Source organism: Actinomadura latina NBRC 106108 (assembly GCF_001552195.1).
Classification (GTDB): Bacteria; Actinomycetota; Actinomycetes; order Streptosporangiales; family Streptosporangiaceae; genus Spirillospora; species Spirillospora latina.
Window position 1 is genome coordinate 1 of the sequence record NZ_BCQS01000044.1, and the last position, 56,680, is coordinate 56,680.

The 56,680-nt window shown below is 70.9% G+C and carries 52 protein-coding genes, 2 tRNA genes and 2 pseudogenes (1 of these 56 cut by a window edge); 23 read left to right on the top strand and 33 right to left on the bottom strand.

Annotated features, from left to right (window positions below; all coding sequences use genetic code 11):
* The first annotated feature begins 741 nt into the window (after positions 1–741).
* Positions 742–2,070 carry a transcriptional regulator gene (locus tag AL2_RS34200; RefSeq protein ID WP_083947198.1) on the top strand — a complete coding sequence of 443 codons (1,329 nt, stop codon included), beginning with the start codon at positions 742–744 and terminating at the stop codon, positions 2,068–2,070.
* Between the two features lie 41 nt (positions 2,071–2,111).
* Here AL2_RS34200 and hisC read toward each other — a convergent pair whose 3' ends face one another.
* From hisC to AL2_RS34235, 7 genes are all read right to left on the bottom strand, one after another.
* Positions 2,112–3,191: a histidinol-phosphate transaminase gene (gene hisC / locus AL2_RS34205; RefSeq protein WP_067641148.1), complete on the bottom strand. Its 1,080-nt coding sequence runs from the start codon at positions 3,189–3,191 to the stop codon at positions 2,112–2,114.
* Between the two features lie 42 nt (positions 3,192–3,233).
* Complete coding sequence (locus AL2_RS34210) at positions 3,234–3,509, bottom strand: DUF6401 family natural product biosynthesis protein (protein ID WP_067641150.1); 276 nt, start codon at positions 3,507–3,509, stop codon at positions 3,234–3,236.
* 50 nt (positions 3,510–3,559) lie between these two features.
* The gene (locus tag AL2_RS34215) at positions 3,560–4,234 is read right to left on the bottom strand and encodes an NUDIX hydrolase (protein WP_067641151.1); all 675 of its coding nucleotides are present in this window, start codon (positions 4,232–4,234) and stop codon (positions 3,560–3,562) included.
* A gap of 77 nt (positions 4,235–4,311) precedes the next feature.
* Complete coding sequence (locus AL2_RS34220) at positions 4,312–5,649, bottom strand: SPFH domain-containing protein (RefSeq protein WP_067641153.1); 1,338 nt, start codon at positions 5,647–5,649, stop codon at positions 4,312–4,314.
* Positions 5,650–5,774: 125 nt separating this feature from the next.
* A complete protein-coding gene (locus tag AL2_RS34225; RefSeq protein WP_067641155.1) occupies positions 5,775–5,978 on the bottom strand; it encodes an NfeD C-terminal domain-containing protein in 204 nt (67 codons plus the stop codon).
* A gap of 94 nt (positions 5,979–6,072) precedes the next feature.
* On the bottom strand, positions 6,073–6,768 hold the full coding sequence (locus tag AL2_RS34230) for a hypothetical protein (protein ID WP_067641157.1): 696 nt from the start codon (positions 6,766–6,768) through the stop codon (positions 6,073–6,075).
* Positions 6,769–6,885: 117 nt separating this feature from the next.
* The gene (locus AL2_RS34235; protein WP_067641159.1) at positions 6,886–7,557 is read right to left on the bottom strand and encodes a lysophospholipid acyltransferase family protein; all 672 of its coding nucleotides are present in this window, start codon (positions 7,555–7,557) and stop codon (positions 6,886–6,888) included.
* A 410-nt stretch (positions 7,558–7,967) separates the two neighbouring features.
* On the opposite strand from AL2_RS34235, the gene AL2_RS34240 reads away from it, so the two are divergent.
* Positions 7,968–8,321, top strand: a complete 354-nt coding sequence (locus tag AL2_RS34240) for an STAS domain-containing protein (protein WP_067641161.1) — start codon at positions 7,968–7,970, stop codon at positions 8,319–8,321.
* Position 8,322: 1 nt separating this feature from the next.
* Here AL2_RS34240 and AL2_RS34245 read toward each other — a convergent pair whose 3' ends face one another.
* Genes AL2_RS34245 through AL2_RS34280 form a run of 7 tightly spaced genes read right to left on the bottom strand, consistent with a single transcriptional unit; the run spans position 8,323 to position 17,493 of the window.
* Positions 8,323–9,153, bottom strand: a complete 831-nt coding sequence (locus tag AL2_RS34245; protein ID WP_067641163.1) for a glutamate ABC transporter substrate-binding protein — start codon at positions 9,151–9,153, stop codon at positions 8,323–8,325.
* 17 nt (positions 9,154–9,170) lie between these two features.
* Entirely contained in the window at positions 9,171–10,712 is a 1,542-nt protein-coding gene (locus tag AL2_RS34250; protein WP_245667113.1) for a GlnX family signal transduction membrane protein, read from the bottom strand.
* Positions 10,709–11,401, bottom strand: a complete 693-nt coding sequence (locus AL2_RS34255) for an FHA domain-containing protein (RefSeq protein WP_067641165.1) — start codon at positions 11,399–11,401, stop codon at positions 10,709–10,711. Before AL2_RS34255 ends, AL2_RS34250 begins: the two co-directional genes overlap by 4 nt.
* Before the next feature lie 5 nt (positions 11,402–11,406).
* Positions 11,407–12,714: a VWA domain-containing protein gene (locus AL2_RS34260; protein WP_067641167.1), complete on the bottom strand. Its 1,308-nt coding sequence runs from the start codon at positions 12,712–12,714 to the stop codon at positions 11,407–11,409.
* On the bottom strand, positions 12,711–13,787 hold the full coding sequence (locus AL2_RS34265; RefSeq protein WP_067641170.1) for a PP2C family protein-serine/threonine phosphatase: 1,077 nt from the start codon (positions 13,785–13,787) through the stop codon (positions 12,711–12,713). Before AL2_RS34265 ends, AL2_RS34260 begins: the two co-directional genes overlap by 4 nt.
* A gap of 2 nt (positions 13,788–13,789) precedes the next feature.
* Entirely contained in the window at positions 13,790–16,282 is a 2,493-nt protein-coding gene (locus tag AL2_RS34270; RefSeq protein ID WP_157438542.1) for a serine/threonine-protein kinase, read from the bottom strand.
* Positions 16,279–17,493, bottom strand: a complete 1,215-nt coding sequence (locus AL2_RS34280; RefSeq protein WP_083947199.1) for a hypothetical protein — start codon at positions 17,491–17,493, stop codon at positions 16,279–16,281. The genes AL2_RS34270 and AL2_RS34280 overlap by 4 nt, the downstream gene beginning before the upstream one ends.
* Before the next feature lie 375 nt (positions 17,494–17,868).
* On the opposite strand from AL2_RS34280, the gene AL2_RS34285 reads away from it, so the two are divergent.
* The 4 genes from AL2_RS34285 (at position 17,869) to AL2_RS34300 (ending at position 24,118) form a co-directional block, all read left to right on the top strand.
* Complete coding sequence (locus AL2_RS34285) at positions 17,869–19,215, top strand: hemolysin family protein (protein ID WP_157438543.1); 1,347 nt, start codon at positions 17,869–17,871, stop codon at positions 19,213–19,215.
* Positions 19,212–20,228, top strand: coding sequence for a hemolysin family protein (locus AL2_RS34290; protein ID WP_067641178.1), 1,017 nt, complete (start codon positions 19,212–19,214; stop codon positions 20,226–20,228). Before AL2_RS34285 ends, AL2_RS34290 begins: the two co-directional genes overlap by 4 nt.
* A gap of 74 nt (positions 20,229–20,302) precedes the next feature.
* Complete coding sequence (locus AL2_RS34295) at positions 20,303–21,355, top strand: cation diffusion facilitator family transporter (RefSeq protein WP_067641180.1); 1,053 nt, start codon at positions 20,303–20,305, stop codon at positions 21,353–21,355.
* Between the two features lie 78 nt (positions 21,356–21,433).
* On the top strand, positions 21,434–24,118 hold the full coding sequence (locus AL2_RS34300; RefSeq protein ID WP_067641182.1) for a coiled-coil domain-containing protein: 2,685 nt from the start codon (positions 21,434–21,436) through the stop codon (positions 24,116–24,118).
* A gap of 3 nt (positions 24,119–24,121) precedes the next feature.
* Here AL2_RS34300 and AL2_RS34305 read toward each other — a convergent pair whose 3' ends face one another.
* Both AL2_RS34305 and AL2_RS34310 read right to left on the bottom strand, forming a co-directional pair.
* Positions 24,122–24,499, bottom strand: a complete 378-nt coding sequence (locus AL2_RS34305; RefSeq protein ID WP_245667114.1) for a phage holin family protein — start codon at positions 24,497–24,499, stop codon at positions 24,122–24,124.
* Between the two features lie 91 nt (positions 24,500–24,590).
* Positions 24,591–25,064 (bottom strand): hypothetical protein, encoded by a 474-nt coding sequence (locus AL2_RS34310; protein WP_067641184.1) that lies wholly within the window; start codon positions 25,062–25,064, stop codon positions 24,591–24,593.
* A 186-nt stretch (positions 25,065–25,250) separates the two neighbouring features.
* Here AL2_RS34310 and AL2_RS34315 point away from each other — a divergent pair, with 186 nt between their 5' ends.
* Together AL2_RS34315 and recQ are read left to right on the top strand one after the other, a co-directional pair.
* On the top strand, positions 25,251–25,910 hold the full coding sequence (locus AL2_RS34315; protein ID WP_067641186.1) for an HAD family hydrolase: 660 nt from the start codon (positions 25,251–25,253) through the stop codon (positions 25,908–25,910).
* 44 nt (positions 25,911–25,954) lie between these two features.
* Positions 25,955–27,775 carry a DNA helicase RecQ gene (gene recQ, locus AL2_RS34320; RefSeq protein WP_067641188.1) on the top strand — a complete coding sequence of 607 codons (1,821 nt, stop codon included), beginning with the start codon at positions 25,955–25,957 and terminating at the stop codon, positions 27,773–27,775.
* A gap of 6 nt (positions 27,776–27,781) precedes the next feature.
* Here recQ and AL2_RS34325 read toward each other — a convergent pair whose 3' ends face one another.
* Positions 27,782–29,122, bottom strand: a complete 1,341-nt coding sequence (locus AL2_RS34325) for a flavin monoamine oxidase family protein (RefSeq protein WP_157438544.1) — start codon at positions 29,120–29,122, stop codon at positions 27,782–27,784.
* A 57-nt stretch (positions 29,123–29,179) separates the two neighbouring features.
* Between AL2_RS34325 and AL2_RS34330 the strand changes: the two genes are divergently transcribed.
* The 7 genes from AL2_RS34330 (at position 29,180) to AL2_RS34360 (ending at position 35,489) form a co-directional block, all read left to right on the top strand.
* Positions 29,180–29,794, top strand: a complete 615-nt coding sequence (locus AL2_RS34330) for a TetR/AcrR family transcriptional regulator (protein WP_067641191.1) — start codon at positions 29,180–29,182, stop codon at positions 29,792–29,794.
* A gap of 65 nt (positions 29,795–29,859) precedes the next feature.
* Positions 29,860–30,324, top strand: coding sequence for a DUF5666 domain-containing protein (locus tag AL2_RS34335; RefSeq protein ID WP_157438545.1), 465 nt, complete (start codon positions 29,860–29,862; stop codon positions 30,322–30,324).
* A 50-nt stretch (positions 30,325–30,374) separates the two neighbouring features.
* A complete protein-coding gene (locus AL2_RS34340; RefSeq protein WP_067641195.1) occupies positions 30,375–31,058 on the top strand; it encodes a response regulator transcription factor in 684 nt (227 codons plus the stop codon).
* Entirely contained in the window at positions 31,055–32,407 is a 1,353-nt protein-coding gene (locus AL2_RS34345; protein WP_067641197.1) for a sensor histidine kinase, read from the top strand. The genes AL2_RS34340 and AL2_RS34345 overlap by 4 nt, the downstream gene beginning before the upstream one ends.
* 81 nt (positions 32,408–32,488) lie before the next feature.
* Positions 32,489–33,463 carry an alpha/beta fold hydrolase gene (locus AL2_RS34350; RefSeq protein WP_067641199.1) on the top strand — a complete coding sequence of 325 codons (975 nt, stop codon included), beginning with the start codon at positions 32,489–32,491 and terminating at the stop codon, positions 33,461–33,463.
* Positions 33,454–34,311 (top strand): SDR family NAD(P)-dependent oxidoreductase, encoded by an 858-nt coding sequence (locus tag AL2_RS34355; RefSeq protein ID WP_067641201.1) that lies wholly within the window; start codon positions 33,454–33,456, stop codon positions 34,309–34,311. The genes AL2_RS34350 and AL2_RS34355 overlap by 10 nt, the downstream gene beginning before the upstream one ends.
* Before the next feature lie 548 nt (positions 34,312–34,859).
* The gene (locus AL2_RS34360) at positions 34,860–35,489 is read left to right on the top strand and encodes an acetate uptake transporter (protein ID WP_067641203.1); all 630 of its coding nucleotides are present in this window, start codon (positions 34,860–34,862) and stop codon (positions 35,487–35,489) included.
* 269 nt (positions 35,490–35,758) lie between these two features.
* On the opposite strand, the gene AL2_RS34365 is transcribed toward AL2_RS34360, so the two are convergent.
* A tRNA-Arg gene (locus AL2_RS34365) sits at positions 35,759–35,831 on the bottom strand.
* A 192-nt stretch (positions 35,832–36,023) separates the two neighbouring features.
* Between AL2_RS34365 and AL2_RS34370 the strand changes: the two genes are divergently transcribed.
* Entirely contained in the window at positions 36,024–36,455 is a 432-nt protein-coding gene (locus tag AL2_RS34370) for a hypothetical protein (protein ID WP_067641205.1), read from the top strand.
* Positions 36,456–36,592: 137 nt separating this feature from the next.
* A tRNA-Ser gene (locus AL2_RS34375) sits at positions 36,593–36,684 on the top strand.
* A gap of 161 nt (positions 36,685–36,845) precedes the next feature.
* On the opposite strand, the gene AL2_RS34380 is transcribed toward AL2_RS34375, so the two are convergent.
* The 7 genes from AL2_RS34380 to AL2_RS34410 form a co-directional block, all read right to left on the bottom strand.
* Positions 36,846–38,654, bottom strand: a complete 1,809-nt coding sequence (locus AL2_RS34380) for a site-specific integrase (protein WP_157438546.1) — start codon at positions 38,652–38,654, stop codon at positions 36,846–36,848.
* A 222-nt stretch (positions 38,655–38,876) separates the two neighbouring features.
* The gene (locus tag AL2_RS34385) at positions 38,877–39,077 is read right to left on the bottom strand and encodes a helix-turn-helix domain-containing protein (RefSeq protein WP_353831584.1); all 201 of its coding nucleotides are present in this window, start codon (positions 39,075–39,077) and stop codon (positions 38,877–38,879) included.
* Between the two features lie 60 nt (positions 39,078–39,137).
* Entirely contained in the window at positions 39,138–40,955 is a 1,818-nt protein-coding gene (locus AL2_RS34390; RefSeq protein ID WP_067641209.1) for a relaxase/mobilization nuclease domain-containing protein, read from the bottom strand.
* A gap of 21 nt (positions 40,956–40,976) precedes the next feature.
* The gene (locus tag AL2_RS34395; RefSeq protein WP_067641211.1) at positions 40,977–41,171 is read right to left on the bottom strand and encodes a hypothetical protein; all 195 of its coding nucleotides are present in this window, start codon (positions 41,169–41,171) and stop codon (positions 40,977–40,979) included.
* Positions 41,172–41,880: 709 nt separating this feature from the next.
* Positions 41,881–42,165 (bottom strand): hypothetical protein, encoded by a 285-nt coding sequence (locus AL2_RS34400; protein WP_067641214.1) that lies wholly within the window; start codon positions 42,163–42,165, stop codon positions 41,881–41,883.
* Complete coding sequence (locus AL2_RS34405) at positions 42,162–42,560, bottom strand: hypothetical protein (RefSeq protein WP_157438547.1); 399 nt, start codon at positions 42,558–42,560, stop codon at positions 42,162–42,164. Before AL2_RS34405 ends, AL2_RS34400 begins: the two co-directional genes overlap by 4 nt.
* Positions 42,561–42,753: 193 nt before the next feature.
* The gene (locus AL2_RS34410; protein ID WP_067641218.1) at positions 42,754–42,972 is read right to left on the bottom strand and encodes a hypothetical protein; all 219 of its coding nucleotides are present in this window, start codon (positions 42,970–42,972) and stop codon (positions 42,754–42,756) included.
* 180 nt (positions 42,973–43,152) lie between these two features.
* Between AL2_RS34410 and AL2_RS34415 the strand changes: the two genes are divergently transcribed.
* On the top strand, positions 43,153–43,512 hold the full coding sequence (locus tag AL2_RS34415) for a hypothetical protein (protein WP_157438548.1): 360 nt from the start codon (positions 43,153–43,155) through the stop codon (positions 43,510–43,512).
* A 258-nt stretch (positions 43,513–43,770) separates the two neighbouring features.
* On the opposite strand, the gene AL2_RS36955 is transcribed toward AL2_RS34415, so the two are convergent.
* The gene (locus AL2_RS36955) at positions 43,771–43,983 is read right to left on the bottom strand and encodes a hypothetical protein (protein WP_210748585.1); all 213 of its coding nucleotides are present in this window, start codon (positions 43,981–43,983) and stop codon (positions 43,771–43,773) included.
* A gap of 446 nt (positions 43,984–44,429) precedes the next feature.
* Here AL2_RS36955 and AL2_RS38345 point away from each other — a divergent pair, with 446 nt between their 5' ends.
* Entirely contained in the window at positions 44,430–45,731 is a 1,302-nt protein-coding gene (locus tag AL2_RS38345; RefSeq protein ID WP_067641222.1) for a hypothetical protein, read from the top strand.
* 885 nt (positions 45,732–46,616) lie between these two features.
* On the opposite strand, the gene AL2_RS34425 is transcribed toward AL2_RS38345, so the two are convergent.
* The 5 genes and pseudogenes from AL2_RS34425 to AL2_RS34440 form a co-directional block, all read right to left on the bottom strand.
* Positions 46,617–46,949 carry a PadR family transcriptional regulator gene (locus AL2_RS34425; protein WP_067641224.1) on the bottom strand — a complete coding sequence of 111 codons (333 nt, stop codon included), beginning with the start codon at positions 46,947–46,949 and terminating at the stop codon, positions 46,617–46,619.
* Between the two features lie 10 nt (positions 46,950–46,959).
* Entirely contained in the window at positions 46,960–47,250 is a 291-nt protein-coding gene (locus AL2_RS34430; protein WP_067641226.1) for a hypothetical protein, read from the bottom strand.
* Between the two features lie 1,671 nt (positions 47,251–48,921).
* Positions 48,922–49,476 carry a TerD family protein gene (locus AL2_RS36965; protein WP_210748584.1) on the bottom strand — a complete coding sequence of 185 codons (555 nt, stop codon included), beginning with the start codon at positions 49,474–49,476 and terminating at the stop codon, positions 48,922–48,924.
* Positions 49,477–49,785: 309 nt separating this feature from the next.
* A pseudogene (locus AL2_RS36970) lies at positions 49,786–50,210 on the bottom strand (PPOX class F420-dependent oxidoreductase).
* A 230-nt stretch (positions 50,211–50,440) separates the two neighbouring features.
* Entirely contained in the window at positions 50,441–51,244 is an 804-nt protein-coding gene (locus AL2_RS34440; protein WP_174550906.1) for a HEAT repeat domain-containing protein, read from the bottom strand.
* A 271-nt stretch (positions 51,245–51,515) separates the two neighbouring features.
* On the opposite strand from AL2_RS34440, the pseudogene AL2_RS36975 reads away from it, so the two are divergent.
* Both AL2_RS36975 and AL2_RS34445 read left to right on the top strand, forming a co-directional pair.
* Positions 51,516–51,773, top strand: a pseudogene (locus tag AL2_RS36975) (IS256 family transposase); the annotation flags it as partial.
* Positions 51,770–53,149, top strand: coding sequence for an MFS transporter (locus AL2_RS34445; RefSeq protein ID WP_210748583.1), 1,380 nt, complete (start codon positions 51,770–51,772; stop codon positions 53,147–53,149). The pseudogene AL2_RS36975 and the gene AL2_RS34445, both read left to right, overlap by 4 nt.
* On the opposite strand, the gene AL2_RS36980 is transcribed toward AL2_RS34445, so the two are convergent.
* Positions 53,036–53,947, bottom strand: a complete 912-nt coding sequence (locus AL2_RS36980) for a helix-turn-helix transcriptional regulator (RefSeq protein WP_157438550.1) — start codon at positions 53,945–53,947, stop codon at positions 53,036–53,038. The genes AL2_RS34445 and AL2_RS36980 overlap by 114 nt on opposite strands.
* Positions 53,948–54,297: 350 nt before the next feature.
* Between AL2_RS36980 and AL2_RS34450 the strand changes: the two genes are divergently transcribed.
* Together AL2_RS34450 and AL2_RS34455 are read left to right on the top strand one after the other, a co-directional pair.
* Positions 54,298–54,855, top strand: a complete 558-nt coding sequence (locus AL2_RS34450) for a redoxin family protein (RefSeq protein ID WP_067641230.1) — start codon at positions 54,298–54,300, stop codon at positions 54,853–54,855.
* Positions 54,856–55,707, top strand: coding sequence for a cytochrome c biogenesis CcdA family protein (locus tag AL2_RS34455; protein WP_067641232.1), 852 nt, complete (start codon positions 54,856–54,858; stop codon positions 55,705–55,707).
* A 311-nt stretch (positions 55,708–56,018) separates the two neighbouring features.
* Here AL2_RS34455 and AL2_RS34460 read toward each other — a convergent pair whose 3' ends face one another.
* Positions 56,019–56,680, bottom strand: the 3' portion of a protein-coding gene (locus tag AL2_RS34460) for a class I SAM-dependent methyltransferase (RefSeq protein WP_067641248.1). 73 nt of this gene lie beyond the right edge of the window; 662 of the gene's 735 nt are visible here — the last part of the coding sequence; its start codon lies off the right edge, out of view; the stop codon is at positions 56,019–56,021.

A 56,680-nucleotide genomic window follows, 5' to 3' on the forward strand; every position in this document is an offset into this window, starting at 1 on the left:
CGGCGAAGGGGCGGGGCCTGGCGCGAAACGGCCGAATGTGGCCCCGTCCTGACCAACTCCGGGTTCGACCCTGACGAGCCGTGTAACGCCGGGACTGGAAAACGTCCGAGCCGAGGGTTACGAAGCGGCTACGGAGAGCCGCCGCGCCCGGACTTACGGGTTGTCGGCAGGAGCCGCTGACCTGGGAAGAAATCCCATGGAACGCTCCGGTTCGGACGGTCCGTAACGCGGAAAATAATCACGGATGCCGCTCGTCGCGGCCCCCAGGACAGATCGTTCGTCTTTCCGGCGCGGCCGGCATCGACTCGTCCGGATTTCGGCCCGCAGGTAAACCAAAGCGGTACCGCAGGGGTCCTTCCTGTGCGTGAGAGCGCAAGGAGGGGCCCCTAGCGTTGTTCCAGGGTCTTGCCTTTCAACTTCGGACGTCCGAAGATGCTGGATCGAGACTGCCCGAATGGTGACAAATTACTGACCAGGGGGTCGCGTAGGTTACTTTTTCGCCGCACTCTTGATTCGATTTCGCGTCTGGGTGTCACATCTCGTCACCCTGACACGATCTGCCAGTCAGATGGAGTTACCTCCCCGAGGAGGGGCTGCGGGAAGGCGAGTCGCGGAACTGCGGTGCTGGGTCGGAAGGCAGGAGCGGCAAGCCATGAGTCAACCGTTGGGCGAGACGTGCGCGAACAGGTGGCCGGGGCGGTGCCCCCGCCGAGAGGACGGACCGGAAGCGAGCGAGCATCGATGACGGCGGCACGGACGGGGTCGGTCACACCCGATCTCACAATCGGCGTCGTGGGCCCCCACGACCTCGTTGAACGGGTCATGCTGATGGGCCACGGCCCCACCCCGGTACCGAGCCGGCTGGTGGCCGCCGCGTACCGGGACGAACAGGAGGCGGCCGACAAGGTCGTGCGGCTGGGATCGGGCGTGGACGTGTGCCTGTTCGCCAGCCCCGTCCCCTACGACTTCGCGCGCAAGGCCGGCGTGCTCACCATGCCCGCCACGTACGTGCCGCTGAACGGCGCGGCCCTGCAGGGCGCGCTGCTGCGGGCGTCCCTCGACGAGCGCTTCGACCCGGCCCGCGTCAGCATCGACGTGCTGGGCCGCGCCGAGGTCGAGGAGGCCTACTCCGAGATCAGCCTCGGCACCGAGCAGGTGCACCTGCGCGAGGAGGCCGCCGGCCCCGGCACGCTGGCCGCGTTCCACGAGCGCCTCTGGCGGCGCGGCGCGACCACGGTCGCGATGACCTGCGTCCACGCCACCGCCGAGCGCATGGAGATGGCGGGCGTCCCCACGATCCGCGTCCGCCCCACCGGCGCCGCGATCCGCAGCTCACTCCAGACGGCCGCCCTCCTGGGCGCCCACCACCGCCTGGAGGAATCGCAGCTCGTCGTCGTCCTCGTGGACGTCCCGACCCTCCGCGAGACTCCCCGCCGCGTCACCCCCCGCTACTGGCGGGACGAACTCAAGCTCGCCCTGCACCGCGTCCTGCTCCAGGAAGCCCACCGTATGAACGCCTCGGTCTGGCCCCTAGACGACCACAGCTACCTGGTCATCGCCACACGCGGCTCGGTGACGACGTCCACCGAGGGATTCCGCACCCCGCCCTTCGTGGAACGCGTCCGCGAAGAACTTGGCCTCGCCATCGAGGTGGGCATCGGCATGGGCCGCACCGCCCACGAGGCGGAGAACCACGCCCGCGCCGCCCTGGCCCGGTCCCAGAGCTCCCAGCGCGCCCAGGGCTTCGCCCTGGACCGCGACGGCCGCGCCCTGGTCCCGGCCCCTCGCACACCGCCGCGCACCCAGCCCCAGGCCAAGCCGAAGGGCCTGGAAATCCTGGCCCGCCTGGCCGACAAGCTGGGCGACCAGGAGCAACCCCTCATCGTGGACGCGGAGAACGCCGGCAAGATGCTGGGCGTGACCCCCCGCACGGCCCGCCGCCTCCTGCGGACCCTGGTGGAAGAGGGCCTGGCCTGGCCCCTCCCGCCGAACCGCACCCCCCAACCAGGCCGCCCCCGCCAGCTCTACCGCCTCATCGTCGAGAAACTGGGCCCGACCAAGACCGCCTAGCCCGCGGGGGCGGGTGCGCCGTCAGTTGCGGCGGGGAGCCGTCAGTTGCGGTGGGGGAAGGACTTGGCGACCGCCAGGAACGCGTCGTTCTCCTCCGGGGAGCCGATGGAGACTCGGGCGCCCTCGCCGTCGAACGGGCGGACGCTCACGCCCTGCGCGTCGCAGGCGGCGGAGAACTCCATCGTGCGGTCGCCGAGGCGCAGCCAGACGAAGTTCGCCTCGGTCGGCGGGACCGTCCAGCCGTCGGCGAGGAGGGCGCCGCGGACGCGGTCGCGCTCCTTCACCGTGCCCTCGACGCGTTCCAGGAGTTCGCCGGTGGCCGCCAGGGACGCGATGCCGGCGGCCTGCGCGACCGAGTTCACGCTGAAGGGCAGGAACGTCTTGCGGATCGCGCCGGCGACCTCAGGGTGGGCCACGAGGTAGCCGATGCGGAGGCCGGCGAGGCCGTAGGCCTTGGAGAACGTGCGCAGGATGGCGAGGTTCGGGTGGTCGCCGTAGAGGGTGAGTCCGTCCGGGACCTCGTCGTCGCGGATGTACTCGCGGTACGCCTCGTCCAGCACGACCAGGCAGTCGGCGGGGACGCGGTCCAGGAACGCCTCCAGTTCGGCGCGCCGGACGACCGTGCCCGTCGGGTTGTTCGGGTTGCAGACGAAGATCAGCCGCGTCCGGTCGGTGATCGCGTCCGCCATCGCCTCAAGGTCGTGGGTCTCGTCCTTCAGCGCCACCTGGACGCCGGTCGCCCCGGAGAGCGACACGAGCAGCGGGTACGCCTCGAACGACCGCCACGCGTACACGACCTCGGCGCCCGGCTCGGCGACGGCCTCCAGCAGCATCTGCGTCATCCCGACGGAGCCGCAGCCCACCGCGACATGGTCGGCGGGGACGCCGCAGAACGACGCGATCGCCTCGGTCAGCGCGGTCGCGTTGTTGTCGGGGTAGCGGTTGATGTTCCGCGCCGCCTCGCCGATGGCGTCCAGCACCGAGGGAAGCGGGCCCTCCGGCGACTCGTTCGACGACAGCTTGAACGAGCGGCCCTCGGGTGACACCACGACCTTGCCGGGCTTGTAAGCCACGAACCGGTCGAGGACGGAGCGGAAGCGCGGAGTGGTTGCCTCGGACACCGTTGTCCTCCAGATCGCACATGGGGGTGATGACCCCACAGCCTATGCAGCGTCCCTCATCATCCAGCAAACGGCCACGATCCGGACGAACTCCCAGTCGCGGGGGTCGTCCGGCCACCAGCCCCGGTTGAAGGCCTCCTCGGCGAACCCGTGCAGGTAGGCCATCAGCTCCGCCGCGCCGGGTGCGCCGAGTTCGTCCCGCAGGGCCGCCACATGCTGGTCGACGGCCGCCGCGAGGCCCGGGGAGCCGGCCATCTCCGCGACGCCGGCCGCGCCGATGTCGCGGACGAGCAGACCGAGCGCCTCATCACCGTTCATACGGGCCGAAAATAGCAACCGCCGTGCGATGTTCGCGACGTCACCCCAGGTCAAGCCCGCGGGCGCAGCATCGGCGGGCGCAGCTGCTCGGCGTCGCCGCGCCGGTACAGCCGGGCCGGGCGGCCGCCGTCGCGCGTCGTCGTCCGCTCGGTCGGGATGAGGAAGCGGTCGGCGCCGGTGACCTTCCGGTGGAAGTTGCGCGGGTCGAGGCTGGTGCCCCACACGATCTCGTAGACCCGGCGCAGCTCCGCGACGGTGAACTCGGGCGGGCAGAACGCGGCGGCCAGCGACGTGTACTCCAGCTTCGCCCGCGCCCGCTCCATCCCGTCGCGCAGGATCCGCCGGTGGTCGAACGCGGCCCGGTCGCGGTCGACGAGATCGTCCACGGCCGTCCACAGCACCTGCGCGCGGCTGGACGCGGGCAGATCCGGCGCCAGCCCCAGGTAGGCGACGCTCACGACCCGCTGCCGGGGGTCCCGGTCGGGGTACCCGTAGGTCGCGAGCTGCTCCAGGTGGATGCGGACGTCCGCGAGCCCGGCCCGTTCCGCCATCAAGCGGGACGCCGCGACCGGCAGATCCTCGTCCAGCTGGATGAACCCGCCCGGCAGCGACCACGCCCCGTCGTAGGGCGCCCTGTCCCGCCGCCACATCAGCGCGCACAGGCGCTGCTCCCGCACGGTGAGCACGACAAGGTCGACGGAAACGGCGAGCCGCGGCACGGACATGCAACGAACTTAGCGGGACCGGCCGCCCCCTAACGCCAAGAAGGCCCGGCGGCGCCGGGCCTTCGTGGTCGCGGGGGTCAGTCCTCCTTGGGGATCTCGACCGCCGGGACGGCCGGGGTCGCGCCGTTGTGGCCGTTGGCGGCGGGCGGGCCGTTGAGGTTGGCGAGCAGCTGGCGGGCGACGCCCAGGCCGGTGCCGCCCAGCGTCAGGGCCTTGGCGAGCATGTCCTCGATGCCCTCGGCGCCGTTGAGCACGACCATGTTGTCGACGTTGCCGAACACGCCCGCGCCGGCCTCGACGATCTGCGGCCACTGCTCGGCGAGCTGCTGGGCGATGACGGCGTCGGTGTTCTCCGCCAGCGCCTCCGCGCGGGCCTTGATCGCCTCGGCCTCCGCGAGACCCTTCTGCCGGGTCGCGTCGGCCTCGGCCTCACCGAGGAGCCGGATGGCCTCGGACTCGCGCTGCGCCTTCAGCTGGACCTCGGTCGCCGCGGCCTGGGCGTAGGAGATGCGCTCCTCGCGCTCGGCCTCGGCCAGCTTCACCTGCTCGTACGCGCGGGCGTCCGCCGGCTTGCGGATCTCGCTCTCCAGCCGCTTCTCGGTGCGCTCGGCCTCCAGCTCGGCGTTGCGGGTCTCCTTGAGGATGACCTCCTGCCGGGCCTGCTGCGCGGCCTGCTGGACCTGGCCCTCGTACTCGGCCTTCTTCATCTCGGTGTCGCGGATGACGGCGGCGTTCTGCCGCTCGGTCTCCTGCTCGCGCTCGGTGGCCTCCTGGTTGCGCTCGGCCTCCGCGATGCGGGCCGCGGCGGCCACCTTCGCGGCATGCGGACGCCCGAGGTTGCTGATGTAGTCGGTCTCGTCGTCGATCTCCTGGATCTGCAGGGAGTCGACGACCAGGCCCAGTTTGCTCATCTCGTCGGCCGCGGAGCTGCGGGTCTCGGACGTGAGGCGCTCGCGGTTGAGGATGAGGTCCTCAACGGTGAGGTTGCCGATGATCGAACGGAGGTGGCCGGTGAACAGCTCGTGGATCGCGCCGTCCATCGACGCCTGCTGCTCCAGGAAGCGGCGCGCCGCGTTGGCGATCGAGACCAGGTCGTCCCCGACCTTGTAGATGACCACGCCGCGCACCTTGACCGGGATGCCCTGCTGCGTCACGCAGTTCACTTCGAGGTTGGCGGCGCGGCTGTCGAGCCGCAGCCGGCGCGACACCTGGAAGCCGGGCAGGACGGACGTCCCCTTGCCCGTCACGATCTTGAATCCGAGGCTGTCCACGCCGTCGATGGACTTGGACTTGGCGCCGAGCCCGGAAATGATCAGAGCCTCGTTCGGCTCGGCGACCCGCCAGACCATCTTGAACAAGATGATCAACACGATGATGGCGACGACGACACCGATCGCCACGGCGAGCACGGGCATAGGGCCTCCTCTTCAACTGTCGGTGCGGCCGGCGGACATGCCCGCCCGCGTTTCCCCTCAGACGCGCGGGGCGGGCGTCCGGTTCTCCCGGCGGGTGGCCTCTTTGTGCCACCTCCGCACCGGCGTCACTGGGGCAGCGCGGCCGCCACGTAGACCGTCCGGGGCGGGTGGTACTCGACCACCACGATGATCGCCCCGACGCCGATCTCCTCGCGCGGGTCGACGGGGTGCGCGTAGAACGCCTCGGCTCCGCCGCGAACAGGGATCATGACCTCCCCGACGAGCCCCGGACCGATCCGGCCGGTGACCCGGCCCTCCTTGCCGATCAAGGACACCCCCCGCTGGGAACGACACGCCCGGGGCGTCCGCCCCGGGTAAGGCGAACCGTACTCGCTGAACGAGACGGACGGCGAGCCGCGTGACTCACGGCAGGACGCGTTCGGCCTGCGCCTGGGCTTCGCGCGCGAGCCGCTCGGCGTCCTCGCGGGTGACGGCCGGGCCGAAGACGCTGATGGTGGCGAGGTAGTGGCGGCCGCGGAACACGACGTACCAGGTGCGGCTTCGCGCGTTCCCGCTGGCCGTCGTGATGCCGACGGTGCGGGAGCCTTCGCCGATGTCGCCCTTCGGCGTCTCCACGACGCGGTGCTCGGCCCAGTTCGAGCCGATCTTGGTGCGGAACCGCAGGCAGCCGGACGGGACGCGCGCGTTGACCTGCTTCTCGGCGTCGCCCGCGGACATCCCCATCAGCGTTTCGGTGGCGGTCTGCCCGGCGCTGCCGGTGAACGACACGAGCGCCGCCGGGACGTCGCCGGCCACGGTGCCGGCGGGACGGCCCGTCCCGCAGCGCGGCTTGTCCAGGGTCGCCTCCCGCTGCAGCCTGGCGGCGTTCTGGATGGCCTTCAGCGACCCGTACTCCCCCGAGTCGGGCTCCCCGGCCCGCCGGTAGCCGGTCGCCTCGCCGAGCAGCGCCTGCGCGAGCTGGTCGGACGTGTACCCGATCCCCGCGACCTCCGCGCGGGCGGTGCTGCGCACCTCGCGGGCGCGTTCGCCGCCACCGCCGCACGCGCTCGCGCCGGCGGCCGTCACCAACAGGACGATCGGGATGAACCTGTGCGCCATGGCCGCGACATTACGGGCCGAACCCTGCCCCGCACCCCCGGCGACACGCCCTCGGCCCGAACCCGCCGGCCCGGCCGGAACGCCGCATCCGCATGGTCGCCGGAGCGGAGGGCGGAGCTAGTTCTGCTCCGCGCGGTCGTTGTACTCGGCGGCGTAGTCCTGGCCGGACATCTTCTGGATGGTCTCGACGATCTCGTCGGTGATCGCGCGGCGGGCCTTGGCCGGGGGGAGGTCGCGGTAGTGGGAGAAGTCCATCGGGGGGCCGATGCGGACGGTGGGGCGGGGGCCGAAGACGCGCGGGAAGGCGGCGCCGATGGGCTGGATCTTCTCGGTGCCCTCCAGCGCGACCGGCAGGACGCGGGCGCCGGACTCCAGGACGAGCCAGCCGATGCCCGTTCGGCCGCGGTAGAGGCGTCCGTCGGGGGAGCGGGTGCCCTCCGGGTAGATCGCGAACGCGCCGCTGTTGTCGAGGACCTCGGCGGCCTGTTCGAGGGCGCCCATCGCGGCGCGGCGGGCGCCGCGGCGGACGGGGACGTGCCCGAGGTTGGTGAGGAACCAGCGGACGAAGCCCTTCTTCAGGCCGCCGCCCTCGAAGTAGTCGGCCTTGGCGATGTAGGTGACGGGGCGCGGCACCGCGAGCGGGATGATGAAGCTGTCGATGAACGACAGGTGGTTGCTCGCCACGATCAGGGGCCCGTAGCCCGGCACGTTCTCGCCGCCCACGACACGGGGCCGGAATAGCAGCCAGAGGATCGGACGCACCACCCGCGTCATGAACGTGTAGAACATCCAGCCTCCCGAATTTCGCCACCGCCACTGTAACCTCTGCGTCGATCCGGGCCAGAGTCAGCGTCCGCCTTTCGCGCTGGGAGACTGGTAAGAAATGGCCCAAGCGCAGGTCAAGCGGGGCCCGAGTGAGATTGGACGCCATTTCTTACCGTCCAGTAAGTTTCTCTTGAGTAAGTTATTGCCTCCGTTTCCCGGAGGTCCCCGGACGCATCCGGACGGCCCGGACGGCGCGTCGGGTAGAGTCTGCACGTGGGACCGGCCGGACGTCCGGGGCGGAGTTGCGGTCCGGGGCACGGGCCGGCCGCCCGGTCCCTATTCCCGGTAAGAGCTTGGAATGCGGGCACGGGTGCGCAATCCTGAGGAGTCACCTGAGATGGCCGGGTACCACCGGAGTGGGGCGTGAGGTGACCATGGACTTCGACATCAGCCTGATGCGGGACGACCGCTGCACGGTCGTCCGCGTACAGGGCGACATCGACGTGGTGTCCCGGACGCGGTTCGAGGAGACCCTCTTCGAGGTCGTCGACACCGACGAGCCGACGGTCGTCGACATGCGCGAGGTCACGTTCTGCGACTCGACGGGGTTGAACGCGCTCGTCGCCGCCAACCGCCGCGCCATCGGGCGCGGCTCCCACATCGCGCTGGTGGCGCTGCCGCCGCGCGTCCAGCGGGTCTTCCGCATCACCGGGATCGACAAGTTCATCCCGATCTACGACACGCTGCGCGAGGCGATCGTCGCGTTCCCGTCCACCACCACGCCCTGACTCAGGTACAGCCCTCGAACTGCGGGACGCTCGTCGTCAGCTTCAGCCCCGACCTGCCGAACCACTGGGTGAGCAGGCGCTGCGCGGTGCCGTCCTGGTACATCGCGGTGATGGCCCGGTTGACCTCCTCGCAGCCCTTCAGGTCGCCCTTCTTGAGGCCGACGCCGTACTTCTCGTCGGTGAACGGCGCGTTGATCATCCGTCCGGGGCGGCCGGCGGCGAACCCCGCGAGGATCAGGTCGTCGGTCGAGACGGCGTCGAGCCTCCCGCCGGCCAGCGCGTCCATGCAGGCCCCGTAGGTGCCGACGGTGACCGGCTCGGCGTCGACCTTGCGCTCCTCGATGACGCGGCGCCAGGAGTTCGAGCCGGTCACCTCGCAGATCCGCTTTCCCTTCAGGTCGCGCACGTTGGTGATGGACGTGGCGTCGGCGCGGACGAACGTGTCCTGGTGGGCGACGTAGTAGGGACCGGCGAAGGTCACCTTCATCTTGCGCTTCGCCGTGATCGAGTACGTCGCGACGATCATGTCGACGGTGCCCTTGGCCAGCGCCTCCTCGCGGACGGACGAGTTCGTCGTCCGCCACGTGATGCGGCTCTTCGGGACGCCCATCCGGCCCGCGATGTAGGTGGCGACGTCGACGTCGAAGCCCTCGTACGTCCCGTCCGGGCGCTTGACGCCGAGGGCCGGCTGGTCCGCCTTCACGCCGATGACCAGGGAGTCCTTGTCGGCCACGGACTCCTCCTCGGTGCCGCCCAGGCCGCAGCCCGCCAGCACCGCCCCGGTCAGCACCGTCGCGGTCAGCACGGCGGCGGTGGCTCGGATCGCTCGCATTGCCTGCTCTCCTCCGGTCAGCGGAACTCGGCCAGCCGGGGACGGACCCCCGCGAGGATCAGGAGCGCGATGACGGCCGCGCCCGCGGGCGGGACGGCGTTCCAGCCGCGCAGCCCGCCGTCCGCGTCCTTGATCGCCTCGTCGAAGGCGTCCTGGTGGACGGCCGTCAGCGCGCTGAGCGAGGCGTCGAACGCGCCGAAGTCGCGGATGGCGCCGGACGTCCGCCCCATCCGCACGTCGATCGCCCCGGAGCGGTTCCCGGACGAGGCGAGCTGCCGCATCCTCGCGTCGTTGCGCTGCACGGCGATGTAGGCGCGCAGCGTCCGCGCCAGCGCGTCGGCCTCGCGGCTGGTCTGCGCCGTGCGCGCCTCGTCCCCGAGGAAGCCGAGGAACGGCCCCGGGCCCTTGCCCGGCCGGTACGGGGCCACCTTCTGCTCCAGGCCCGCGTAGTAGTTCTCCAGGTTCACCGGCTTGTCGCCGAGGTCGGGGTAGAGCACCGACAGCGACTTGTCGAGGTAGGTCTGCTCGTAGGTGTCGGCGCGTCCCGGGTCGAGGAGGTAGCGGCTCTCGTCGGCGAACGCGCTGTGGCTGATGGCGCGCGCGCGGGACAGCTGGAGGATCGAGTCGAACCCGTCCTCCTTCGCCTTCTTGATGTGGCCCGCGTGCGCCGTCAGCAGGCCCGCGCCGACGCCGGTGAGGACGACCGTGGCGAGCGTCGCCGCCACCAGCGCCGGGTTGAGGAGGCGGCGGAACGTCCGGGCCAGGTACAGCTGCGTCGCGATCAGGAGCAGCAGCACGATGAGGCCGGTGACGGCGACCCAGGTGCGTCCCGTCAGCACCGCCGACCGCTTGACCTCGTAGGACTGCCGGACGTGCGCGCCGCTGTCGAGCGTGATGTTGTACGCCTTCGGCAGCAGCTGCAGCTTCATCAGGTCGGTCGCCTGCCGGTAGGCGTCGATGACCTCGTCCGGCAGCTCGCCCGGCGCGTGCTTCGACTGGGCGTCGAGCTGCATGGCCTGGCCGACGAGCCGCTCGTACTTGCCGAGGCCGTCCAGCACCTCCTGGACGGTCCGCTTCAGCGCCGGGTCGCGGCCGGCGAGCTGCGCGGCCTGCACCGCCGCCGCGTCCGCCTCCGCGCGGCGCTGCTCGTACACCCGCAGGGACTCGTCGTAGCCGATGCCGAGGCCGTGCTCGCGTCCGATCAGCAGGATGCTGGACACCTGCGCGTCCATGTCGCTGAGCGCGAAGTACAGCGTGCCGGTCGCGACGACCTGCGGGCCCGCGTCGTGCCCGATCGTCTGGACGGAGTCGCGCGCGTTCCCGATCGCCACGGACAGGACGGCGAGCAGCGCGACGAGCGCGGCGAGGCACAGCACCACGTGCGCGCGGACGCGGCCCGGGATCGTCTTCAGCCAGCGGCCGCGCAGGAACGTCCGGAGCCGGCCGCGGCGCGGCTCGGGCGGGCGCGGCTCGGGCCGGTGCGGCTCGGGCGGGGGCGGCTCGGGCGGGCCCGGCGTCCGGGGAGCGGGAGCCGCAGGCGGCGCGGGACTCATCGTCATGGCGGGCCCTCCTGCAGGGACAGCGTGATGGTCGTCCAGGCGCCCACGTGGATGCGGTCGCCGTCGGCCATCGGCAGCGGCGCGTTCACCGGGATCGGCTCGGTGGCGCCGTTCACCGTCGTGCCGTTGGTGGAACCGGGATCGACGAGGTTCCAGGTGCCGTCCGGCTGCGCCAGCAGGACGGCGTGCAGATGCGACACACCGGGGTCCTCGGGCGGCGCGCTCAGGTCGATCTCCGGCACGATCCCGCGGGACGGGCTGCGCCTGCCGATCCGGATCTCGCCGCCGATCAGCGGGACGCGCCGCTCCGGGCAGTACGGCGGGAACGCCAGGCCCCCGGCGTCCGGCCCCATCTCGGCGGCGACCGCGTCGAAGTAGGCGCGGTCCGCCGCGACCAGCGCGTACGGGCCGGGGAGCACGACGGGGCCGCCGCCGGTGCGCGGCTGCGGCACCAGCGGCACCGCGTGCGCCGCGCGGTCGGCCGACAGCTCGACCGTGTACCTGGTGCCGGTGTCGAAGTCGTACCCGTCGGCCTCGCAGAAACGGCCCGAGCGCGGCGTCCCGCAGTGCGGGCACACCGGCGTCTCCGCCGGCACCGGCTGCGCGGGCGGCGCTCCGCCGATGCGGTCGCCGCACACGTCGCAGTAGTCGGCGTCGCCGGACGTGTGCCCGCTCGGGCAGATGGGCATGGGCCTCAGCCCCCGGCCCTGTCGTCATCCCTGTCGTCAGCGTCGCCGTGCCGGGTCCGGACGGTCCGGACGGAACGGGTGTCGAGCGACATCTCATCCGCCTTCGACACGTCGCGTTTCAGCCGGACGGTGCCGCTCGCCTCGTCGACGACGTCCACGACCCGGTCGAGCAGGCCGGAGATCTGCTCGTTGCCGACCTCCCGCGCGAGCACGACGGCGCGTCCGAGCCGGGTGGTCGCGCGGTCCTCGTCGCCCTCGCGGCGCGCCTCCAGGCCCTCCTGGATCGCCTCCGCCAGCTCCGACTGCCCGGTGTGGATCGCGACCCGTCCGTTGATGCGCGTCGACCTGGCCTCGTCGTCCGTCCACTCGGCGAGGACGTTCCCGGACGCGAGGACCTGCTCGCCCGCGAGGAGCTTCACCCACGCGGCCCGCATCTGCCGTCCCACTTCGCCGGGCTGCACCTCGACGCACAGGTGGTACTCGCGGGTCTCGTTCCCCCACGCGCCGAGCGGGTAGTCGCCCGTCTGCGTCCCCGACTCGACCCGCCGGCCCGTCAAGTCCTCCACGGCCGGGACCATCTGCTTCACGAACCGGAGCCGCGCCTGCTGCGGCGTCCACACGCGCAGGGTCACGTCCGCGACCTCCTTGCTCATCGCGGCGCGCGTCATCGCCAGGAAGTCGGCCTCCAGGTCGGCCGGGTCGGGGACGTCCAGGAACCCGCCCAGCAGCGCCGAGGTGATCCTGCGCAGCTCGGCGACGTCCCAGTCGGTGCCGACACCGCGCGCGTCGCAGAGGAACCGGCCCTCGCACACCCGCAGCGCCGCGCCCAGCTCCTCGGCCGACTCGTGCTGGTTCTTGCCGTCGGTCAGCAGGATGGCGTGCTTGACGGCGTCGTCGTGCCCGGTGAACAGCCGTTCGGCGAGGCGCAGCCAGGACCCGATCGCCGTCCCGCCGGCCGCCTCCAGCCGCCCGATGGCGTTCACCGCGCCGCGCCGGGACGCCTCGTCCGCCGCGACGAGCCGCTCCCCCTGCGGGTAGACCATCCGCGGCCGGTTCGCGCCCGCGACGACCGCGAAGTGCACGCCGTCGCGCAGCACGTGCACCGCCGCCCGCGCGGCCCGCTTCGCCGCGGCCATCTTGCCCCGGTACGACATCGAGCCCGACGTGTCGATGAGGATGATCTCCGCCGCGGGGGCGCTGCCGCTTCCGGAGGCGCGCGCCGCCACGGTCACGATCGCGTGCATCTCCCGTCCGCCCGCCGGGAGGTAGGCGTTCTGGTCCACGCGGACGGTGAACTCCGGCAACCCGCTCATCTGCCCCGCTCCCTACCCGGCGGCGGCCAGGGGAGCACCGCCGCCGTGACGTTGTCGCGACCGCCCGCGTCCAGCGCCGCCCGCAGCAGCCGCCGCGCCGCGCCCAGCGGGCCGTCCGCGCCGGCCAGCGCCACCGCCGCGAGGTCCGCCGCCGCCGGCAGGTCGTTCCACAGCCCGTCGCTGCACACCACGACCAGCCCCGGACCCGTGGGGCGGAACGCCGCCACGTGCGGGTCGACGGGCCCCGCGTCCGCGCCCAGCCACGCCGTGATCAGGTGCGCCCGCTCGTCGGCCCACGCGTCCTCGGCGGTCATCGCGCCCTGCTCGATCACGGCGGCGGCCCACGAGTCGTCCCGCGTCAACACGCACGACCCCGTCTCCGCCAGCCAGTAGGCCCGGCTGTCGCCGACCCACCCGACCGTGACCCCGGACGCGTCCGCGATGGCCGACACGAACGTGCACGCGGGGGACGACTCCGGGTCGTGCGCGAGCCCCGCCACGACCTCGGCGGCCCGCTCCGCCGCCGCGCGCGTCGCGCCCTGCGGGTCCATGCCGACGGAGACGCGTCCCGTGACGACGGCCAGCGCAGCGTCCGCGGCCCGCCGCGACGCCTCCTCCGACCCGGGCGCCGTCGCGACCCCGTCGCACACCACCGCGCAGGCGCCCTGCGGCAGCGCCTCGATCGCGAACGCGTCCTCGTTGCGCCGACGCCGCAACCCGACGTCGGTCACCGCCGCTCCGGCCGCGCCGAGATCGGCTTCGGCGTGCTCCCGCCCACTCGGCTGCCGCAGCCCGCAGTGCTCGCAGAACCCGTCCGCCCCCACGGCCGCTCCCCCGCAATCCACACAGCCCTTGGTGGGGGCGGAGCCGGTCGCGGCCGCCGGGCTCCCGTCAGGCATGGGGACCCCGGCCGGTGGCAGGGGGGCGGTCGTGAGCGGAGGGTCGGAGGGAGGGGCGGGACGTGGGATGGACGGTTCGGGGGTGCCGCAGCGTTCGCAGAAGCGGTCGCGGGCGTGGGCGGGCTCGCCGCAGGTGCGGCAGGCGGTGGCGGGGGTCCGCTGGTCGGTGCTCATGGTCAGAAGAGCGTCCTCGGGCGGACGGCGTTGGCGCGTTTCACCATCGCGTGCCGGTGCTCGGCGTGGTCGGCGAGCTTCGCGAGGACGCGGTAGGTCTCCTCCAGCTTGGCGCGCAGGGCCGGCTCGTCCAGGTCGGTGCCGAGGATCCGCTGCCGGAACCCGGCCGGGATCGGCGCCCGTTCGGCGCGCAGCCAGGCGAGCGCCGCCTCCAGGACCTCGGCGGTGAACGCGGCGGCGCGTTCGGTGTCGAGGCGCAGGGACGCGAGGCGGCGGCCCGCCTCGATGAGCGCGGCGGCGTCCAGTTCGCCGGGGCTCCGCCCCCGGACGGCGGTGGCGACGGCGGCGAGCTGCGCGGCGAGGTAGTGGCTGGAGATGCGGGGCACCGAGTCCAGGACGCGTTCGGCGGCGGCCCGGTCACCGGCGGCCAGGCAGGAGCGGGCCAGCCCGAACGCGGCGCTGACATGGGTCGGGTCGGTGCGCCAGACGGTCTCGTAAAAGTGGCTGGCGTTGCCCATGTCGCCCAGCGTCTCGTAGCAGAAGGCGAGCGCCAGTTTGGGCGCCTGCTCCCCCGGGGCGAGGTCGTACAGATCGTTGAAGACGGCGACGGCCTCGGCCGCCCGTCCGCCGGCGAGGGCGCGGGCGCCCCGGTACCAGTCGACGCGCCAGTCGTCCGGCGCCTCGGCGGCGATCTCCTCCAGCAGCCCGGCGGCGCCGTCCAGATCGCCCAGCTCGATGCGGACGCGCACCAGCGCGAGCCGCACCTCCCGGGACGCGACCGGGGCGGAGCCCAGCGCGGCGGCCAGGTCGCCGGGGTCGCGCGCGGTGAGCCCGGCGAGGAACGCGGCGGCCGGGTCGAACGCGGACACCAGCGGGACGGGCAGCGCCGCCGCGGCGGCGCGCGGCTCCAGCGGCGCGAGGATGGTCGCGCTGTCCAGGGCGCCGACGATCTCGGCGCCGGCCGTGTGCTGCTCGGGCCCGAACAGCGGCGACGGCGCGGGGCGCGGGCGCCCGTCCTCGGCGGACAGGACCTCCCGCAGCACGCCGGTGAGCTGCTCGGCCATCTCGGCGGCGCTCTGGAAGCGGCGGGCCGGGTCGGGGTGCGTGGCGCGCCGCAGCAGCCGGTGGTACGACTCGTGCCGCTGGAACAGCGGGACCTGGTCGCGGGGCGGCAGGCTGCGCAGGTGCCGTCCGGTGTAGCCGCGGAACGGGAAGCTGAGCACGGCCAGCGCCCGTCCCACGGTGTAGAGGTCGGACGTGACCGACGGGCCCTGCGAGCCGATCTCGGGGGACTGGTAGCCGGGCGTCCCGAAGATCGGGCTGTCCACGTCGAAGGCGCGCCGCACCCCGCCGAGGTCGATCAGCTTGAGCTGCTCCTCGGACTGGATCGCGTTGTCCGGCTTGAAGTCGCAGTACAGCAGCCCGACGCCGTGCAGGTAGCCGAGGGCGCTCAGCACCTCCAGGCCGTACGCGATCACCTGGCCGAGCGGCAGCGACGCCTGGTCGCCGTACTCGGCGCGGACGCTGAGCAGGATGTCCTTGAGGGAGCGCCCGCCGACGTACTCCATCACGATGTAGCCGGACTCGCCGTGCCGGACGAAGTTGTAGATCTTGACGATGTTGGGGTGCTCGACCTCGGCCAGGAACGCCCGCTCGGCGGTCGCGGCGGCGAGGGAGTCGGCGTCCCCGGTGTCGAGCAGGCCCTTCAGGACGACCCACCGCTCGCTCACGTTGTGGTCGCGGGCCAGGTACACCCAGCCAAGGCCGCCGTGCGCCAGGCAGCCGAGCACCTCGTACTGCCCGCCGACCATCTCGCCCGCGTGCAGCTTCGGCGTGAACGAGAACGGATGCCCGCAACTGCGGCAGAACCCCTCGGTGCGGCCGGGGTTGCCGTTGCGGCTCCGCCCGACCTTCTCGTCGCACCGGCTGCAGAAGCGCCGGTTCTCCGGCACCTCCGGATTCTCCATGATCGCCGAGGCGGGGTCGCGGGCCGGCACGGGCGGGACCTCGACGAGCCCGGCGCCGAGCATCCCGCGCCTGGTCGAGCCGCTGGAGCCGGTGCCGCGGGTGCCGCCGCGCGACGCCGTCCGGCCGGACCCGACCGTGCCGCGCCCGCTCCCCGCCGAACTCCCGGCCGTCCCGCCGGGCCCGTCGCGTCCGGACGGGGCGGGCTCCCTGGTCGTCGGCGGCGCGAACGGCGTCCGCGTGGTCACCGCGGCCGGCACCCGCGCCGGCGCCGCCCGCGAATACCCCGCCCTCGCGGCCTCCTCCGCCGGAGGCGCGGGGGCGCCGACGGCCGTGGGGGCGGCGGGGACGGCGGGGGCGGCGGGTACGGCGGCCGGGGCGGCGGGGGCCGGTACGTGCACTGGGGCGGCCGGTGCGGGGGCGGCCGGTGCGGGGGCGGCCGGTGCGGGGGCGGGGGCCATGCCGCAGACGTCGCAGAAGCCGTCCGCGTCGATTCCGCCCGCGCAGCCGGGCTGGGTGCATCGGTTCATCGCCGCGTCCCCGTCTCACTCTCGCTCACCCTGATCGCCCGCTGGAACTCCGCCAGGACCGTGGTCGCGCGGCGCAGGTCGCAGGGGGCCGTCCACAGCACCTCGCGGGCCTCGCCGTACAGCGCGGTGAGCCGCTCGTCCTCGATCAGGCCGAGGCGCGCCGCCTTGGCCCGGTACGCCTCCAGGCGCCCGCGCAGCTCGCCCCGCCGGTCCAGCAGGCCGGCACTGAGACGCAGGTCGCCGCGCGCCCGTTCCAGCGCCTCCTCGGCGGCGCGTTCGAGCTCGGCGAAGCGGCCCGCCATCTCCACCCAGCGGCCCGCCTCGCGGAGCCGTTCCAGGGCGGCGAGCCGGTCGCGGAGCGCGATGCCGAGCCCCGCCGCGGGCGCCGGCAGGTTCGGCGAGTGGATCTTGGCGAGGGCGGTCGTGTACGCGTCGCGGGCCCGCCGCTCGGTCTGCTCGATCTCCTCGATCACCGTCGTGACCCGGGCGACCAGGTCGGCGTACTCGTCCCGCATGCGCGCGACGCCGGCGAGCTCGTCGCCGAGCGAGGTCAGCAGGGCGCGGACGCGGTCGAGCCGCCCGGTGTCCGGCTGCCCGTTCCGCACGAACGACAGCGGATCGGTCCGGACGAGCCGGCCGAGCGCGGTCAGCTCCCGGCCGACCCGGTCGAGCCCGGGGTGCCGGGTGCCGTCCAGCGTGTGCGCCAGCCGGGTCGCCGTCCGCCAGCCCTCCTCGGCCTCCTCCAGCGGCGGCAGCAGCGCCGTCCAGGCGGCGTCGGCGGCGGCGGCCTCGCGCGCGACGGACTCGTAGGCGTCCGACATCATGGCGACCGCCTCGTCCAGGGTGATCCGCCGCTCCTGCGGGCCGAGCAGCGTGCGGTGCTCCAGCGGGATCTCCCCGCCGGGCAGTTCCACCGAGCAGCCCGACAGCATCCCCGACAGCTCGGTCAGCGTCGCCACGTCCGGGCGCGGGGACCGTTCGCGCAGCTCGCACGCCTCGTCCAGGACGCGCTGGTAGGCGTCGAAGAGCCGCCACAGCGTCGCCAGCCGGGACTGCGCGCCCTCCCAGCACCGCCACGTCTCGCCGGCGAGCCGGGCGCCCTTCAGCAGCCGTATCCCGGGCTGGCCCTCGAGATCGACCACGGACGAGGAGATGCGCTCGCGCTCCTCCCGGAGCCTGCGCAGGGCATGGTCGACGCCTTCACGACTCATGGGCGCGGCGGCCCCTGCCCCGCTCTGGTCCAACGTCTGCCCCGCGATCGCTTCTCCGGTCCCCCTGAGCATGTCCATTGGCGGCGCCGGTCTGGGAGCACGGACCGGTCCACTATGGGACGTACGCTCTCATACAAGTGTGATCCGTGACACTAACCGAGACAAGGTGCTTTCGCCCACGCCCGCGCGCGCTCGCCGCCGTACGCGGGGCGTGCCGCGCGCCGCAGCACGGTGTCGCGCGAGGAGCCGCGCAGCGGACCCGTACCCTCTGCAACGGGAACGTCGTTGTCCTGAGTGACGTTACGACAGGTAGTCAGTCTTCGAGAGGAGTGGTGAGTCCGCAGTGTCGGACCCCAGTCATAGACCCGGTGCCCCATGGTGAGCGCGGGACTGGGCGTACTGGCGGTGATCCTTCTCACCGCCGCCACCGGATATTTCGTCGCCCAGGAGTTCGCCTACGTCGCCGCCGACCGCGCGACCCTGGAGCAGGCCGCCGAGCGCGGCGACACGTCGGCCCGGCGCGCCGTCAAGGTCATCAGCAGAGTCTCGTTCATGCTGTCGGGCGCGCAGCTCGGCATCACGATGACGACCCTGGTCGTCGGCTTCATCGCCAAGCCCGCCCTCGCCGAGCTGATCCAGCCGCTGCTCGAGGTCATGGGCGTCCCCGAAGGCGCCACGGGCGCGATCGCGCTGGCGACGGGGTTCGTCCTGGCGACGCTCATCCAGATGCTTCTGGGCGAGCTGTTCCCCAAGAACCTCGCGCTGGCCCGCGCGGAGTCGCTCGCGCGTGCCCTGGCCGCGTCCACCCTGGTGTACCTGACGGTCGCCGGGCCGCTGATCCGGCTGTTCGACCGGTCGGCCGAGCGGTTGCTGCGCGCCGTGGGCGTCGAGCCCGTCGAGGAGCTGCACAGCGGAGCGACGCTCGAGGAGCTCGGCGACATCATCGGCAAGTCGCACAGCTCCGGGCACCTGCCCGCCGACCTGTCCGGCCTGCTGGACCGCGCCCTGTCCTTCGGCGAGCTGACCGCGGACGAGGTCATGGTGCCGCGCCCGCAGGTCCGGACGCTGCCGTCCACCGCGACCGTCGCCGACCTCGTCGCGCTGATCCGCGAGACCGGGCACAGCGCCTACCCCGTCTACGGGGAGGAGGTCGACGACGTGGTCGGCGTCGCGGGCGTCCGCGAGGTCGCCGACGACACGCTCGACCCGGCCACCCCGGTCGGCGGGATCGCCCGGCCGCCGCTGCTCGTCCCCGGCAGCCAGCCGCTGTACGGGGTCATCGAGCACATGCGCGACTCCCGCCAGGAGTTCGCCTGCGTCGTGGACGAGTACGGCGGCCTCGCCGGCATCCTCACCTTCGAGGACGTCGCCGAGGAGCTCGTCGGGGAGATCACCGACGAGACCGACGGCCTGGAGGACGCCCCGACGTCCGGGCCGGACGGGTCCTGGGTCGTCGACGCCGGCATGCGCATCGACGAGGTCGCCCGCCTCACCGGGCTCGACCTGCCGGAGGGCGACGCCTACGACACGCTCGGCGGGCTCGTCATGGCGGAGCTGCGGCGGCTGCCGTCCGCCGGCGACCGCCTCACCGTCGACCTCGACGCCGGCTCCGTCGAGCTGGAGGTCGTCAGCGTGGCGCGCCGCGTCGCCGAGAAGATCCTGATCAAGGCGGTCGTCCCGGCGCCGCGCCCGGCGTCGCCGTCGTCGGTGGAGGTGTCGTGAACCCGCTGCCGTCGCTGCTGATCACCGCCCTGCTGCTGGTCGGGAACGGCTTCTTCGTCGCGGCCGAGTTCGCGCTGGTCGCGGCCAACCGGCCGCAGCTGGAGCGCGCCGCCGCCACGGGCAGCCGTCCCGCCGTCGCCGCGCTCGCGGGCGTCCGCGAGCTGTCGCTGATGCTCGCCGGCGCCCAGTTCGGCATCACGATGTGCTCGCTGGGCCTCGCGATCGTCACCGAGCCGGCGTTCGAGCACTTCCTCGAACCGCCGCTGCACGCGCTCGGCGTCCCCGAGGCGGGCGTGAAGGCCATCGCCCTGGGCACCGCGCTCGCCGTCGTCACGTTCCTGCACATGGTCGTCGGGGAGATGGCGCCGAAATCGTGGGCGATCACGCACCCGGAGCGGTCGGCGCTGATCCTGGCGCTGCCGTTCCGCGCGTTCGCGAAGGTGTCCCGGCCGATCCTGTCGGCGCTGAACGCGGCGACGAACGCGCTGCTGCGGCTCTTCCGCGTCACGCCGAAGGACGAGCTGGACAGCCACACCGACCCGGCACGGCTCAGCCACCTGGTCGGCGAGTCGCGCCGCCTCGGCCTCATCGGGCGGCACGACCACGAGCTGCTCCGCCGCGCCATCTCCGCGCGGGAGGCGACCGTCGGGCACCTCGTCGTGCCCGCCACGTCCGTCACCACGATCGGCGCGGACGCGACCGCCGCGCAGATCCGCCGGACCGCCACGGCCAGCGGCCACAACCGGCTGCTCGTCCGGTCCGGGGACGGCGCGATGACCGGCATCGTGCACGTCCGCGCCGCCATCACCGAGCCCAACGGCGACCGGCGCGCCGACGAACTGGCGCACCCGGCGCCCGTCCTGACGGCGGAGACGACCGTCCTGGACGCGGTCAGCCGCATGCGCCGGGGCCGCGCCCAGCTCGCCGTGGTGAACGACGAGCGGGGCGAGTTCGCGGGCATCGTCACCCTGGACGACCTCCTGGCGGAGCTACTGGCGACGAACCCGCACTGACATAGGCCGCGTACCTGCGACAACAGCGCAGTTGTCGAGATGCTGCAACGGGATTCATGGTTCATCGTGGACTCATGAGCGCACACGGGCACGGCCATGGAAAAGGGCACGGGCACGGGCACGGGCATGGGCAGGGCCATGGGCGCGGGCAGGGCCATGGGCGCGGTCTCCGGCACGTCCTGCGACCGCACTCGCACGAGGCGGCCGACAAGGTGGACCCGGCCCTCGAAGCGAGCGCCCAGGGCATGCGCGCCCTGTGGATCTCGCTCGCCGGCCTTGGCGCGACCACCGTCCTCCAAGCGGCGGTGGTCGCGTTCACCGGCTCGGTGGCGCTCCTGGGCGACACCCTCCACAACGCGGCCGACGCGCTCACGGCCGTCCCGCTGGGGATCGCGTTCGTCCTCGGCAGGCGTCCGCCCACCCGCCGCTACACCTACGGCTACGGCCGCGCGGAGGACCTGGCCGGCATCGCCATAGTCGTGGCCATCACCGCGTCCTGCATCCTCGCCGGATACGCAGCCATCGACCGCCTGGCCCATCCACAGCCTGTGGACCATCTACCTGCCGTGGCCGGTGCCGCCCTCGTCGGCTTCCTGGGCAATGAGCTGGTGGCCCGCTACCGCATCCGCGTAGGCCGCCGCATAGGCTCGGCGGCTCTGGTCGCCGACGGCCTCCACGCACGCACGGACGGCTTCGCGTCCCTGGCCGTCCTCCTGGGCGCCGCCGGCATCGCCCTGGGCGCTCCCTGGGCAGACCCAGTAGTGGGCCTGCTCATCACTGCCGCGATCTCAGTCGTCCTATGGCAGACGACCCGCGAGGTCTGGCGCCGCCTCATGGACGCCGTGGACCCGGCCCTGGTCGACCGCGCCGAAACCGCCCTCGCCTCAACACCGGGCGTACTCGCCGTGGGCGACGTCCGCCTCCGCTGGATCGGCCACCACCTGCGCGCCGAGTGCGACGTCATCGTGGATCCCGCCTGGACTCTCGTCCGCGCCCACCAAGTGGCGGTGGACGCCGAGCACAGCCTCCTGCACGCCCTGCCGCGCCTCTCCGGCGCCCTCGTCCACCCCGACCCCGAACCCCGCGACGGTGAAGATCATCACGCGGCCCTCGCCGGCCACCGCTGATCTCCGACCTGTGAGACGTTAGTCCGCGGCAGAGGGGGAATTACGCCCCGGACGGTCGATCTGGGACGGGAACACGTCGTGAAGCAGCCGGCAGAGACCAACGAGCCTGATGAGCACCAGCCGAAGGAGACCCCACCCGCCGAAGGCGAGCCCCCCGCCTCCCCCGCCGAGGACACGGCACCGGCCTTCGCCCCCGAGTCCGGCGGAGACGGCGTGCAGCCCGGCCAGGCCGCGGGTGGTGAACCCGAGGTGGACGTCCGGGCGGGCTTGGAGACCATGCCGCTCGCCGGTGCCGGTTCCACGCCGTCATTGGGGACGGACGAGGTCGGCTGGGGCGGGCCCGAGCTGGTCGAAAGCGTCTACGCGCCGCTGAGCGAGTTCTATGAGCAGATCGACGCGCGGCTCAGGACGCTGCCCGAGGACGTCCGGCCGGTCGGGTGGGCGCCGCACATCGCGGCGCTGCGAGCCCTGCGGAACCAGCAGGTCGCGGGCGACTGGGAGGTGCTCGCCCGGTTCCTGGTCGCGCCCGGTTCGCTTGCCGGGACGGACGCCCTGCGCCTGGTCCACGTGGAGGAGGGCGGCGAGGCCGACGCGGTCCGAAGGGCGATCAAGGAGTTCACGGCGTCCGACGCGCGGACCCTCCTCATCGCGCCCACGCCCGCGCAGGCCAGCGAGCTGCTGCGCGGCCTGGAGGACGACCCGGAGGTCTTCTCGCTGCTGATCGAGACCCGCCCGGAGACGGCAGAGGCCCCCTCGGTCGAGACCCGGGCACTGCCGCCCATCGAGGACGAGCCGCCGGCCGCCCCGGAGAAGGCCGCGCCGCCGCCGCTCCGGGAGCCCGGAACCCACGGCACGATCGAGTTCAAGCCCCTGACCACCCCGCCCGCCCCCGAAACTCTGGAAGGCGACAGCGCCTCCACCGTGACACGCGTCGAACCGCTCCCCCCGCTGCCGCCGGAAGCAGCAGAGGACGAGAACGCCGCCGTGAGGCCGGCCGAGCCCCTCCCAGGTACGCCGGTTGAGGCTGAAGACGGTGACAGTGCGTCCGCTGTGACGCGGATGGAGCCGATTCCCGCGCTGCCGCCCGAGGTGGGCGAAGGCGTGCCCAGCGGCCCGGGCGTGGGGGTGTCGGCGCCGGAGTGCCGGGTGCGGGCGGCGGCGTTGCGGCCGGTCGGTGAGGCCTGGCGGCAGGCTTGGGACACCGAGGTGCGGATGCTGCGGCGCGGGTTGATGTGGCTGGAGCAGTGGCCCCGGGACGCGGCGGCGCTGCGGTCCGTCCAGGCGGAGAATCTGCGGCGCGGCGAGGAGCTGGAGGCCGAGAAGGCGGCGCTGCGCGGCGGTATCGAGGAGGCCGCGAACGCGGCGGCCGGGGCCGAGCGGGGCGCCGTCGAGGCGGAGGCGGAGGCGGAGCGGCTCGCCGCCGTCCAGCAGGAGGCCGAGGCCGAGCTGGCCGGGCCGCGCGCGGAGGCGGACCGGCTGCAGGCGGAGGCCGACCGGGCGGCGGACGAGGCGACCGCCAAGACGCGGACGGCCGACGCGTCCTACGCGAGGTGCGCGCAGCTGGACGAGCGGGCGAAGACGGCGCAGTCCGAGCTGCGGGGGGCGCGGGAGGCGGAGGCGTCCCTCACCGACGAGCTGGCGCGGGCGCGGGAGGCGCTGCCCGCCGCGGCGGAGGAGGCGCACCGGCTGACGGCGGCCGACGCGGACGCCGCGGCGGAGGGGCACGCCGCCTACTACCGGCTGGTGTCGGCGGAGTCGGCGCTGTCGGCGGTGCGCCGGAAGATGACGCTGGGGCAGCGGCTGCACGTGGCGTCGCCGCCGGCGGAGCTGAGCGGGCTGCGCGCCGAGGCCAAGGCCCGGACGCGGGAGGCGGACGAGGCCGCGCGGCGGGCGCGGGAGGCCAAGGACGCGGCCGAGCACGCGGAGCGGGTGCGCCGCGGGCTCGCGTCGTTCGTGTCCGAGGGCGGGACGCGGCTGCGGCAGGCGCAGGAGGCCCAGGAGCGGCTCGGCACCGAGCTGACCTGGCTGGCGACGGAGCGGGAGAAGGCCGGGGCGGAGCACCGGGAGCACGCGCGGCTGGCGTCGGAGGCCGTGGAGCGGGCGACGGAGGCGAGCCTGCGGGCGCGCGCCGCGCACCAGGCGGCGCAGGAGATCGAGGACCGGGTGACCGCCGCCCGGACGTCCCGCGAGGAGGCGCTCGCGGCGGCGGTCCGCGCCCGGACGGACGCGGAGGCCGCGGCGGCGAAGTCCGCGGAGATGGCGGACACGCTCGAACGGCGCACGGCGGAGGCCGCCGAGGAGATGGCGGCCCGGGGGAGGGATCTGGAGACGGTCGCGCAGACCGAGGCCGGGACGCGGCAGAACGTCGCGGAGATCTGCGGCGCCGATCCCACCGAGGACCCGGAGGCCGTCCCCGCGCACCAGCGGCGCGCGATGGCCCGGATCGAGCAGCTCACCGGCTACATGGAGGGCGGCCGCGCGGTGGAGAGCGAGATCCTGCTCCGCACCGCCGACGTCGTCGTCGGGACTCCGCTCGGCGCCGCCCTCACCGGCTCCGGCCAGGAGTTCGACGCGCTGATCGTCGCGGACGCGGGGGCGCTGACGGACGCGGAGTTCCTCATCGGGGCCGTCCGGACGCACCGCTGGGTACTGATCGGCGCGCCCGGGTCCCGTCCGCCGGGGTACCGCGAGTACGCCGGCGGCCCGTCCGGCCGGCTGGAGCGCAGCCCCTTCGAGCGCGCCGCACTGGCCGCGGGGGACTGACGGCTAGTCGTCGTCGTCCGGGAGGAAGAGGTGCAGCAGCCAGCCGACGACGCCGACGACGATCGCGCCCCAGAACGCCGGCCAGAAGCCGTCGACGTGGAACGGCAGGTCCAGTTGCTGCGCGACCTCGCTCGTCAGCAGGAGCAGCAGGGCGTTCACGACGAGGCCGATCAGCCCCAGCGTGAGCACGTAGAAGGCGCAGCCGAGGGTCTTGATGATCGGTTTGAGGACGGCGTTGACCAGGCCGAAGATGACCGCGACGGCGACCAGCGTGAGGACGCGCCGAACGGTCGTCTGGTCGCCGAGGGAGATGCCGGCGATCAGGACCGTGGCGGCCCACAGGGCGACCGCGGTGATGCCTACCTTGAGAAGAATCCGCACACCACGATCATGTCCGGGACGGAAGGCGCCCGCCATCCCTCTGGGTGACGATTCGGGCGGGTGGCGCGGTCATCACCACGTATTACTCGCCTTACTCGCCGCGCTCGAAGAAGGGGGAGGTGGCGGGGATCCGCGACCGGGGCGCGACGCGGACGCCGTCCACCGGCGGGGACGCGGGCCGGGACGCGGGCGGGGGCGCGGGCTGGGGCTGCGGCCGCGCGTTCCGCCGGCTCGGGCCGCCGCCCTGCCGGGCGCGGGCGAGCTCGCGCTCCAGGCGGCGCTTCTCCATCTCCAGCGTGGTCAGCGACTCCTGGTGCTCTTCGCGCAGGTCGCGCAGGTCGCGGCGGTTGCGGATGCGGCGGGCGGCGCCCGTGAAGGTGAGCATCAGGCCGAGGACGAGGACGACGGCCACGCCCGCGCCGGCCAGGAACACCTGCCATTCGTTGTTCAGGCCGGGCATGGCCTGGCCGAAGACGACGAGCTGGGCGCTGTCGGTGTTGTCGAGGACGACGCCGGCGCCGACCACGACGGCGGCGGCGACCAGGAGAAAACCGAGGAACACCATGGGCGGATCTCCTCTGCAGTGACTCCGGAGGGGGAACGGAGGGTCACCACGATGCCAGACCGAAACTGGATCATGTCGCATTCGCGGCATAAATCCGGTACATCCGCCCGGCCGGACGCGCGCGGTTCCGGCCCGGCGACCTCGGGTAGTTGACCGGAGATCACGCCGAGATCATTTGGAGGGCCCATGTCCGTGCAGGCCATCGTGTTCGACCTGGACGGGGTGCTGATCGACTCCGAGCCGGTGTGGGAGGAGGTGCGGCGCGGCTACGTCGCCGACCACGGCGGGCGCTGGCTGCCCGACACCCAGGACCGGCTCATGGGCATGAGCACCGAGGAGTGGGCCGCCTACATCGCCACCGACCTCGTCGACGGCGTCACGGCGGAGGACGTCGCCTACGAGGTGATCGACCAGATGTCGCAGCGGTACGCGAACGGGCTGCCGCTGCTGCCGGGCGCGGAGGACGCCGTCCGGCGGATGGCGAAGTACCGTCCGCTGGGCCTGGCCAGCTCGTCCCCGCGCGCCCTCATCGACCTGGCGCTCGGGGAACTCGGGGTGGACGCCCTGTTCCGCACGACCGTGTCCACCGAGGAGGTCGAGTACGGCAAACCGGCACCGGACGGGTATCTCGCGGTCGCCGCGCAGATGGAGGTCCCGGCCGCCGGCTGCGTCGCCATCGAGGACTCCAGCAACGGGCTCCGCTCGGCGCACGCGGCCGGGATGACGGTCATCGCGATCCCGCGGCCGGCGCACCCGGCGGCGCCCGACGCCCTGGCCCTCGCCGCGCACGTGGCGTCCGGACTGGACGAGGTGACGCCCGACCTGCTGGAGGTCGTCCACAGGTGAGTGTTCGTGGGACGGGTGTCGGCGGCGGTTCATAGTATGGGCCGATGACTTCCCCCGAGACGCTCGACACCCTGCGGCGCGTGTTCGGCTACGACGCGTTCCGGGACGGCCAGCGGGAGATCATCGAGCATGTGGTCGGCGGCGGGGACGCGCTCGTCCTGATGCCGACCGGCGGCGGGAAGTCGCTGTGCTACCAGATCCCGGCGCTGGTCCGGAAGGGCACCGGCATCGTCGTCTCGCCGCTCATCGCCCTCATGCAGGACCAGGTGGACGCCCTGCGCGCGCTCGGCGTCCAGGCCGGCTTCCTCAACTCCACCCAGGACTTCGACGAACGCCGCGTCGTCGAGGCCCAGTTCGTCGCGGGCGAGCTGGACCTGCTGTACCTGGCGCCCGAGCGGCTGAAGCTGGCCGCGACCGTCGAACTGCTCGACCGCGGCGACGTCTCCCTCTTCGCGATCGACGAGGCGCACTGCGTGTCGCAGTGGGGGCACGACTTCCGTCCCGACTACCTGATGCTGTCGGGCCTGCACGAACGCTGGCCGGACATCCCCCGCATCGCCCTCACCGCCACCGCGACCGAGGCGACCCGGGGCGAGATCGCGTCCCGCCTCAACCTCGAACAAGCGCATCATTTCGTCGCGAGCTTCGACCGCCCCAACATCCAGTACCGGATCGAGCCGAAGACCGACGCCAAACGCCAGCTCCTCCGCCTCCTCCAGACCGAGCACGAGGGCGACGCGGGCATCGTCTACTGCCTCTCCCGCAACTCCGTCGAGAAGCACGCGGCGTTCCTCACCGAGAACGGCATCGAGGCCCTCCCCTACCACGCGGGCCTGGACGCGGGGACGCGCGCCGCGAACCAGTCGCGCTTCCTGCGCGAGGACGGCCTCGTCATCGTCGCGACCATCGCGTTCGGCATGGGCATCGACAAGCCCGACGTCCGCTTCGTCGCCCACCTGGACCTGCCCAAGTCCGTCGAGGGCTACTACCAGGAGACGGGCCGTGCCGGACGCGACGGCCTCCCGTCCACCGCCTGGCTCGCCTACGGCCTGCAGGACGTCGTCAACCTCCGCAAGATGATCGACGGCGGCGAGGGCGACGCCGCGCACCGCCGCCGCCAGGGCATGCACCTCGACTCCATGCTCGCCCTCTGCGAGACGGTCGAATGCCGCCGCGTCCAGCTCCTCGACTACTTCGGCCAGTCCGGCGAGCCGTGCGGCAACTGCGACACGTGCCTGCACCCGCCCGAGACCTGGGACGCGACCGTCGCCGCCCAGAAGGTCCTGTCGGTGATCGTGCGGCTCGACCGGGAACGCCGCCAGAAGTTCGGCGCCGGGCACATCATCGACATCCTGCTCGGCAAGCGCAGCGCCAAGGTCATCCAGTTCGACCACGACACCCTGAAGCCCTTCGGCGTCGGCACCGACCTGCGCGAGGCCGAATGGCGCGGCGTCATCCGCCAGCTCCTCGCGCAGGGCCTCATCGCCGTCGAGAGCAACCACGGCACCCTGCTCCAGACCGACACGAGCGGCGACGTCCTGCGCGGCCGGCGCACGGTGATGATGCGCCGCGAGCCCGACCGCCCCGCCGCCAAGGCGGTCAAGACGGCCAAGGCCGCCAAGGCCCCGGTCGACCTGCCCGCCGAGGCGATGCCCGTCTTCGAACGCCTCCGCACCTGGCGCGCCGCGACCGCGAAGGAGCAGGGCGTCCCCGCCTACGTCATCTTCCACGACGCCACCCTCCGCGAAATAGCGACGGCCCTCCCGACGACGCTGGCGGAGCTGTCCCGGGTGAACGGCGTCGGCGAGAACAAACTCGCCAAGTACGGCGACCAGGTCCTGGAAACCCTCGCCCCGTCCGACTGACTGAAGTCAGGAGTCGAGGGTTGCCTCGCGGGCGGCGCGGTGGGCGGATTCGACGGCGCCGTCCATGTAGCCGGCCCATCTGGTGGCCGTTTCGGTGCCGGCCCAGTGGAGGGGACCGATCGGACGGCGGAGTGAAGGACCGTAGCGGGTCAGGGTGCCGGGGGTGGCGAAGGCGCCGTAGCAGCCGCGGGAGTACTCCTCCTCCGCCCAGTCGCGTTCGACGTAGGCGATCGGGGTCTTGGCGCGGGGGCCGAAGTAGGCCGTCAGGTCGGCCAGCACCTGAGCGCGGCGGTCTTCCGGGGACAGGCGCGCGGCGATGTCGGCGTGCCGCCCCTCCAGGAAGCCGACCAGGACGCCCGGACCACCGTTCTCGGGGGTGTTGTCGAAGGTGATGCCGAACGGGCGGCGGTCGCTGGTCACCTGGCCGCTGAACCCGTCCGCGCGCCAGAACGGCTCGTCGTACGCGACGTTCACCTTGATGACCCGGCCCATCGGCATGCGCTGGACGAGCTGGTCGCGATCGCCCGGCAGGCCGGGGCTGAAGCGGATGCGGGCGGCGAGCGGCGGCGGGACGGCGATGATCGCGCGGCGGGCCCGGATCTCGCGGGCGGCGGCGCGGAGGCGCACCGAGTCGTCCGTCCACTCGATGTCGGTGACCGGTGAGTTCAGGACGACCCGGTCGCCCAGCTCGGCCGCCAGCGTGAGCGCGATGCGCTGCGAGCCGCCGGAGACGCGGTCCTGCTGGGCGCCGCCCGTCGTGTCGATCAGCGGGTCGAGGCCGCCGGCGGACGCCATGTAGAAGCCCGCCCACAGCGCGGACATGTCGCCCGCCTCGGCCGAGAAGACCGCCTGCGTGATCAGCCGCATGAACGCGCGGCCCCCGCGCGTGCGCATGTTCCGGCGGATCCACGTCTCGAAGGTCTGCCCGTCCAGCGCGGCGGCGCGGCGTGCCGTCCACGGCTCGTCCGCCTGGATTCCGCGCACCAGGCGCGCGACGCGGAGCTCGGCCTGCGCGATGTCGGCGAGCGTGAGCGGGGAGAGCCTGGGGATGCGGCCGGTGTACTCGCCGCGCGTCCTGCCGAGCTCGGCGATGTGCCGCCCCTCGTCGTACGTCGGGTAGGTGGACAGGCCGAGGTCGGAGATCAGGGCGAGGACCCCGTCCTGGCCCGGGCCGACCCACTGGCCGCCGATCTCGATCGGTTCCCCGCCGGGCAGTTCGCCGTTGAGCAGCCGCCCGCCGACCCGGTCGCGCGCCTCCAGGACGACGACGTCGTGCCCGTCCCGGACGAGGTCACGCGCGGCGACCAGTCCGGCCACACCGGCTCCGACGACCGCGATGTCCGCCATGTCCCCTCCCATGCACGACGCATCTGACATACGTCTTGTATGTGTTATACATGCCGCATGGAGCATGTCAAGACCCGGCGGGAGCGGTACGTCGAGAGCACGCGCGCCGCGCTCATCGACACCGGCCGCCGGTTCTTCGCCGAGCGCGGCTTCAACGAGGTGTCCGCCGAGGAACTCGTCCGCGACGCCGGGCTCACCCGCGGCGCCCTCTACCACCACTTCGCCGGCAAGCAGGGGCTCTTCGAGGCCGTCTTCGAGGAGCTGGAAGCCCAGGCGGCCGAGCGCATCACCACCGCGATGGCCACCGCGTCCAGTGCAAACACCACGTCCGGCAGGGACGGGGCGTGGGTGCGGGCCGAGGCGGGGATCCGTGCGTTCCTGGAGATCTGCTCCGACCCCGAGTACCGCGAGATCGTCCTGCTGCAAGGGCCCATCGCGCTCGGCTGGCGGCGCTGGCGCGAACTCGACCAGCGCTACCTCGGCACCATCCTCACGGACGGCCTGACGGCTCTCCTCGGCGAGTCGGGCGCGCATCCCATCGGCCTCACCACGGCCGCCTTCTACGGCGCGCTCACCGAACTGGCCCTCTCCATGGCGGACGCCGGAGACCCCGTCCAGGCCCGCGATGAGGCCCTCCACCTCATCCGCGGGATGCTGAACGGCATTCGGTGAACTCCCAGGGTTCTCCCAGGATTACCCGAGGACAACTGCCAGCCGCCTCCGGTTGCATGGGCCGCATGCGTACCAAGACCATCGCGGCCGGGCTCGGCGCCGCCGGCATCCTCGGCGTCGGCCTGTATCTCGCCGTCCCCGCCTCCGCCGCCGACCCCAGCCCGTCTCCGTCCGCCTCTCCGACCCAGTACCGCGACCACCCCGGCCATCCCGGCAAGGGCCACCCGTTCCTGCGGGCGCGCGCCCTTCGCGGCGTCCACGGCGAGGCGACCGTCAAGCGCAAGGACGGCTTCCACCTCGCCACCTGGCAGCGCGGCAAGATCACGTCCGTGTCCTCCACCGGGCTCACCGTCCGCAGCGACGACGGCGCCAGCTGGACCTGGACGGCCAACGGCGACACCCGCGTCCGCAAGGACGGCGGCCAGGCCGCTCTGAAGGACCTCGCCAACGGCGAGCAGGTGCTCGTCGCCGGCGAACGCTCCGGAGAGACCCGCACCGCCCGCCTGGTCCGCGTCCCCAAGAACCGCTAGCCGCGGGGCGGTACCTTCGGGGGTGGAGCACGTCCAGCGAAACGGGGCCGATGAGCGAGAGCCGGCGGGTGCTCGTCGTGGACGACGAGGACAACATCCGTGACCTCATCGAGGTCGCGCTGCGCTTCCACGGCTTCACCACCGCCACCGCCGCCACCGGCGAGGACGCCCTGCGCGCGGCCCGCCGGGAACGGCCCGACCTCGTCCTGCTGGACGTCATGCTCCCCGGCATGGACGGATTCGAGGTGTGCCGGCGGCTCCGCGCGGACGGCGACCAGGTCCCGGTGATCTTCCTGACCGCGCGGGACACGCCGTCCGACACGGTCACGGGCCTCACGCTCGGCGGTGACGACTATGTCACCAAGCCGTTCTCGATCGAGGCGCTGGTCGCGCGGGTGCACGCCGTCCTGCGCAGAGCCGCCCCGGCCCCGTCCGCGCAGGACGCCGTCCTCCGCGTCGCCGACCTCGAACTGGACGAGGCGCACTGGACGGTCCGGCGCGGCGGCGTCGACGTCGACCTGTCGCCGACGGAGTTCCGGCTGCTCGCCTACCTGATGCGGAACGCGGGCGTCGTCCTGTCGCGCGCCCAGCTGCTCGACGGCGTGTGGGGCTGGGACCACGGCAACCCGCAGGTCGTGGAGACCTACATCAGCTACCTGCGCCGCAAACTGGACCCGCTCGGCGCGCCGCTCATCCACACCCGGCGCGGCGTCGGCTACGCGCTGCGGCCATGACGCTCAACGCCCGGCTTCTCGCCGGCCTGCTCGCGGTCACCACCGCCGGGCTGGCCATCATGGGGCTGGTCAGCGCGCTCGTCCTGAACGGGTACCTGATGCACCGGGTGGACGAGCAGCTGGAGGCCACCCGCGACCGTGCCGTGACCCGCCTGCTCCGTCCCGGCCTCCCCGAGCAGGGCGTGGCGCCGGCGCAGTTCGTGGTGCTGGGCGTCGGGCAGGCGGGACGGGTGCGCGTCCTCAGCGGCGACGATCCGAACCCCGAGCGGGCCGTCGCCGCGATCGAGAAGCTCGGCCGGGACGAGCTCGCCGCCCGCGCGCGCGCCCTCGAACCGTTCTCCCTTCCCGGGCTGCGCGCCGTGGCGCGTCCGTGGCGGAACAGCATCGTCGTCGTGGCGGCCCCGCTCGGCGAGATCCATTCGGCCGTGCGGAACCTGGTCCTGTCGGAGATCGCGACGGCGGCGCTGCTGCTCGCCGCCCTGATCGTGCTCGGGCGGTGGCTCATCCACCGCGGCCTGCTGCCGCTGAACCGGATGGCCGCCACCGCGCACGCCATCACCGCCGGCGGCGACCTGCGCGCCCGCATGCCCGGCCCGGGGCAGCGCACCGAGACCGCCCGGCTCGCCGCCGCCATCAACGTGATGCTGGAGCGGATCGAGCAGGCGTTCTGGGCGCGGAGCCGGTCCGAGGCGCGGGTGCGGGAGTTCGCCGCCGACGCGTCCCACGAGCTGCGGACGCCGCTGACCACCATCCAGGGCTACGCGGAGCTCTACCGGCACGGCGCCCTCGGACCGGACGAGCTGCCCGACGCGATGCGCCGCATCGAGGGCGAGGCCCGCCGCATGAACGACCTGGTCACCGACCTTCTGGAGCTGGCCCGCCTGGATCGCGAGGCGTCCCTGCACCCCGTCCCGACGGACCTGGTCGTCCTCGCACGGGACGCCGTGGCGGACGCGACCGCCGCCGAACCCGACCGTCCGGTAAGGCTGGAAGCCCCGGAAGCGCTTGTCGCCAACGTCGACGAGGCGCGCCTACGCCAGGTCTTCGCGAACCTGCTGGCCAACGTCCGCGCCCACACACCCCCCGGCACGCCTGTCACCGTCCGCCTGGCCCCAGGTCTGATCGAGGTTTCGGACGAGGGACCCGGCATGTCCCCAGAGGACGCCGCGCGCGCTTTCGAACGCTTCCACCGCGCGGGCAAGGGCACCGGCGGGACGGGCCTCGGCCTGCCGATCGTGGACGCCATCGCCGCGGCCCACGGCGGACGCGCCGAAATCCTCACCGAACTGGGCACGGGCACGACCCTCCGCATCACGCTCCCCATGGCCGACGGCCACCGCTCCCACTGAGCGGGACACCGCGGAGTTCTGAACCGCACCGTCCTGCACAGTCGGTCGCACATCGCCCCGGAGCCCCTGAGGAGCCACGGCATGGCCGGCTGGACTCATCGGTACGCGAAGATCAACGGCCTCGACGTCCACTACGTGGAGCAGGGGGCGGGGCCGCTCGTCGTCCTCCTGCACGGATTCCCGCACACCTGGTTCAGTTGGCGCCACCAGATCGGGCCGATCGCGGACGCCGGGTTCCGGGTCGTGGCGCCCGACATGCGCGGCATGGGGCAGACGAGCGGGCCGTCAGACCACCGCGAGTACGCCCCGGACCGCATCGTGGCCGACGTGACCGGCCTCCTCGACCATCTCGGCGCGGAGAAGGCGGTGTTCAGCGGCCTCGACTTCGGCCTGTTCGCCGCCTACGACCTCGCCTACCACCATCCGGAGCGGATCGCGGCGATCATCGGGCTGGAGAACCCGTTCATCACGCCGTCCGACGAGGCGCCGCTGACGATCGCCGCGCGGCAGGCCAAGAGGCACTTCAACCACATCCACTACTTCGTCGCGTCCGGCACCGCCGACGACGACCTCGCCGCGGCGCCCCGCGAGTTCCTGCGCAGGCTGTTCTACGCGCTCTCCAGCGACTACCACTACCTCGACGTCTGGCGGCAGCCGCCGGGAACGTCCTACATCGACGCCCTGCCGGACGCGCCGCCGCTCCCGTGGACGTGGCTGACCGAGCCGGAACTGGAGATCTACGTCGCCGACTACAGCCGCAGCGGCTTCACCGGCGGGCTGAACTGGTACCGGGCCATGGACCTTTCCTGGGAGCACCGGAAGTCGTACGCGGGCCGGAAGAACCCCGTCCCCTTCTACTTCATCGGCAGCGAGCAGGACGTCGACCTGGAGGCATGGCACGGCGACGATCCGCTGAGCCGTCTCGGCGAGCATTACGAGGATCTGCGCGCCGTCCGGATGCTCAAGAACGCCGGGCACATGATGCAGATGGAGAAGCCCGGCGAGACCACCGCGGCGATGCTGGAATTCCTTGCGGGGAGGAACGAATGGGCCTGACCGAGAACCGGGTGGCGGTCGTCACCGGGGCGAGCCGCGGCGCCGGAAAGGGAATTGCGCTGGCCCTGGGCGAGACCGGGGCGACGGTCTACGTGACCGGACGCACCCGCACCGAGGGCGAACTCCCGGGCACGGTCTTCGCCACCGCGCAGGAGATCACCGACCGCGGCGGCACCGGCGTCCCGGTGATTTGCGACCATTCCGACGACGACCAGGTCGAGGCTCTGTTCAAGCAGGTCGAACGCGAGTCGGGCGCACTCGATATTCTCGTCAACAACGCCTTCACCATTCCCGACGGGCTGGCCCGGAAGGGCCCGTTCTGGGAGAAGCCGCTGGCGCTCCAGAGCATGTTCGACGTGGGGATGCGTTCGGCGTACGTGGCGAGCTACTACGCGGCCCCGCTGCTCATCAGGAACAACGCGGGACTCGTCGTCAACACCTCGTCCTTCGGCGGCCGCTGCTACATGCACGGCCCCGCCTACGGCGCGGGGAAGGCCGCCGTCGACAAGATGGCCCACGACATGGCCGTCGACTTCAAGCCCCACAACGTCGCCGCCGTCTCCCTCTGGATGGGCCTGCTGAAGACCGAGCGGAACAGGGCCCTCTTCGAGGGCGTCCCCGAGCGCTACCAGTCGTTCGCGGCCGGAGCCGAGTCCCCAGAGTTCAGCGGACGAGTGATCGACGCCCTCGCCCGCCACCCCGACCGGATGCGGTGGACCGGCCAGGTGCTCATCGGCGCCGAGCTCGGCGAGGAGCTGGGCATCGTCGACATCGACGGCCGCCGGCCGCGCTCCCACCGCGCCATGCTGGGCGATCCGCCGACTTTCAGCGACGCCGTGGTCGACTGACCACCTGTTGTCTAGCTTGTCTAATAACAACTGTCACAGCGGCCCGTTCCGCATCCGGAGTGACCGGTCACATCCTTACCATGCCCTGTCGATAATTCGCACTGCTAAGTTCAACCCTCGCCCCGCACGGCAAAGGCAGCGTAGACCGCAGGCAAAGACCCTCCATGAGTGCGGACGCATCACATCAAATCGATCACCTCGCGCGACGCCGAGAAGGCCACTACCCTCCCAATTCAACTTTGATGACATGGCTTTGCGGTGATACGTCGGGAATATCCCGCGAACAGGGTCCTGACCGGACGCGCCAACGGAGTTATGATCCGAAACGGGACCGTCCGGATAACGGTCCCCGCAGTTCAGGGACGCATCTGACGCCGTCCGAATCGCGCCGGATGCCTGGCATGACGGTGAGGTCGGATCACTATGGGACGACGTTCCCGCCGGTGCGGCCTTCCCCGACGTCCGTTGTCGCATTCCTTCGTCCATCCCTGCCCGGCCCGTACGAGACCGAGCGAGACACGGCGATGGGACTCCACCGAGGAGGCACCATGACCCACGTCGAGCAAGAGTCGACCCCGCAGACACCGCCCGCCGTCGCCGACCCCGCACCGCTGGGGCTCGCGGCCTTCGCCCTGACCACGTTCCTCCTCTCCGCCAAGAACGCCGGCTGGACCGACGGCACCGACGCCTGGCTCGGCTACGCCTTCGCCTACGGCGGCCTCGTCCAGCTCCTGGCGGGCATGTGGGAGTTCCGCAACCGGAACGTGTTCGGCTCCACGGCGTTCGCCTCGTACGGCGGGTTCTGGATCGGCCTCGGACTGTACGTCGTCCTCGCCGCCGGCGGGGCCACCCCCGCCCAGGAGGCCAACGACCTCGGCTGGATCCTGCTGGCCTTCGCGATCTTCAACACGTACATGATGCTGTGGGCCACCCAGGTCAATCAGGCCGTCCTCGCGGTCTTCGTCACCCTGGAGGCCACCGAGATCATCCTGTTCATCGGGAACTTCTCCACCAGCGAGACCACGATCAAGATCGGCGGCTACGTCGGCGTCCTCACCGCCGTCTGCGCCTGGTACGCGTCCGCCGCGGGCATCATCAACGGCATGATGGGCCGGACGTTCCTCGGCGTCGGCCGCCCCATGTTCAAGCCGATCACCCCAAGCCCCGACCCCCGCTGACCCACCACCCGACGCCCCCGCCGCCGGCGGGGGCGTCCCCACGTCCAGACACTTTGAAAGCCCACACCCGCCGAACGCCCCCGTCACATGGGACGCCTCCGCAACCGCGCCCTCCCGGGCCCCCTACGTTCCGCACGGGCGGTCGTTGGACGACTAGGCAAGATCGCTTAACGAGTGTGAGAGATTGGTGAGAGGCGAGGCCCTCAGAGAGGATTCAGGGCCCTGCCTCCCTACCGAGAAGCCGGGCCCTGACCTGTGCAAACTCTGTGCGCACCCGAAGGGATTCGAACCCCTAACCTTCTGATCCGTAGTCAGATGCTCTATCCGTTGAGCTACGGGTGCCTGACGGAGCCAACTGTACCGGCTTCGTGGACCTGTCCGCGAATCGGTTGGCCGATGCGAGGTTACGGAAGTGTGACTTGAGTCACGGAACCCTCCGTCGGGGCGGTACGCCAAAGGGGGGATCTCAGACGGGGGTGACGCGGGTCGTCCTGCTCCCGTCCGAAGCCCAACCCCCCTTGAAGGAGAACCCTCATGCGCATATCCGCCACCAAGCTGGTCGGCGTTCTCGCCGTCGGCGGCTTGATGCTCGGCTCCACGGGCTGTGGCGCGGTCGACGCCATCGCCGGTGGAAAGAAGACGACCGCCTGCAAGAACATCGAGACCGAACTGCGGAGCTTCTCCACCGGTGGGATGTCGATGACGTCGCCGAGCGGCGCCTCCGCGACCGCACAGAAGTTCACGGACACGGCCGCCAAGGTCCGGTCGGAGGGCCAGAGCGCCGGCGGTGACGTCGAGACCGCCGCGACCGCGTTCGCGGGCGACCTCGACCAGACCGCCGACATGCTCCGGAAGCTGGGCTCCGGCGACACCTCGTCCATCGGACGGCCCGACACCGGCGCCATGCAGCAGCACGGCAACGACCTGGCCAAGGCCTGCGGCTTCACCGGGTTCCGCCTGGGCTGACCGTCGAGGCTTCGCTCCCGCGGCCCCGGGAGCGACACGTCCTCGGCGGTTTCCCACTATGCTTCTCGGGCCACGGGACGCAGGCTTTGCCGGTTGGCTCGCCGAACCGGTAACCTGTCCTGAGCCTGATGGCTACTGGAGGATTCGCCTAGTCCGGTCTATGGCGCCGCACTGCTAATGCGGTTTGGGTGCAAGCCCATCCGGGGTTCAAATCCCCGATCCTCCGCCACTCTGACCAGGGACTTCGTCCAAGATCTCAGTCTTGAGCGAAGTCCCTGTCGCATTCCAGATGTCCGTTTTTCCTGGCCTGGTGTGCACATGGTGTGCACGGGAGGTCGGCGGAGTGCTTTCGTCGCCGGACGATGCGGGTGCTGACCGGCTCGACTTTGATTACCCTGCGTGTTGGCCGCGCCGGTTGCGGCGGTCCGCGAATGAGATCACGTTGGTGGCGTCGGACGGTCTCGGCTGCGGTCGGCGAGGGACGACCGCGGCCACCGCCTCGGCCGCTGCCCTGGACACCTCGGGAAGTACCGAGGTGTAGGTGTCGGCGGTGAACGAGTGGCGGGCATGGCCGAGCGTCTCGCTGATCACTTTCATGTTGACGTTGCCGAGCAGGGCGAGCGTCGCGGCTCCGTGCCGGAGGTCGTGGAAGCGGATCGGCGGCAGCGGCTCACCTCCCGTCGCCACCTGGACGGTGCGAACAGAGATCCGGTGGTGACGAGCGATCCTGTTGATGGGCCAGCCTTCGATGGAGTGCTTGTCCTGGACGAGTCCGTACTTCTTGATCAGGTCCTCGAACCGTGTGGAGATCCACTGGGGACGCAGGCCTGCCCCGTCCTCGCGGGTGAAGACCCGTCCGGAGTCCACCCACACCTCGGGGCCGGCGGCGGATCTTTCACGTTCCTGAACGACCCGCCAGTCCAGCAGGACCGAGATGGTCGCCTCGTCCAGCGCCACGGTGCGCTCGCCGGCCTCGGACTTGGTGTCGTCGTACTCGTCGGCCTGGCTCTCGGAACCAGGGCGCGTCTCGCGGACGGTCAGCGTGCCTGTGCCCTGGAGGTCGGTGTCCGCCCAGGCCAGTCCCGCGACTTCGGCTCGACGCAACCCGCGGAAGGCGACCAGATGGAACAGGGCGTACAACCGCTCGTCCGCGATGAAGTCGAGGAAGGCGCCCGTCTGGGCGGGCGTCCAGACCATCACCGGCCCAGGTACCTTGCCGGTCTCCTGCCACCGCTGGACGCGTTCGGTCGTCCAGACGAGCGGCTTCGCCCGCCTTCCCCTGACGCGTGGTGTTTCTACGTGCGCGATCGGGTTCTCCCGCAGTCGCTTGGACTTCACCGCCCAGTTGAGAGCCGAGAGCAGAACCGCATGGATCTTCCTCACCCGCGTCGGGGAGATGGGCTTGGTCTGTTTGCGGCGGGGAGCCTCTCCGACCTTGAGCTGTCGCGTTGAGTACGCGCGGACTTCAAGCAGGCGCCGGAGCATCTCGCTCGGCTTCGCCCCCTCGGGGAGGGGGCGGTTGATCTGCATGATCGCCTCGTACAGGGCGATCACGTGCTTGTCCCTGAGGTCGACCAGCTTGAGGTGTCCCAGGCCGGGCACCAGGTAGAGCTGGACGATCTCCGTATAGTCCGCGAACGTCGAGGCGGACAGGCTCTCCTTCTTAGCCGGAAGCCAGATCGTCTCCAGGTAGGCGCCCGTCTTCAGGCTCCGATCGAGTTGCCGTCCATGGATCTCGAACTTGGCGAGTTCTTCCGTGAGCGCTTGCTGCGCGGCCTTCTTCGTCTTGAACGGGCCGACGGTCGGCTGTCTTCGTCGACCGCTGCTTCCTGCGGGTGCGTCGTAGCGCGCCCACCATGCTCCGTGATCGCGGTTGACCAGCTTCGGGCACTTGCCCGCAGGGTACTTCTCACCGGTTTCGAGATTGCGGCAACCGCAGCGCTTGTAGGTCGTGCCTCGCATGTCTCCTCCTTCGGGAACGGTTCGTTCCGTGGTGGCGGGGGCTGCGCAACGGCTCTGCGGGAGTTGCTCTATTCGCGAGGCCGTCTCCCAGTCGGACACCACTCGATTCACGCCGAGCTCCTCGTCAATCTCGGTGAGCTTCAGGCGGGTGTAAGGGGCTTCGCAGAACGCTTCCTGCCGGGCAGCGAGGCCCTCGATCGCCTCACGGGCAGGGGGTGACGGGAGGTCCCGGGGCACAGAAGGGAGGCAGTGGCGTTCTGCTGCTGCACGCTCACGGTGAGTCAACTACAGGCAGGTAGATCTTTTCAAGCACAGCCTTGATGGTTGAAAGCCGAGGTCAGACGCCCTGCGCCGGGATGCCGAGCTTCGTCGCCATCCCGGCGCCGGGCGGTCTCTCTCCGGACTTGCCAGCCACTCCTTGGTTCACTCGGAATCAGCGAGCCAGCCGACTCCTGAGGACTACGTGACGCCGAGCAACTTGCGGAGTTCCGCGGTCGGCACTCGGTAGGTGGTGCCGACTCGGATGATGCGACAGGGGAAGTCGCCACGCTTCGCCAGCTCGTAGGCGTACGTACGAGAGAGTCCAAGTGCGCGAGCGGCGGTCATGATGCTGACGACCGTGGGGAGAGTGTCGAGGTCTTTGTGGTGCATGGTCTGCATTCGGATGCCTCCGTGTCTTGGTGTGTGGAGGTGGGGCGATGCCTCGCCATGGCGAACTTGTTAGCGGCGCCGGCGGCTTGGGTTAGTTGGTGCCGTGGGGCCGGTCGGTGCGGGGCGACTGGAGGCCGTGGGTGGCAGCGGAGCCCACGGGTTGGGAAACGCGGCCATGGCGAGACGCCCTTGTGAGGGCATGGCTGCCTGTGCGGATTGACGTGGAGCGTTGTCGGGGTCGGCGGGTTTTGCTGCGCGGACCTGGGCGGTGGCTTTTCGGGCGGCGTCGGCTTGGGCTTGGCGGTGCTGGAGTCGGCGGAGCTCAGCGATGGTGTCGAGCAGGTTGATGAGGTTGGAAATCAGCAGCATCGCCGACACCGCCGTCCGGTCCATGGCCCCGGTTAGCGCGAGAAGCCGGGCTGTGGTCCGCAAGGCGTTGCCAGCAGGAGTGGGGCGAGGAAGACGCCCGTAGGGTGCGCGAGCGGCGCGGTCGTAGGTGTCGGCTGCGCGGCGGAGGTGGTGGTTCCCGGTTGCTTGGGCAGCCGCGTGAAGGGCATCGGACGCAGCCCAGCAGGCGTCCTGACCTGCGTGTGGATTGACAGCCAGGTCGCGCCGGAGATGAGCTGTGGCGTGGGCAGCAGCACGGGCGGCGTCGTCGTAGAAGGCCTGCCGTTCCTCGACAGTGAGGTCGTCGTCGATCGTTGGTGCGGGGCCGGTCGCGGGCGAGGTCCAGCGTTGCTGGAGGCGCGTCAGTGAGAGGTCATCTGCAAGGCGGCTTCCCGCGTGCCAGGTCGGTTCTTCGTCACCGTGGCCTGTGGGGAACGCGACGGCGTAGCCGGTGATCTGGCCAGGCGTGTGCTGGCTATCGCGAACCTTGACCAGGAGGCCGTAGTCCTGGAGTCGGCTGAGGAACTCAGTGGTCGTCCGGGCTTCGTCCGCGGCGCGGCGGACGGCCGTCCGCAGCACGGCCCGCTTCGTCCGCTCGGACAGGTGCCGTCCGTCCAGCGGACCGACGGCGGACGAACTGCGGACCGAGCCGTCCGCACCTGCCCAGCGGTGGCGAAGTTTGGGCAGCGTGAGGTCCGAGGCAAGCTTGCCTCCCCCGTACCAGACCGGCTGCCCGTCCGCGTTCACATCGCCAGGCGCAGCCACCGCATACCCAGTGAGTTCACCGGCCGTCCGCTGGCTGAAGCGCCGTTTCACCAGGACACCGTCGGCTTCGAGGCGCTCGAAAAACTCGCTCTCGCTGCAGGCGCCGGCGGCTGCCGCCTGGACTTTGCGGCGCAGGAGGGTTCGGGATGGCATTGGCTGGCCACGGCGGACGGCCTTCTCGGTCTCGCCGCGTTTGGGACGGCGGGCCGCTGTGCGGTCCGCCGGCGCCGTGGAACGCAGACCGAACCGCTCCTCCACCGCCCGGCACGCGTCGCGGACCCGGTACCCGTCGTTCCATACCTCTGGACGGACGCCGTCCGGTCGCGCCAGCGTGGCCACGATGTGGACGTGGTCGTCGGCGTGGCGGACGGCGATCCAGCGGACGGCGTCCACGTCCCCCATCGGAGCCAACCCGGTCCGCTGCATGATCTCGGCCGCGATCTGCGCCCATTGCCCATCGGCCAGGACCGGGTCCTCAGGAGCGGCCCGCACCGCGCAATGCCAGACGGGCTTGCGGTAGTTCCGTTCACCGAGCAACGCCAGCGGCTGTGTCAGCAGACCCTCCAAATGACGAAAGTCCCGGCGACCATCAGGCCCCACCCCCGGCTCCAGACCGGCCGCGTCCTCGAAGCCCGCCACAATGTGCGGGTTGTAATGCTCGCCGTTGGTGCCCGGACCGTAGAGGTAGCGCAGCAACCCCTGGACCCGAACGCCCCGCAAGACCTTCCCGATCACGACGCAACGCTCAAAGCGCGATCACGGCAGCCGCCTTCTCAACTCCTCGGCCAGCTCGTCCAGCTTGCAGACCGTCTGCGCGGCGGCGCGGGCATACCACTGGATCGTCGACGACACCTCCCCCGAATTCAGCGCGGTGACAGCCTGGTTGAGATTGACGCCGATCCGCTGCGCTTGACCGCGCGCCTGCATGACGGCCCGCAGTACCTCGCGCATCTCGTTGTGCTCTGCTCGCGGCGTCCCGGTCGCCGCAGCCAGCAACTCAGCGCCGCCCAGGCCGCGGTCGCCAGCCGCTCACGCTCGGCGGCTCTCGACACCGCCGCGTGCTCGTCGTCCGACAACAGGATGTACAACACCCGCCTCCGCTTCGACTCGCCACGAGCTCGGCGGTGACGTCGCCTCGCCATGCTCGACGAGGACTCGCCGCACCCCTCTTCGACCATCAGCCTCCTGACCTGGGATCGCGCTCGATCCCGCTCCCACTGCGGACCGCGCCCGGTCCACAGCCGATAACGCTTGCGTTTTCCATTTCTTCCCTGCGCCCTGCGCCAGCGGGATGCAGGGCGCAGGGGACCGCGTCGGCGCCCAGCTTCTCTCATCGCCCGCGAGTCAGCTACTTTGAGCATCGGCGTGGCGGACTGTCATTCAAAATCAGCGTTCAGACCGCAGAACCTACGGATGCCCGAGGCCTGGTCAACTTGATGAGCAGGACCAACGTCCGCTCATGCCGATGACCGGACGGTTCCAAATCTTTGGACAGACGAGGTCAACAACCCACGATGGGAGTGCCGCAATCGTCTCGGGCGTGGCTTGGGGAGCACTCCGCAGCGGGTAGGTCGATTGTTGGTGACCCGGCATGTTCATGTCGACGGAGCGGCGAAGGGGGCTGTGTAACCTTCTCTGAACTACTTCTGAGCTGGGGTTTTCAGCTGATGCCGATGGCGTAGGGCAGGTCGAGGGCCGTCATTCTGCGGTCGGGATCGGTCTCTTCTTCGGCGCAGGTTGTGATCAGCGCTGCGAGGTCGCGTTGCTGGTCGGCGGGGAGAGCCTGCATGAGCGCGGCGACGGGTTCCAGGAGTCGCATGGCGATATCGAGGTCGACGAGCTGGAGCGCCTGGTCGGCGAGTTCGTCGCTGCCGGCGTCGACATGTGGCTCGGCCGCGCCGCCAAGCGCTAGGGCCCGGGTGGCGGCGTCTCGCCGGCTGGTCACAACGCCGAGGATCGCCGGGGACGTCCGCAGTAGAGCTGGACGGCGATGTCCGCCCGCGCGGCCTTGTCGCGCAGTGCGGCATACTCCGGACTGATCGTGTCCAGGTCGTTGGGGTGCGCGATCTCATATTTGCCCTGCGCCTCGAATGCCCGGGTCCAGGCGTCGGCCAGCGACGCGGCCTTGTCGTCCTTCAGCTTCGGCTTCATGGCGCGCAGCTGCGAAGCTGCTTGCAGGTATAGCGCGGAGAGATTCCTGAGATCCGTCACGGGCTTCGCCACGACGGTGTTCACGCGGGCGCAGTCCGCTGCCTTTGTCTCGTGGCCGTCCGAGCACGCCGCCAGTGTGCTGGCCAGCGCCACGGCGCCCAGGAACGCCGCAACATGAGAGATGTTCACCCGGCAATCCTGGCATGAATCACCCTTTCGCCGACAGTTCAGCGGGCGAGCGTTGTACTAGGGGGATCCGCGCGAGTCCGCGATGTAAGGACAATGCGATGTAAGGGCAAAGGGTCGATATCGTCGTCGCTGAGGTCGATGTCGATGAGCAGGCCGGTGAGGGCTCTGGCGAGAGCGCGGTCGAGGCCGGTCATCACGGGTTCCTTGCTGGATCGGGCGGGAGAGTGCTGCGGCCGGCGTGGTCCGGCATCGCCTCGTCGGTCGAGTACACGCGCATGCCGTACCGGGCCGCGATACGCCGGGCGATGGTCGACTCGCCCGCTCCGCTGCCGCCGCCGATCCAACGGACATGCCGCAACCGTTCCCGCAGCGCAGCAGCCTCGGCGACGTCCTCGCCCTCGTCAGGCCTCATGCATCCACCAACTATCCGACCCGGAACCCGACCCACCCGGCCGCGAAGCACCCACAAGTATCCGCACATGCCGCCGAGCGCGCTGCTGCCGGAGCCGATGGGCGGAGGGCCTTGGTGCGGGCAGATAGCTGTCGCCGTGAGGAGCGTTCTGTAACAGCGCCCGATGACACGCTGTGGACGGTGCGTGTGGTCTGGGAACCACGCTGGCGAGCGCTCGTCCGACGCTTCGGTGGCTGGCGCCGTCAGCGAAAGAACCGGGATGGCGATTCCGGTGATGTCGTCGACGCTGCGGTGCAGATCGGCGACGCGGCAACGTCGGGTTCGGGCGGGGGCAGGGCAGGCGGCTTCGACCTTGGCAACGCGATCATCGTCCTCGTGGTCGTCTTCCTCCCGGTCATCGCTGTCGCCGCGCTGTTCTGGTGGGTGCTGCTTCCGCTGCTTGTGATCGCCTTCGACCTCATAATCGTGGTTGTGGCGCTTGTGAAGCGGAATGTTGTTCCGCCGGCCGCGGACGGTGGAGGCGACGGCAGGCAGCGGTGAGAGGGTCATCGAGAGGTCGTGGGATGGCGTGCGGCGGTGCGTAGGCACGATGAGATCGCGGAGTTGCCGCGTCGGGGGGCAACGGCCCGTCGATGTCCTGAGCCTGGCGCGGTAGTTGGATGCACGTTCCGGTATTGCCCTCGACCGCGCGCGTTCGGCACCGCCCTGCCATAGCCGATCACAGTGCGTGCAGGCGGACCAGATCGAGCGGTTACAGCAGTGGAGCAGCGTCGGTCGAGGGACACTCGCCAAACCGGGTCAGTTCCAGGGATCGGCGTTCGGATTCTCGCCGAGCATCCGCGCGCTTTCCAGACACAAGTCTCTGCCGAACAACTGGTTGCCACGGGAGTCGGTGCCCCATGCGTCGTCAGCGCATGCAGCGATTGCGCGCCATGTGCAGCCTTCAGCCCGCCATTGCCTGACTTGCCGCGCGATGTCCATGGTCAGGGTCAGTCCCCATGTCTCCAGCACGCGCCAAATCTAGGCTGAGCGCCTTGACCTCGCCACCTGTACATCCGGATCTGCCGCCGATCGTTCATTCGCGCCGAAGCTGAGTGTTGGTGGGGCGGGCCGAGCGCGGGTCTGATTGTGGCTCCGCTCTTGGCTCACCTTGACAGGTCCGCGGGGACCGGCAGGTCCAGTGCAGCGAGGAAACGACCGGTTCCCAGCTTCACGAACATCTTTTCATCTTCGGGTTGGTCGACGTCTTCGCCCTCATCTGCATCAACCTCCGGACACCATCCCGGCCGCCGCTCGATCACCGGCCCCGGCATCTGCTGCTCGAACCCTGAAGTACACGTCTTCCGACTTTGGCGCGCTCGGATTCGCGGATATGTGCCTGACCTTCTGTGAAGGGAGAGGAAACCAGTCGGGAAGACCTCTGGTCGCGGGCTGTGCTGCCCCGTAAGGTGACAGGGGTGATCGGCAAGCTGAAGAACCTGTTGAACCGGGTGGCCACTGACGCCAACCTTGACCTCTACTGCCTGATCATCACCGCGTTGGTGTTCACCGTGCTGGGGGGCTTCGGTGTCTCCGACGTGAAGATGCTTTCGTCCGCCGTCCTCGCACTGCTGGCCTTCCTCGCATTCTCGCAGATCAGATCCCGGAACCAGATCGGCGCGATCGCACGACAGCGGGCGAGCGAAGATGCGATCCCACTGCACAAGGAGTTTCCGGCGGAGTACCACGCGCGCCGGGCAGGGGCACGGACTTTCTTGTTCATCGGCATCGCGGGATCGAGAACGGTCCAGACAATGCGTAGCGATCTCCAGCGGTCATTGCGGACAGGCGGAAAGGCCCACGTTCTGCTTCTCGACCCGACCGACGAAAGACTCGTCCGCGAAGCGACCCACAACCACGCTTCGGATGTCAGCCCCGCGAGACTGCGTGCGCGCATCGAGGCCACCTTGGACGACTTGACCCATCTGCGCGACTCGACAGGTGGTGAGCTAGAGGTCCGGGTGAGCCCGTTCGTTCCCAAGATCGGGTTTAACGGAATCGATCTGGACTCCCGCGATGGCGCGATCCTCGTACAGCACTACGAGCACCGGTCAGAGCGCGAAGCCACCCCGATTCTGTACCTCGAACATCGGGACGGCTACTGGTTCGATCATTTCGTGGCCGAGGCCCGCCGCATGTGGGCTGACGGGCTTCCCTGGCCGCTGGAACACGAAGGCCGCCTGGCAAGGATGGAGCGCCCGTCATTCGCGGACGAATTCGGCGAAGAACTCGATCTCCGGCTCACCTCATCCCGACAACTGTTTATCACTGGCGTCGCCCGTAACAACCTCGTGCACACCCGATACAGCGTCCTCGAACACCTCTTACGGGACGGCTGCCAGATCCGCATCCTCCTTATCGATCCCGACTCGCCAGCCGTGGCGATCGCCGCGGACCGCTACTACGTCGAGCGCTCCGCGGCCAGCCTAAGCGAACGCATCCGCCATACCCTGCGCATACTAGAAGAACTCAGCCGCACCACAGATGGGCTGGCCGTCCGGCTCACCGACCACCCTCTTGCGCTCGGAATCCTCGCCACGGATTGGCCCGACCTGGACACTGGGACACCACCCGCCCTCTTCCTTGAGTACTACACCTACCAGGCCCCCGGTGAGCCAAAATTCACTCTGCAACCGGAGGATCCGTGGTTCCCTCATTTCCTCGACGAGGCCACGATTCTCTGGGATGCCGCGAGGCCCTACGCCTTCTCCGTTGGTTGACCGGGGCTCGACCTGGATCGCCTCCACAATTCAGCGCCTGGCCAAGCGTCGGACTTCGGTTGTGTCTCCAGAACCATCCTCGGCATTTGGATTTCGGGATTTTGCGGGACCGGTCCGTACGGCGGCTGGGGCTGGTGGGACAGGAGATCGGCGTCCCTGCGGGCGAACTGAGCAGCCGCGGGCGCCTCCGGCTTGGACCACCTGTTCGTCGACGCCGACGCGGTGCCCACGCTGGTGGAGGTTAGCGAGCTTCTGACACCCGCGTCGCCGTACACGGTGAGGCAAGCACCTCCGAGTCGGTGTCGCTGCGGTGTCGCGCACGTCGGTGGCCAGCACCGCGGCGGGGCCATCTGCGTAGGTCCGCGCATCGATGCGATCGACACGGAACTGCTCAATCACACCGAGGGCGCCAGCGCAGCTGATCAGCGAAGCCGGGGCCTACCCCAGCGTGATCGCCCACTACCCGATCAACGGTCAGCGACCCTCGACCTAGAACCTGTCCGCGCACCCCGGCGGCCGACCCGCCCTCTGGATCAACCTCGATACCCTGATCAAGCACCTGCCCGCCGACACGGTCGCAACCTTCGTCGACAACCTGGCCGCCCTCCCGCCCCTCGAACCCGAGATCATCGACGCCCGCACCAAGGACTACGCAGCATGGCCCTCGGTCGGCGTCGACGACCTCGCGGCACACCCGGACAACCTCACCGCCCTCACCCATGCACTCGACCTGCTCACCTACCAGACCCCGACCGAACAACACCGCCACTGAACACGAAGCCGCCACAAGGTTCCGGCCAGTCGGCTCGCCGCCCGCCGAAGCCGCCGAGGCAACGCACTCTTCTGCCGCCGACCGCGCGGCTCTGCGATGAGCGTACGTAGCAGTTATGCAGTGAACCCGGGGTGCTGGGGCCCCAGAGAACCCCAAGGCACTGGTGTGGCTGCGCGGTTCTGTCGGATTCTGGCCAGGGCGAGACGGGCGGCCTCGGTGCCTTCCTTGGTGAGCTGGTAGTAACGGCGGCGTGGGCGCCCCTCAGCCTCGTGCTCGGCCGGGTCTTCCCATCGGGAGGCGATCCAGTGACGCTGCTCCAAGCGGGTGATGATCGGGTACACGGTGCCCGAGGGCAGCCCGGTGGCCTGCACCATCTCCAACCCGTACCACTCCCGGGTCGGTTCGCTCAGTGCCTGCCGCAACACCATCTGCGTCTGCAGGGTCATCCGCGGTCCCTTAGCCACGTTGTTCCCCCTCTTTCTTGCCGATGTTCAGCCGCTCCCGGTCTGGCAAGTCGCCCGGAGAACTGCTGGGCGGGTTGGTGGGTGATTTCCGGTTGTGGTAGATCCCGTACAGTAATCCGATCACGGCGACGCCGACGCCAGTCGGCAACCCGACCGCCGGGAACACCGCCGCCAGCGCGGCCACTGCCACTCCGATCACCACGATGGCGGTGATCACCAGCACCTCGGCCGGGATAAACACTCCACGCCGGTCGTCGTGACCGGCCTTGGTCTGCGCTCTCATCTCACATCCCCATGCTGTTCAGCGGCTCGCTGTCGCTCGCAGGTCATACCGGCTCACGCCCCGTCTGCGGTCGGCGCAGAGCCCAACTCTCGTGGGGAGCTCCAGCGAGGAGGGAGCACATCTGCCGTGCCCGGGCACGCCGGCTGGGTAGCTCAGTGAGCAAGCCGGTCCATTCCTCGCGGTACCGGGCTCGGTCAGCGGTCGGTAGCACCGCTACCGCCACCTCCGTCAACCGCCTCGGCACACGCCCCAACCGTCGCTGCGGTACGGCCTTTGACTGCGAGACCAATTCAGTGAACACCCGCTCGCACGCATTCAGTGCTAGGGCCACCACCGGCCCCGCCCTGCGGACAGCGCTCATCGCCCTCGGATACTCGAAAATGAAGGCGCCCTCAGGGTCCGGGTTCTCTGCCCACAGCATCTTCGCCGCGCAGTACGCCCCGAAGCCTGCTGCAAACTCCGCCTCCGCGCTAAACACGGAACCCGAGACCTTCGCACGAGCAGCCGCGCGCGCGGCGCGAGCCGCCGCGAAAGCCGCGTCCCCCGCCCGGTCCGTCGCGCGCGCTGTGAACGTCTCGTCGAGCGCGCGATTCGCGCGGGCCGCCGCATGCGCCGCGCGAGCCGCGCGGCGAGCGGCGCGAGACGGGTTCGCCGCGTTCGCCGCCTCGGCTGCGCGGGCCGCCGCGTGGGCCGACCGGATTACGGCATCAACGAACTCATGTATCTCCTCACGCGGACCCGCTCCTTCGGAAGACGTCACAGCCGCCCCTTGTCCATCGCGTCGTACCGGCTCTCAAGAGAGATGGCGTTGCGCCGCCCCCTAAGCTCGACCTCGTACTCTACATAGCTCGTGTAGGAGTATCGGCAGGAATAGCGAATTTCCTATCGCGACCGCAACCGCCCCTACCTGGCCAGACGAGCCCCACTGCTGCAGCGGCTCGATCACGGCCTCTATCAGCGCGCGACACCGCCCGGCGTCGCTACCGGCGCGACACCAGCGGAAAGCGACGATCGTCCGGGCCCGGGGAACAGCGGGCCAGTGACGTTTTCCCAGCGACTTCCATTCGGGCGTTATGGCTTTAACCTGCCATGACAGGCAGGATCGGGCAGACTCGCGAACATAACGCCATGCCCCGAAACAAGCGCGGCGCCCCCGGTAGAAGAGGTCTCACCACAAGTCCTCGTCTGCCACCGAAAGGCGCCACGTGGTCACCTATCCTGCCATGCTCGACGTCCCACGCGAACTGATCCGCTTCGTCGCCGGCCTGCTGCGCGCCGAACGCCGGGCACGCGGGACCCGGAAGGGCACACGGCGCCTGACCTGCCGAAAGCAGGCCCTGTTCACGATCGCGTGGTTCCGGGACAAGCCCAACATCACCCGGCACGGCGCAGCCTTCGGGCTGTCGCAGTCGACCACCTACCGATACCTGCACGAGGCCATCGACGTCCTCGCCCATCGCGCCCCGGACCTGCACCAGGCCCTGGAGAAGGCCGTCGCCGACGGGCTGCCGCACCTGGAGATGGACGGCAAGATCTTCGCAACCGACCGGTGCCGCCACAAGACCGTGAGCGTGAAGGGCGAAACGATCGACGCCTGGTTCTCGGGAAAGACCGGCGGTTTCGGCGGCCAGGTCCAGATGCTGTCCGAACCCGACGGCTTCCCCATCTGGTTCAGCGACGTCCTGCCCGGTGGAGTCGTCGATATCGAAGCGGCCCGCGCACTGGTCCTGCCGACGCTCTACCCCTACGCCACGACGATGCCGGTTCTGGCCGACCCCGGCTACCAAGGCTCAGCTCCCCGAAGATGAACGCGGTCTCGGTGTCGGCGTCGGCGATGTCGAAGGTCAGCAGCACCTCTCCGGCGCTGTCGGAGGTGGTCAGCCGCAGATCGTCCAGTCCACCGAACGTCGCACCCGCGTAACGGCTGGCGGCGATGACAACGCGCTGCACCTCGGGCCGCACCGCGCCCAGGTCGACCAGGATGCGGTCCTCGCTGCCGGTGGCGGTGGGCGCCTTGCCCAACAGGCGCACCGATTCGTCAGCGGTGGCGGGCTGGTTGTAGAAGACGAAGTCGGCGTCGCTGCCGACCTTGCCTTCGGCGTCGACCAAGAGCACCGAAACATCGGCCTCACCTTCGCCAGAAGGATCGATCCAGCTCAACGCCACGGTGAACGGGCCGGTCGCCGTGGTCAGGCCGGACAGGTCAATGTTGGCGCCCTTGATCATCTGATGCACTGTGTCTACTCCTCTACTCGCCCTGATCTCGCGCGTACAGCGGGAGCCATGACGCCGCAATCCGTGGAAACACGTAGTGCGATCAACTGCATGCGCAGTGCCAGCGTACGCTGATCAGTCGCCGTGAAGCCCGACTCGGTATGGAGGGGCCGCACCCGGCCACACATCACGGCAGCCGGAGTAGACCGAGTCGGACCCCAGAGCCAGAAAGCGAACTGTATCCAGCCCACGTAGGATCCTTGGCGTGATCGCTGAGTGATGGTCTCCGGCCGACAGGCGAGGCGGCGGCGTGGTGGGCCGTCAACGCAGCTTCACTCCGTACACATGATCGACCGTCATCGCCATGAGGACCCTGCGGTCGGACACCATCGCCGAACGGTATTCATCCCAATCCGGATGTTCTCCCGATGCGTTGCGGTAGTAGTCCACCAGCGCCTCGACCTCGGGACCGCGAGGGTCGGTCCCGGGCCTGGTGAGCGGTACCGTGCCCTCGGCGGTGGCCCACGCCCAGCCGTCGGGGCTGGTGACCTCCAGGGCGGCCCGCGGCGAAGGTTCGCGGTCTTGGCCCGGCCCTCGGTCATCGAAACGTAGATGACACCGGCCTCCCAGTCGAAGAAGGGCATGATCGGGGAAAGCTGCGGGCGGCCGTCCGATTTGATCGTCGCAAGGACGCCGAGCCGGCTCTCCGCGAGCAGCGTGCATGGATCGAACGATGTGGCGCTCATGCCCATGGCAAAGCCCCGACCTGATGCCGCTATTCCGGTGGGTTGACCGGAGCCCGACCACACCCGCTTCTGCCGCCCGTCGGATGCTCGACCGCGATCTTGGAGCCCAGTCGAAGGCCACCCGCCGCCCTCGTGCCGATGAGCGTGCCCAGGCGAGAACGCCTCCTCGCCGGCGTCGGAGAATTGCGGAGGCAGCCGTCGTGCGACGACCGATTCCACGGACTCAAGGGTCAGCGCGATTCGCGGACCAACTCCACGGCCTCCCGGACGTCCGGGTGCGGGTCGTCGGCGAGGCCGTCCAGCAACTCGGCGACGCCGGGAGTGGACCAGCGGGCGACGGCGAACACCATCTCTTCCCGCACCTGAGGGTCCGGGTGGCCGGCGAGGTGAGCCAGCTCCGGCAGCGGACCGCGCCGACGCGTGCCGAACCACCCCAGCGCTTCTCGCAGCGCGGCCGGGTCTCCGGGGTCTCCGGCCGCTGCGATCTTTGCGAGCAACTCCCTGACCGGTGGCGCCGGACCGTCCATCGGGTGCGGCAACCGTTCGAGCAGGCGCCGCGCTCCGTAGCCGCCGCGCTCCCGGCACCCGAGGCAGCTGCATGGACGCACGCCGTGCGCGTCCGGCCGGTACCGCCAGCCGACCACTTGCGGCGCGGCACGGATCCTGTGCACCTCGCGAGGCCGGATCGCCCGGGGGACGAACACCTCCCATCCGCGGGGGTCCTCAAGTGCCGCGATCCGCCGGACCGCCTCTGCCGCCGAAACGGTGACCTGGGCGTGCCGTGCCCGCTCGGCGTAATGCCCGGCCAGTACGTGCTGAGCGTCGTCCAGCCGCACGTGGACGGCCACCAACCGTCCCTTGCCACCGAAACGGGCCAACTCGCGCAGCCATTGGTGGGTGAGGGTGAACGACCACAGCACTGGGAAGACGTACACCCCGCGCGCACCGTCCTGTCCGTGGCTTTCCGCACGAATCCCGGACCGCCGGATGCGCGACGCGTTCGCCGCCGAGGTCAGGTGCACGAACATCGCCATGACCCGGCATCCTAAACGACCGGTTTCGCGGGGAACATCGTCCAATCGGCAGTAACGCCCACAAGTATCCGCTCTTGCCGCAGGAGCAATGCTCATGACCTGTGGATCGGGATCGGGAGGGCGTACCTTCCCGAGTGATCGAGTAGGCCGACGTTGCAGCGTCGGTCGGGAAGGCGCGCCCTGTGCTCACGGTGGTCAACGACGGGTCGACGCGAGACGGTTCTCTGATCGATGAGATCGTCCGGGAAGGAGCCCGGCGGATGCTCTCGACTTCCCCGCCGAACACCGGATCCACCTGCGCACGACCAATCCGATCGAGTCGACCTTCGCCACCGTGCGCCTGCGAACGAAGGTCACCAAAGGCGCTGGCAGCCGGGCCACGGCCCTGGGCATGGTCTTCAAACTGATCGAGTCCGCACAAGCCCGCTGGCGCGCGATCAACGCGCCCCATCTCGTCGCGCTCGTGCGGGCCGGCGCCCGCGTCGAACCAGGCCACCTGGTCGAGCGGCCCGAAGGAGCCGCCGCATGACCAGCCACAACACAGACGGGAAGCCCACCCGCGACGAGCATCAGCGATTCGCTCACTACCTGCAAGACCTGGGCATCGTCGGTGTGGCAGACGGCCGACCTGGTGACACCGGTCAGACGATCAACCGTTCGCGTCAGGCGATCAACTGCGGCGGCGCGGACGAGGCGAGGCTGGACGGCATGTCCACGCCTCAGTCCTCGCCGCCGTCCACCGACACTCCGCCGCCCGAGTCCCCGGCACGGTCCGGCGGCTCGACGAACTGGTCACCGATCGTGGCGCTCGCCGCCGGGATCGCGGTGCTCGTCGGCAGCGAGTTCCTGCCGGCGAGCGTGCTGCCCGCGATGGCCGCCGACCTCGGGCTCAGCGAGGGCACCGCCGGCCTGGCGGTCGCGGCGACCGCGGTCGCGGGCGCGGTCACCGCACCCAGCATCGCGGTGCTGCTGCCGCGGACCGACCGGCGCACGGTCCTGACCGGGCTGCTGGTCGCGGCGGCCGTCTCGAACCTGGCGGTGGCGGTCGCCCCCGGTTTCGCCGTCCTGCTCCTCGGCCGGCTCGTCCTCGGCGTCGCCATCGCCGGGTACTGGTCGTTCGCGTTCGGCGCCGGGACCCGCGCCGTGCCGGGACGCGACAGCGTGGTCTCAACGTCCATCGCGCTGGGCGTCACCCTCGCGACGATCGGCGGCGTCCCGTTGGCGTCCCTGCTCGGCGACGCGGTCGGCTGGCGGTTGGTGTTCGGCGTCGCGGCGGCCCTCGGCATCGCCGCCGCCCTGGCCGTGGCCCTGACGTTGCCGCCGGTACCCCCGCACCCGGCCGCCGGAATGGCGATGCTGCGGGCGGCGCTCGCCAACCGGTGGCTGATGGCCGGGGTGCTGGGCGTGGTCCTGGTCGCGTTCGGCAACTTCGCCGCCTACCCCTTCATCCGGGTCGCGTTCGACGACGTCGACGCGGGCGCCACGGTATGGCTGCTGCTGGCCTGGGGCGTGGGCGGGTTCGCGGGAAACCTCGCCGCCGGGCGGTTCGCGGGACGACTGCGCGCGGTGGTCGCCGCGGCCCCGCTGCTGCTGGCCGGCGGCCTGCTGGTCACCGCGATCTCGCCGTCCCTGCCGGTGCTGGCCGCGGGGGTCGTCGTGTGGGGCCTGGCCTTCAACATGGTCCCGGTCGCCACCCAGCTGTGGGTGACCCGCGTCGAGCCCGAGCGCGCCGAGTCGGCCCTGTCGTTGCAGGTCACCGCGTTCCAGGTGGCGATCACGCTGGGGTCGGCGTCAGGAGGCGCGCTCCTGGACGCCCGCGGCGTGCAGGCGGCCTTCCTGCTCGGCACGGGGTTCGCCGCGGCGGCCGGGCTGCTCTTCGCCGCGCTGCGCGTCCCGCGTGGGTGACGGCTCCCGCCATGCCTGCGGCGCGACGCCGTGGTGGGACGAGAACGCCCGGCTGAAGGCGGCGGTGGAGCCGTACCCGACGGCGGACGCGATGTACTCCACCGGACGCGAGGGGTCCGCGAGCAGCCGGCGCGCCTCCCGCATCCGGATCTCCCGGAGCACCTCCGCGGGTCCCCGGCCGAGTGCGCGGCGGAACCGCTCGCCCAGGGCCGAACGCGACAGGTGGACCAGGCGGCCCATCCCCTCGACGGTCCACGGCTCGGCCGGGCGGGCGGACACGGCGGCCACCACCGCGGTGACGGCCTCGTCCAGAGGTTCGGCGTCGCCGCCCTGGTCCTCCTGCCAGGAGGTGGTCATCGCCGCGCCGATCAGGTTGCCGTAGCTGGCGGCGAACAGGGTCGGCCGGCACGCACGTTCGAGCGGGCACTGCGTGACGAGCGCCATGAGGCCGCCGTTCCGGGCGCCGAAGCCGCGGACCACCAGCGGGCTGGGCAGCCGCCGGACCGGGACGGCCATGCGCAGGTCCGCCACGACCAGGGCGGACGACTCGTGCCGCTCCGACGCGGTGAGCCGGTAAGCGGTGCGGGCGTCGATGAGGACGGCGTCCCCCTCGGCGAGCGACTGCGCCTCGAACGCCGCATCAAGCTTGAGCTCACCCGCCAGCACCAGCGCCCACAGCGGGGCCGGCGGTTCGGTGAGCACTGCGCCCGCCGGCAACTGGACGTGGTCCATGCCCGACATCTCCCACGCCGGTTCCGGGGAGGAGGTGCCGACGTCGGCTGAACGTGAGATATCCACGATGTTCGCCACGTGAGCTGAAGCACATGAAAGACGGCGGCCTATTCCCGCGCGCCCCGGATGGCGTCTCCAGGGTAGCCATCACGTCGCAAACGTCGCCTTCCGGGGACCACGCCGCGCCGGAGTCGCGAGCCTGCCGTGGACGGACACCGAGGATGTCGAGGTCGGCGACGAGCCGCATGGCCGGCTTAAGGAAGGCACGTCCGGCCTCCCGACCGTGTCGCTTGCGGTGGCCCAGGGCGGTCGGTGCGTCCTTCGTGAACGTCGAGGTGGGCGTTTGGTTCAGTCCGGGCGGTGACGTCATCGACTTGTAAGGGTCGGCGTGGACAGAGCAGATCTACCGTGACGGCATGAAGAAGTTCAGTCTGTCCCTCTCCACGCTGGCAGTCGTGCTGACCGCATGCGGTGGTGGGGCCGATGAGCCGGGCGTCGCCGCGTCGTCGGCGACGGTTTCAGCACCGACGAGCGCGGCGCCGAGCAAGGCGTCCGTCAAGGAAGCACCCGCGTTGCTGAGGTTCCAGGGAGCCAAGCTCGATGGAACGGCGTTCGACGGCAAGAGCTTGGCAGGCAGGCCGGTAGTGCTCTGGTTCTGGGCGCCGTGGTGCCCCAAATGCCAGGCCGAGGGGCCCGCGGTCGCCAAGGCCGCTCAGAAGTACGGCGACAAGGTCACTTTCGTGGGCGTCGCCGGGCTCGACAAGGACAAAGCGGCGATGAAGAGGTTCGTTTCGCGCACCGGCACGTCCGGGATCGTCCAACTGGACGACCGGACCGGTGCCCTCTACAAGCACTTCAAGGTCACCTCGCAGTCCTCTTATCTCATCGTGAACCCCGAGGGTGGCAGCCACCCGGCGGTGGGTCCATTGGACGAGGCCACGCTGTCCTCCCTCATCGATAAGCACGCCCTGTAAATGGACGACCTCGCACTCGCGTTGGCCGCCGGGTTGGTCGCGGCGTTCAATCCGTGCGGCTTCGCGATGTTGCCTTCGTTCCTGGCCCTGCTGGTTTCCGGGCCCGGTGGTGCGGCGCGGGCGTTGCGGTTGACGGCGGCCATGACGTTGGGCTTCATCACCGTCTTTGGAATCTTCGGCCTGGTGATCAGCGTCGCGATCGTCCCGGTCCAGCGGCACCTGCCGTGGGTCACCGTCGTGACCGGCGGGCTCCTGATCGTGCTCGGCGCCTGGCTGGTGTCCGGGCGGGAACTGCTGCTGCGGCTTCCGCGCCTGAACGTCGGCGGGCCGACCGGCTCGTTCGTCGCCCTCTACGGATACGGCGCCTCCTATGCGGTCGCCTCCCTGTCGTGCACCATCGCGCCGTTCCTCGCCGTCACCGGGCTGGTCTCCGGGAGCGGCGATCTGCTGGACGGGCTGGCCGCGTTCGTCGCGTACGGTGTCGGAATGGGCCTGGTCATCGGACTGCTGGCCCTCCTCGTCGCCCTTGCCCAGGAAGCCGCCGTCCGAAGGACCCGAGCGGTCCTCCCCCACGTCTCGCGAGCCAGCGGGGTGTTCCTGCTCCTGGCAGGCGTCTATGTCGGCTACTACGGCTGGTACGAGTTGCGCCTCAACGCCGGAGCCTCCGCCGACGACCCGATCGTTGGTACCGTCACTGACATTCAGGGGCAGGTCACCGCATGGCTCGACGCCCTCGGCGTCCGCTGGATCGCCGGAACCTTCGCTCTCGCGGTCGTCCTGGCAATGGCGCTCCGCACCCGCAGACGCAGGAAGCAGTCCGCTGCTCCCTCGGTAACCGACAACGTGACGTGAGCCGCAGGTCCCGTCATCAGTCGGCCTCCGACCGATCCGGGGCAGTTCCACGTGCTCGACCGGATTGTGTGCGAGGCGCTTGGACATGACCGCCGAGTTCAGGGCGGACGACAACACCGCATGGACCTTCCTCACTCTTGCGGGCGAGATGGGCTGCGTCTGCTTACGAGTCGGCTTGCCTCCCGTAGGGAACTTCCGTGGCGACAGCGCACGGGCGTCCAACAGCCGCTGAAGGAGTTCGCTCGGCTTCTCCGCGGCAGGAAGCGGCCTATTGATCTGGGGAATGGCCTGAATTGTGCCGGTGGGTGTGTTCAGGGGGTGGCTGGTTTGCGGGCGGTGAGCAGGCGGGTCGGGACCCACGGACTGCCCCACCACGCGCGCCAGCCGAGGCCGCGCACGCGTATGTCCTGGGCGTTCAGCCGGGCCAGCACCGCAGCGTATTCGCGGGGGGTCCGCGCCAGGTCGGCGATCAGCAGGCGGCCGCCCGGCCGCAGCACCCGGTACGCCTCGGCGATCGCTTGGGCGCGGCCGTTCGCGCCGAAGATGGTGTGCACCGTCAGGCTGGACACGACCAGGTCGAAGCTTGCCTCCGCGTACGGGAGTCTGCGCAGGTCACCCCCTTGGACGTGGACGCGGTCGGCGACGCCTTCGGCGCGGGCGTTGCGCAGGGTCGCCGCTGGGTTGTTGCCGGACTGGTCCCGTCCGCGCCACAGGTCCACGCCGACCGCCCGGCCTTGCGGGAGGCGCCGGGCGGCGGCCAACAGGACGGCGCCGCGTCCGCAGCCGAGGTCGAGCAGCCGTTCGTCGCCACGCAGGTCCAGCTCGTCCAGCACGTCCTGCCAGACCAGGAACTTGCCGCGCAGCGTGGCGTGCAGGCTCAGGGCCAGGCATCCCGCCAGCAGGGTGCCGGAGACCAGCGCGGGCAGCGCGGCGGCCAGATCGGCGGTGACCGCCATCACCAGCCCGGTCACCC

Bases quoted from the DNA above. Each gene is read 5' to 3' on its own strand.
- AL2_RS34200 (WP_083947198.1), top strand. From the start codon at position 742: ATGACGGCGGCACGGACGGGGTCGGTCACACCCGATCTCACAATCGGC.
- AL2_RS34210 (WP_067641150.1), bottom strand. From the start codon at position 3,509: ATGAACGGTGATGAGGCGCTCGGTCTGCTCGTCCGCGACATCGGCGCG.
- AL2_RS34215 (WP_067641151.1), bottom strand. From the start codon at position 4,234: ATGTCCGTGCCGCGGCTCGCCGTTTCCGTCGACCTTGTCGTGCTCACC.
- AL2_RS34220 (WP_067641153.1), bottom strand. From the start codon at position 5,649: ATGCCCGTGCTCGCCGTGGCGATCGGTGTCGTCGTCGCCATCATCGTG.
- AL2_RS34230 (WP_067641157.1), bottom strand. From the start codon at position 6,768: ATGGCGCACAGGTTCATCCCGATCGTCCTGTTGGTGACGGCCGCCGGC.
- AL2_RS34235 (WP_067641159.1), bottom strand. From the start codon at position 7,557: ATGTTCTACACGTTCATGACGCGGGTGGTGCGTCCGATCCTCTGGCTG.
- AL2_RS34240 (WP_067641161.1), top strand. From the start codon at position 7,968: ATGGACTTCGACATCAGCCTGATGCGGGACGACCGCTGCACGGTCGTC.
- AL2_RS34245 (WP_067641163.1), bottom strand. From the start codon at position 9,153: ATGCGAGCGATCCGAGCCACCGCCGCCGTGCTGACCGCGACGGTGCTG.
- AL2_RS34250 (WP_245667113.1), bottom strand. From the start codon at position 10,712: ATGACGATGAGTCCCGCGCCGCCTGCGGCTCCCGCTCCCCGGACGCCG.
- AL2_RS34255 (WP_067641165.1), bottom strand. From the start codon at position 11,401: ATGCCCATCTGCCCGAGCGGGCACACGTCCGGCGACGCCGACTACTGC.
- AL2_RS34260 (WP_067641167.1), bottom strand. From the start codon at position 12,714: ATGAGCGGGTTGCCGGAGTTCACCGTCCGCGTGGACCAGAACGCCTAC.
- AL2_RS34265 (WP_067641170.1), bottom strand. From the start codon at position 13,787: ATGAGCACCGACCAGCGGACCCCCGCCACCGCCTGCCGCACCTGCGGC.
- AL2_RS34270 (WP_157438542.1), bottom strand. From the start codon at position 16,282: ATGAACCGATGCACCCAGCCCGGCTGCGCGGGCGGAATCGACGCGGAC.
- AL2_RS34280 (WP_083947199.1), bottom strand. From the start codon at position 17,493: ATGAGTCGTGAAGGCGTCGACCATGCCCTGCGCAGGCTCCGGGAGGAG.
- AL2_RS34285 (WP_157438543.1), top strand. From the start codon at position 17,869: ATGGTGAGCGCGGGACTGGGCGTACTGGCGGTGATCCTTCTCACCGCC.
- AL2_RS34295 (WP_067641180.1), top strand. From the start codon at position 20,303: ATGAGCGCACACGGGCACGGCCATGGAAAAGGGCACGGGCACGGGCAC.
- AL2_RS34310 (WP_067641184.1), bottom strand. From the start codon at position 25,064: ATGGTGTTCCTCGGTTTTCTCCTGGTCGCCGCCGCCGTCGTGGTCGGC.
- AL2_RS34315 (WP_067641186.1), top strand. From the start codon at position 25,251: ATGTCCGTGCAGGCCATCGTGTTCGACCTGGACGGGGTGCTGATCGAC.
- recQ (WP_067641188.1), top strand. From the start codon at position 25,955: ATGACTTCCCCCGAGACGCTCGACACCCTGCGGCGCGTGTTCGGCTAC.
- AL2_RS34325 (WP_157438544.1), bottom strand. From the start codon at position 29,122: ATGGCGGACATCGCGGTCGTCGGAGCCGGTGTGGCCGGACTGGTCGCC.
- AL2_RS34330 (WP_067641191.1), top strand. From the start codon at position 29,180: ATGGAGCATGTCAAGACCCGGCGGGAGCGGTACGTCGAGAGCACGCGC.
- AL2_RS34335 (WP_157438545.1), top strand. From the start codon at position 29,860: ATGCGTACCAAGACCATCGCGGCCGGGCTCGGCGCCGCCGGCATCCTC.
- AL2_RS34340 (WP_067641195.1), top strand. From the start codon at position 30,375: ATGAGCGAGAGCCGGCGGGTGCTCGTCGTGGACGACGAGGACAACATC.
- AL2_RS34345 (WP_067641197.1), top strand. From the start codon at position 31,055: ATGACGCTCAACGCCCGGCTTCTCGCCGGCCTGCTCGCGGTCACCACC.
- AL2_RS34350 (WP_067641199.1), top strand. From the start codon at position 32,489: ATGGCCGGCTGGACTCATCGGTACGCGAAGATCAACGGCCTCGACGTC.
- AL2_RS34355 (WP_067641201.1), top strand. From the start codon at position 33,454: ATGGGCCTGACCGAGAACCGGGTGGCGGTCGTCACCGGGGCGAGCCGC.
- AL2_RS34360 (WP_067641203.1), top strand. From the start codon at position 34,860: ATGACCCACGTCGAGCAAGAGTCGACCCCGCAGACACCGCCCGCCGTC.
- AL2_RS34370 (WP_067641205.1), top strand. From the start codon at position 36,024: ATGCGCATATCCGCCACCAAGCTGGTCGGCGTTCTCGCCGTCGGCGGC.
- AL2_RS34385 (WP_353831584.1), bottom strand. From the start codon at position 39,077: ATGCAGACCATGCACCACAAAGACCTCGACACTCTCCCCACGGTCGTC.
- AL2_RS34395 (WP_067641211.1), bottom strand. From the start codon at position 41,171: ATGCGCGAGGTACTGCGGGCCGTCATGCAGGCGCGCGGTCAAGCGCAG.
- AL2_RS34410 (WP_067641218.1), bottom strand. From the start codon at position 42,972: ATGAGGCCTGACGAGGGCGAGGACGTCGCCGAGGCTGCTGCGCTGCGG.
- AL2_RS34425 (WP_067641224.1), bottom strand. From the start codon at position 46,949: ATGACCCTGCAGACGCAGATGGTGTTGCGGCAGGCACTGAGCGAACCG.
- AL2_RS34430 (WP_067641226.1), bottom strand. From the start codon at position 47,250: ATGAGAGCGCAGACCAAGGCCGGTCACGACGACCGGCGTGGAGTGTTT.
- AL2_RS36965 (WP_210748584.1), bottom strand. From the start codon at position 49,476: ATGATCAAGGGCGCCAACATTGACCTGTCCGGCCTGACCACGGCGACC.
- AL2_RS34440 (WP_174550906.1), bottom strand. From the start codon at position 51,244: ATGGCGATGTTCGTGCACCTGACCTCGGCGGCGAACGCGTCGCGCATC.
- AL2_RS34445 (WP_210748583.1), top strand. From the start codon at position 51,770: ATGACCAGCCACAACACAGACGGGAAGCCCACCCGCGACGAGCATCAG.
- AL2_RS34450 (WP_067641230.1), top strand. From the start codon at position 54,298: ATGAAGAAGTTCAGTCTGTCCCTCTCCACGCTGGCAGTCGTGCTGACC.
- AL2_RS34455 (WP_067641232.1), top strand. From the start codon at position 54,856: ATGGACGACCTCGCACTCGCGTTGGCCGCCGGGTTGGTCGCGGCGTTC.